The organism is Streptococcus sp. E29BA, assembly GCF_041807805.1.
In the GTDB taxonomy this organism is placed as follows: Bacteria; Bacillota; Bacilli; order Lactobacillales; family Streptococcaceae; genus Streptococcus; species Streptococcus entericus.
In genome coordinates this window covers 1-45403 of the sequence record NZ_JBGTZA010000019.1, presented here as the reverse complement: position 1 = coordinate 45403, position 45403 = coordinate 1, and the positions used below count along the sequence as shown (strand labels likewise).

Genomic DNA, 45403 nt, shown 5'->3' with positions numbered 1-45403 from the left:
TGGTTAGTATCGGTGTTATCACCTGAGTCGTTATCGGCGTTATCGCCTTGGCTGCCACCATTATTCTGGTCATCGCCTGGGGTTGTGTTTGAATCAGTTGAATCGCCTGGTGTGCCTGGATTTTGACCTGGATCGTCTGATTGATTGCCAGAATCTGAATCACCATGGTCTGAGCTGGTACTACCTTCTTGGTCTGCACCGGTGTGTTCGCCTGTGTTGGTCTCCGTGTTACCATCTTGGTCGCCGCCGGTGTTGCTGTCGGTATCTGTTGTATCACTTTCAGCACTTATCTGTGAACCAAATAATGCTAATTCACGTAAGGTTAGCATGGTTGGCGTTGCTGGTCCTCCAGCTGTTTGCTTGGCTTCTAGCAGCGTCAACACCACACGATCTGCTTTAACTCCTGCTTCTCCAAATCCGTGGCTGACCTCCGCCTGTTCATACGGTACAAGAAGTTCACCAGAGCTATAGACAGTCTCATCACCTCGGAAAGCTTCAACTTGGTACTTGGTCAACGTACCATTATTGTTAATACGCTTACTAATCAATAACCCGTGAAGGTCAAGTGGCTGACCATTTTTAACGGTGATTGTCACTGTCTGTGGTAACCGCCAAGCTTCTGGATAAGCGCCGTTAACATAGTTGGATGACATGTCCCACTTGAGCTCAGCAACAGTTGCCTTGTTGCCATCAAGTAGTTTATCTGGCTCAGCACCTGGTTGCCATGCTTCTGCTCGACCTGCTGTGATTGCAAGCAACTTGTTATCAATCTTACTTAGTTGATTGCGATTCGTGTCATCAAGTGTTGTCACAACATTGACACGATGCCCATTGATATTACTAATATCACCATTGACCACTTCTAAAATTAGCTTCCCTTTATCCGTTGGCTGAATGCGGTAGGCCAAGGTATTGCCGCTTCGCTGGTCAATGAAGGTTGCACGGTTACCGTTTGAAAGCAATAATTCTGGACGATTGGTTGGTAGAACAGAATAGTCAAAGCTAATCAAAGCAGTCGTATCGTCCTCAAAAACAACAGATGTCACGTTGTTATCTGGCAATTTTGGTTCAGGGCTGGTCAAGAATGTCCAGTTGAACTTGCGATAATACTGGGTATAATCGTTCTGACCGCCTTCACTATGTTCGTAGAGCAAGCCAAACTCATCGTTGCCCAAGTATTGCAGAGAGTTATAGGCAAAGCTACCATCTTGAATCAAACGATGGTTAATCCAGTTCAACTGACCATTTTCTGTGACTTCCGCCAGACGCACATGACCGTTGGTACGACCTGGACCGTTGGCATTGGCAAGCACCACATATTCCTTACCATCACGCTCTACACGAACAGCAGATAGCTGAACATAAACGTCCGGAACATCAATCAAGGTTTCAAGGTCATTTTGCCACGTTGCTCCGCCATCCAAACTAGTCGCCATATGCACCTTACCTTTAAGATTGCGCATGAACATTTTGAGGTGACCATTATTTAGTTGCAATAACGTTGCTTCTGTCATTTGTTCGATACGATTATCCATATCTCGCAAATTCAGAACCGTGCCATCAGCAAGTCTACGATTATCATTGACAGACTCTCCAGAATGCCAAGTTTCGCCGTGGTCATCTGAGTAGAAGACCATTGATGACTGCGAATTGTTAATGGCAGAATTACCAATAAAGTTGGTGGCATAAGCTGGGATAACCAGACGTCCCTTGTGCTCTCCTGTGTGCAAGACGACACCTGTGCCTGGACCGATGCCCATAAAGTTCATGTACTCTTTATTTTTCTTGAGACTGGCTGTTAAGTCTTTTGGTCGTGACCAAGTTACCCCATCATCATCACTGTAAGACATCCAGATATGCATGCTTGGAGCAACCTTAAACGGTGAGCTTGAGTTGGTCTGATAATAAACATTACCGATTAAAGTATTTCCTTGATAAATATCCCCTAAGTTAGCATAGTGTTGGCTATTGTCATTAACATTAACACGGTAGTCTGTGGCCTCTCCAGCTGGTGTATAAACCACACCGTTTTCACGAATGGTATAAGCAGCTGTCTCTCCGGCCTTATAGAGGTTCAGATAAGACTGTTCTCCAACTGTTGTGTATGATGCTGGACGACGATTGGATAACCCAAAAGCACCTTGCATTTCTGGGAACATATCATAGAGGGCAAAGATACGTTTTGTCGTTGGTTCTTGTACCAAGCCTGGGTCAATGGTCATTGGGTTAAAATTAGGATTGGCTGGATTTGGATTATTTTTCAAATCAACAATCTTAATGGTATCTCCCCAAGTGGCACCATTGTCTGTGCTTCGTTTGATGCTCGTTGCAATATCTCCCCAGTCACCTGATGTCGTATGGCGCTGGTCAGTAGCAGCAATCAGTGTGCCATCAAGCGTCTTCAGCAAGGCTGGAATACGGAAGGCATGCACGCCATCTCTGTTCTTCTGACCATTTCGACCGCTCTCAAAGACGGCAGCCTTAGCTGTCGCTACCTCGCCTGGATTGGCTGGTAAGTCGTAAGGTACACGGATAAAGGCTTCTGAACGTTCAACAACCTCTTCAGCTGTCAGAGCCTTATTATAGAGGGTGAAGTTCCTGATATCCATGCCAGCAACTCCCCAAACTGGACCGTTCACGCGCTGGGCAGCACCTAGCTGAGCGTGAGTTAAGTTTGTGATTGCCTTGAACACATCTGGCTCAATGTCTTTAGACTGTGATAGCACGCCATTGACATAAAGTTTTACTGTGTTTTGACCATTTTCTGGATTTTTTCCATAGGTCATCGCTACTGCATGCCACTCCCCATTTTTCACACGTTCAGTTCCTGCATTTAGGTCAATGGTAACGCTTGGGCGAATTTCTGCACCGATTTGACCGTTTTTAGCGTACAAAACAGTGTACTGGTTTTGATTGTTGCCACTGGTGGCGTTAAAAATACTATAGAATGCTGGAGCATTTTGTGGTACACGATATTCCACATAAATGGTTCCTTCTTCTGCTGTTTTCAGATAGTCCTTAACATCATCCTCTAAGACAATCTTATTTCCTGTAGCACTTGCTGTCTGCTGGTTGCTCAGCTGTTTGATAATTGGATTAGCTGGTTTTGGTGCTTCTGGACTTACCCCATTGTCTGGCTGTTCATCCGTAGCATCAGGAGAAGCAGTTTCTCCCGGTTGAGTTAGGACTTTGTTTAGGGTCAGTTCTGCAGCACTAGCAAAGCCACCTGTTCCTTCTAAAATTTTCAACTGAATATGGTTGGTCGTCAGCGGTGTGAAATTAGCTACTTTTTCAGCGGCATCATTTGCCCACTGACCTTCAGCAATCTTGGTCAACTGCCCTTCTACCTTAGCGTAGACTTCATAGCGACGAATATGCCCATTTGTCCCAGACTGGCGTGGGAGGTAGGTCAAACTTTGCAGTGCAGTTGGCTGTTTCAGAGCAATATCAACAGTGTAATGTGGCTGTTTATTTGTCCAATGGCTATGCCAAATGGTGCTTGAATTTCCATCAAAGGCTTTATCAATCTGTCCACCATGCTCGGTATCCTGACTATTAGTGGTCAGATCTGCTATTTCCGAAGGGCTAACAACCAATGGACTCACATAAGGATCGTGAGTCAAGTCAAGGCGATGAAGCGTTCCCTTGAAGCCAGCGATATAGTTTAGCGGGAGGACAAAGGTTGTGTGGGCTAGATTTGGGTGAGCCGCCTGTGGTAGACGGGCAATCTTAACATCATCGACATAAACATCTGTTTTGAGTTCCTTGGTGACAAAGGTCACTTTGTAGCGGCGCCCTGCTTCCAAGGTCTTGTCAAATTGGATATGGAGGTGCTCGTTAATATAGGCCAGCTTACCGTCTTGGTCTGAGAGGAAGATGGCATTTCGACCATCAGTTAAAATGCCTTGAGGACCTTCACCAGTTGGGGTCACCTCCAAGGTCAACACAACATCAGGTCCAACTTGACCTAATCCCGTTTCCAGATAAGAATGGTTGTTTGCAAAGACCAGCCCATCTGCACCTGCTGTAACACCTTCGCCTTGAAGGTCAGCTAAACTCTCTTTTGTTATTGTCGCATGGTCAATGGCAGAGCGGAACTCTGGATTGGTTCCAGGGGCATAGACACGGTCTTGAGGCAGGGTTTGTCGGTTGGCAAATGCTGTCGCTAAACGTGGGGAACCCCATGTTTTCTCAGCAGTAACACCCATGGTCACAAAGAAGCGTTTGAAGACATCATAAGAAGTAATACCTGTCTCATGCAGGTCAATGTTGTCGTTCCAAACCGCATGACCGCCACCGATAATTTGAGGGTGAGAGGCAGGATAGGCAGGACCGCCACCTGTGCGGAAGTCATTCGGTGTCCAGCGGTCATACTGTGTCGTATAACCAGCATAGTCACCGTAACCACCGACAGAACCACTACCGCTCGGTACACTATAGGTTGGATTGTCGGTGATGTTGATCACCTTAGCTCCCATAGACAGAGCAAGATTTGGATGGTGCCAGCCCACGTTCCAGACTTGAAGCTCCGTTCCACGACCATCAATGGCTTGGTCACCTGACATAAAGGATAGTGACCCCCAGAAACGTGGTGTTTTGCCTTTTTCCTTGATATATTGAAGCATGTCTGCCAAGTAGCGACGGTAGTGAGCCCCCTCACCATAATATTCATCCGTTCCGATATGAACAGTTGTAACATCCTTGAGCGGTGCATCCTCATCGAAGTAGAGTTTTTGGTAGACAGATTTGACAAAAGCGAGTGTTTCGTCATATTTTTCTCCCAAGTCTAACATCGCAACGCGCTCAACATTATGTTTGCCACGATGGAGAGATGCCCCCTTATACATGAGGTCTGGACGGACTTTGACAAAGGACAAGGCGTGACCTGGCGTGTCAATCTCTGGTACAAGGTTAATGCCTAAATCACCAGCCAGACGGACCAAGGCTCTGAGTTCGTCTTTCGTATAATGGTCTTTTGACGTTAGGCGAACTCCATTTTCACCAACCACATCAATCTCAGCGCGGAAACCTGTGCTAGCGTTATTGAGTACGTAGTCCAGCTCTTGCTCTGGAGTCAGATGTTTATCCTTGATATGCTCTTTGAGGAAAATGTAGTTATCGTTGAGGTGCAACTGCAGGTCATTCATCTTGTAGTAGGCCATATTTTTCAACATCTCAACGACGGTGTTAAATGGCACAAACTTACGACCTGTATCTAGCAAGAAACCACGGTGACTGAAGCTTGGGAAATCACGAATCTCACCATTTTGCAAGTTACTTTCACCCAGCTGCAAGAGCGTGCGAGTGGCATAAAAAGCTCCTGTATGATGGTCTGCTTCAATGGTGATGACACCGTTATTAATTGTGATGCCATAGCCCTCTTGACCATAGCCTTTGTCGCTAACTTTTTTGAACTCGATCCGCTGAGCAGCTGTGCTATCGCCCGTTGACAAGGTTAAGCCACGGCTTAGCAGGTCCTCGCGGTAGAGCTCAGCAGCTCTACCAAAGTTGCTATCATCAGCAACAATCACAGTATCAGCTGTAATCGTGCTGATCCCCTCTACCCCGTGCCACTGCTGGACAACGGGAACAACTGCTGGTTTTGTGCCAACGCCCTCATCAGCGTATCGACCAGTCACTGCTACCTCAAATTCCTTAGTCGCAACAGCAGTTCCCAAGGTTTGTTTGAGCATAACCTTAACGGTTTGATTAGTCAAGGGCTGGTAAACACGACCAGTTAAATCAATCACCCCTTGCTTGTCGCTACCAATTAACTCTACTCCTGTCAGCTCTGGCAAGACTAACTGAGTCTTTGTATCGTTGAACGCTAGGGCATCAATTTGCTCCAAGCGAGTTGGCAAGGCACTGTCTGATGGATTTGAGAAGGCTCTCACCTCACGCACCCCAACGTTGTTCCAATTGATGGTGCCTGGAACTGACTCTAAAATATCTAATTTTAAGTAACGAGCAACCACTGGTGCAGCAAGATTAACAACCTCTTCTGCTGCTGGTGTCCCGCTTGAACGTTCATAGGCCACAAGCCACTCCCTTGTTTCGGGATTAGCATTAGTAGCATCACTTGTGGCATAAGACAGGCGCCATCGTCTAACATTCGGATCAGGAGCATTCTTACCAGCATTGTCCCGCTTGTCCCAATCGATTTCTACTCGCTCAATGTGCGTATCGTTAGGCAAGGTCAGGGTTAAGCTCGGTTGTGAAGGGTTACGATCAGTCGCCCAACGAGTTGTCGCATCGCCATCAACTGCCTTTTCAGCTGTAAAGCTCGTACCTGTTTCAACATCTGATGCTGTCACTTCTGCAGCTTTCAGATGATTGGTATTTGGCGTCGCCAATGGCTGAGCTGTTGCTGTCAGTATCACTGTCTCTGGTGATTCCGATGTTCCCGCCGAACTCGTTACGCCACCTGTTTCTCCACTTGCAGGTGGTTGCGGTGCAGAACCTTCAGCTAAAACAGTCTCATGCCCAGCTGCTGCTCCCAAGGCCAAGGCCGAATACAGGACAACAATCCACTTGCCCTTAGATTTTCTGAGTTTTTTCTTCTGAATCATCAAAAGCCTCCTGTTTGTTATATCATCATTTATATTGTATTCGCTTTCTTATTACAAGTCAAGTGTTTATCAGTAAAAATAAGTAAAAATAAGTAAAAATAAGTAAAAATAAGTAAAAATAAGTAAAAATAAGTAAAAATAAGTAAATTAAATACAAAAAAACTGAAGAAAATCCATCTTGCATTCTCTTCAGTCTTAACACTACTATTTTGATAACTTTTAAAACAGGTTTAATCAGATATTTTAAATATTCTTGCCGTCTCTGCACGTTTACTGTTCACCGTGATTATAGATCCCCAATCCGATGCCACTCCTTAGCCATTCTCAAGAAAGACTTTGTTGCCTGAGAATGGCGTCGCACCCATGCTTTACCGATTTTCCTATGGCTTTATTCGGTGAAGCATCCGTGGGAATGGAATGGCTTCACGGATGTGCTTGGTTCCTGCGACAAAGGTGACCATCCGCTCGATACCAATCCCGAAACCACCATGTGGCACTGAGCCGTACTTGCGAAGGTCAAGGTAGAACTCGTACTCTGACTTGTCCATGCCAAGAGCATCCATCTTAGCAACCAGTGCCTCGTAGTCGTCCTCACGCATGGAACCTCCGATGATTTCCCCATAGCCTTCTGGCGCCAAAAGGTCGGCACAGAGCACGCGCTCAGGATTTCCTGGAACTGGCTTCATGTAGAAGGCCTTGAAGCTGGCTGGGTAGTTGACGATAAAGGTCGGTACCCCAAAGTAGTTTGAAATCCAGGTTTCATGTGGTGAACCAAAGTCATCTCCATACTCCATGTGCTCATAATCAGCGTCTTCGTCATTTTCGTGAGCTTGTAAAAGCGTCACCGCATCGTCATAAGACACCCGCTTGAAGGGCTGGTCGATGTAGGATTTCAGCAAGTCCACATCCCGCTCAAGAGTTTCAAGAGCCTGCGGTGCACGATCGATCACCCCTTGAATCAGAGCTTTGACATAGGCTTCTTGCAAGTCCAGAGATTCATCGTGCGTCAGGAAAGAATACTCTGCATCCATCATCCAGAACTCGGTCAAGTGACGACGGGTTTTGGATTTTTCTGCACGGAATACCGGACCAAAGTCAAACACACGCCCCAGTGCCATGGCACCAGCTTCTAAGTAGAGCTGACCAGACTGGCTCAAGTAAGCTGGCTGACCAAAATAGTCCGTTTCAAAAAGCTCTGTTGAGTCTTCCGCCGCATTCCCTGACAAAATCGGGCTGTCAAACTTGATAAAGCCATTTTGATCAAAGAAGTCATAAGTCGCATAGATGATAGCATTGCGGATTTGCTGAATGGCCACCTGCTTGCGCGAACGCAGCCAGAGGTGGCGATTGTCCATGAGGAAGTCCGTGCCGTGTTCTTTCGGTGTAATCGGGTAATCTTGGCTATCACCGATCAGCTCGATGTCCGTAATGTCCAGCTCGTAGCCGAATTTAGACCTCTCGTCCTCTTTGACAATACCCGTCACGTAAACAGAACTTTCTTGGCTCAAGCGTTTGATAAGGTCAAACTTCGCTGTTCCTTCCTCTTCACCGAATGTCTCAATGAAGTTTGGCTTGAAGGCAACTCCTTGGAAAAAGGCAGTCCCGTCACGCAGTTGCAAAAAGGCAATCTTGCCCTTACCTGACTTATTGGCCACCCAGCTACCGATGGTCACTTCCTGACCAACATGGTCTTTAACTTGGTTAATGGTTACTAATGTTCTAGTCATAATCTTCTCTTTTCTACAAAAATGATTTTTCTTTTTTGATACTTCCTGATGTCGTATGGACGGCAGAGCTAACACGCCAATCCCTATGGGGACTTGGCTAAGCTCTGCACTAGTTCTCACCTAGAAATAGATTCGATTTCTAGGTGAGAACGTCGCAGCACCCACTCATTTAGTCATAGGTGTGGCTCGTTACATTTCTTCCATATATTCTCTCAATCGTCTAACCGCCTCTTTTAGGGTCTCCATATCCGTGGCATAGCTGAGGCGAAGATGACTAGGAGCTCCAAATCCTGCTCCTGTCACCAGAGCGACACCTGTTTGCTCCAAGATATCATTGGTAAAGACGGTCACATCATCAAAGCCTTTCAGTCTCATGGCCTCTGACACCTCTGGAAAGAGGTAGAAGGCTCCTTCTGGCTTGACCACTTCAAAACCTTTCACCTCATTCAAGAGCGGATAAATAGTGTTTAGTCGTTCCTCAAAAGTCGCTCGCATGGCTTCAATTGGCTCTTGGTCACCCGTCAGCGCTTCGATGGTAGCATACTGGGAGACAGTGGTCAGATTAGAGGTCGTCTGGCTGATGATTTTACTCATGGCAGCAATGACGTTTGTCTGCCCTGTCGCCCAGCCCACGCGCCAACCCGTCATGGCATAGGTCTTGGACACCCCATTGACCACGATGGTCTGCTGACGAATGGCTTCTGATAGGCTGGAAATAGGGGTAAAGATCGCTCCATTGTAGACCAAGCGACCATAGATGTCATCAGCCAAAATCAGAATATCATGTTCGACTGCCCAATTTCCAATAGCGGTCAATTCATCAGCTGTGTAAATCATCCCTGTCGGATTAGAGGGCGAGTTCAATAGCAAGACCTTGGTCTGTTGCGTTCTCGCCTGCTCTAGCTGGTCAACTGTGACTTTGAAGTGCTGCTCTTGTCTTGCTTCAACAAAAACAGGTTTGCCTCCTGCCATCTCTAACTGATCAGCATAAGATACCCAGTAAGGGGTCGGAATCAACACCTCATCACCAGCATTGATAACCGCCATGAAAAAGGCATAGAGGATAAATTTGGCACCCGTCGCCACCACGACATCATTCTGGTCAACAGAGTAGCCGTAATAGGTCTCATAGTAACGACTGATGGCTTCCTTTAGAGCTGGCAGACCGCTCGCTACGGTGTAAAAACTAGCAGAGCCATTCTCAATCGCAGCCATCGCCTCTTGCTGAATATGCCGAGGGGTCACAAAGTCAGGCTCTCCCAAGGTCAATTCTAAAATATCTCGCCCTTGAGCTTTTAGACTCTTAGCACGCGCCGCTGCCTGCAAGGTCACACTTTCCTGCATGGACAGGACACGGTCAGATAACTTGGTCATACGCTTCCTTTCTCTAGCCCCAGACGGTGATTAAGTCACCTGTCTCAGCATCAAAAATATAGTATTTTTCCTGACTTTTAATCTCCCAGACAAGTCGGTTGTTATGGCGACCAGCTACTACTCGTTGAGGCACTAGCCCCTCCTCTTCAGCTCGCTTTAGGAGTTCCTCATGACTCAATAGGTTGTCAAGACTGATCAGTTCAGGCTGTTCTTGATGATCTGACAAGAGAAGTAAAATGTCCTGTTCATTGTCATCCTTCCCTCTTATGCTGTAATAAGTGTCTGCGCCATTAAACACTGCAACGTCACTCACATCAGTCAATTTAGCATAATCCCTTGCCAAGTGTTGCAACTGATGTTGTGCGGTCAGGCGTGGTGAAATCGCCAGATAAAAAAATACTAAACCAGTCAGCAGCATCAGGACTAGGCTTAACCCTAGCCAAGTGATGACTGTTTTAAACCAATTCCAACGTTCACTCATTAGCCCTCTCCTTGTTTATTTAGCCTTATCTGGCTTATCCTTATTATTATAGCAAAAATCTTGAATTTGGGGTAGGATTTTCTCAATTTTTTCAAGGGTCGTCTCTGCCTGCTGCTCTAGGATGTTCAACAGATCTTTACCGTAGGGCTTGGTGACCAAGCGACTATCTAAGATTAAAACTGCAGAGCGTTGGTATTCTCGGCGAGTTCCTCTTCCGAGTGCTTGTTTTAAGCGTAGACCCGCTAGAGGTAAGGCATAGTCATAAAAAGGCTGTTTCCCCTGTTCCTTAAGCTGGGTATTGATTTTCTTGACGAATGGGTCTTTAGGGTTATCGAACGGTAACTTCGGAATGAGAATAATCAGATTATCCTGATCAGCAAAATCTGATCCCTCCCAAAATGTCCCTAGACCTAGTAACACTTGATGTTCGCCTTTGTCAAATCGACGTTTAACGGCACTGGCATTGCCATGCAAATCTTGAGCAAGGTGGGGCAAGTCGATGGCGGCTAAGCGGTCTGAAACGGTTCGCAACATCTGTTTTGAGGTTAATAGGACGAGAATAGGGTAGTTCAGTTCTGATAACTGCCGTAAACGCGCAATCAGGGCATCGAGATAGTGCTCATCACTATCCTGTTTCAGTGTCGGCATACTGGTGTCGACCCAAATGTGCTGATTAGCTGCTCTGCCATTGTCCAACAAATGAACAGAGGAGTTAGGCAAACCTAAGAGATCGGGCAAGGACACGCGCTTGCTAATCGCAATAGTCGCTGAAATGAAATAAGCCTTGGCAGCTTGTAGAAGCTGAGGACTAATGTTCAAAAAATCAAGGTGCGCACCGACTAAAAAGGTCTGACGTTTTCCAGTTTGATAACTCGTTTCAAGCCAAAAATCAGCATAACCTGCCACAACTTCTCTTAAGTCGCGCAAATGTATCTGGTCATATTCGGCCAAATCCTGGCGCAAACTTTCTATCACTTGTTGCCCTACGTCACTGCCTTTGTGCTGATAATAGGTCGTCACCATCCGATTTAGCTGTCGTTGCAGACTTTCCAAAAGACGCCGGTGAAGCAAGTCCTGTTCTTGTCCCAGTAGTTGGTGAATGGTTACTAAGACCTTTGTGATATCTACACGCCGCCTTGAGCTGCTTTCCATAGCGAGGAAAAATCGCTGCGCCTCATCCACCACCAGCAACCTGTCTTTTAGGAGGTCTGGCTGAGCTTGCAAATTAGACAGCAAGAAGGCGTGGTTGGTGACAATAACTTGACTATTTTGAACACTCTGCTGGCAACGTCGCCAAAAATCAGCCTCAGCAAAGACAGAATAATCATTGAGGCGCCCTGAATGACCAAACTGGTCAATATAGGCATCCAGGCCAAATTTTTGACCAATCTCATCTAAATCTCCAGTTGTCGTTTCAAGTAACCAAACCAGAAGTTTCATCTTGAACAGATTAACCAAACGGTTACTATCTTCTTGTTGTAAACTATCTGAAAAAGTTTGTAAATCAAGGTAATGTTTGGAACTTTTTATGCTGGTCAAACGTATCTGAAAAACATGCGACAATCGTTGCCCTTCCTTGGTCATCAACTGCTCTTGTAACAATTTTGTAGGCACTGCTACAACGATTTGTCTCCCTTTAGCAGCTGCTAGCAAGGGCAAGAGATAACCGTAGGTTTTCCCCAGCCCCGCCTCACCCTGTATAAAGACAGGAGCTGTCTTTGCTAATTCTGAAGACACCACTGCCGCAAAGTCAGATTGCTTTGACCGATCCTCTAGCCCCAAACGCTTAAGATTAGCCTTAAATTCCTCTTCCAACGGCAAAGGCTGAGGCAACACGATCGGTTGTCTGATTAGCAAGTTGTCGACAGCCCACAGATGAGGCTGTGTTCTAGACGAAGCCTGTGCCAAGGCTAACTCAATCACCTGACCCGTTTCATACAAGAGATGATGAGCAAGCCCTGACAAACTCGTCAGGGTTTGCCTTGGCAATTGATGTAACACCTCTATAATGTTCAAAAATAGCTGAGCAGTCGCCAGAGCATCAGAAATCGCCGTATGGGCGGCATCTAAAGACAAACCTAACTCTTGACTGAGACTTTCAAGGCTATATTTTGCAAGCGTCGGAAAACAAACCTGTGCCAAATCAACCGTATCAACACGGGGCGCTCGTAATTCAAATCCCTCTAAAAATAAATGCTCAGCCAATAAATTGGCATCAAAATGAACATTGTGGGCGACAAAAACCCGATCTTCAAGTAAGTGATAAATGGTCTTAGCTACCTGAGAAAAATTAGGAGCAACTGCCAGCTGCTCATCTGTAATTCCTGTCAATGCTACAATAGACTTATCAAGAGACTGATGAGGATTGACATCCGTCTCGTAGGTTGTCACGATTTTCCCTTCTTCAATAATGACAATACCTACCTGAATAATCCTCGCAGTAGAACCCGTTCCCGTCGCCTCCAAATCAACGACCGCATAACTTGGTACAATTTTATCGTTCATGACTTAATTATAGCATAAAATAGCTAGAGTATTTACCTTCTTTCAATTCAAATAGGCACAATCACTCCTGAAGGCAGCAGCAAAAGCTTGTGATAATCGATTATTTTAAAAACAAGAAGACGCCTAGGATAAATCTCCTAGACGTTCCACTAACATTGACTTATTTTTCTAGTAATAAGCCATGTATCACATAAATAAAAAGTATATGGCTTAGAAGAGTCCATATTTGTTCCATCATGATACTATTATACCAAATTCACGATCCTATTGTTAGCAAAAACCATAAGACAGCACTTTACCGTTTCTTCCTTGAAACGGCTAGCTTTTCTAGACAAAAAGACCAACTCATTTAAAGCCGGTCCAAAAGAAAGTTATTAGATTTACTAACCCTTATCCTAATATGAAAAAACGGATAATCCTCAACTAATTCGTCATCCCATGTAAAACAGCAGGTAAGTCTAAGATACTTGCAATACAGATATCGCTTGTCTGTTGCATATTTTCAGGTGCATATTGCCCAAAGCCTTGCAAGACACGGATGACTCGCATTCCTATCTTTTTGGCAGGAATAATATCATTATCTATCCGATCTCCGATATAAATCGCCTGTTTAGCTGAAATGCCTGCCTTAGTGAGAGCATATTGAAATATTTCCTTATTTGGCTTTTTCATCCCTACATCGGACGAGGCAATTACTAACTCAAAGTATGGACGTATCTTCCACCCTTCTAAACGTCCCTGCAAGCCTAAACCTTGATTGGCAATAATACCTAGGCTATAAGTCTTTGTTAATGTTGCCAACATGTCTACAACACCTGGATAGACCGTTTCAAATGCATGAGACCACATTGGACGTTCCAAATCAAATGGAGCAAAGAAATTCCAAGCACTTGTTATTGGATCGGATCCTTCCTTGGCAAACTGCAGCATCTTATCATAAAACTTCTGCTCGTCTACCTCTATACCAATTTCTTGTAACTGATGTACGCACCGTTTAATAAAATCCTTATAAGCGAACTCTTCATCAATCAAGGTCGAACCAATATCAAAAAACAACCACTTTTTTCCCATCTCTCCTCCATCTACAAGAAAACAGCCTAGGTAAAACCGAGACTGTTTTTAATCTATGTCAGATTATTTTTTCAAGTTATTAACAATAGTAGATAACAGCCTAAAACAAGCCTAATTTTAACCTTTAAAAAACCTAATTTAGCTATAATGGATAAACTAGGGTAACACACAATAAAGGCAAAGGGTAATAAAAATAGGTAACAAATTGACGAGTTCAGCAGGCAAGGGAAAAGGACGATTAAACGTGCTTTTCTTTTTGCATCTAGATTTATTTTTTACGCTGTTTTTGTGCTATCTTCTAGCTCACGCCGCTAAGTTCTTCTAGCTTTTTTGGCTGATACCTTTTTCGTTTCTAGCCTCGATAAGCTCACTCATGATAGCAACTCTCATATCACTTTCTCGGATTTCCTCTAGTGACAAAAGTTCTTTCTGAATATCTCGCCAGTTACTACCAATAGCACCATTAGTTATCATTGATTTTCTCCGTATCAATAAATATCTTTACGATGTCCAAATTCAAGTGCCAAAATCACTAACTTGTCATCTTGAATATCACATATCAGCCTATAATCACCAATACGATAACGCCATTCGTTGGCATGATTACCCGTTAAACCCTTACCGTTGGCTCGTGGGGTTTCTGTACCGTCTAAATGCTTATCTACCCATGCAAAAAGCAGCCTTTGGATAGATTTATCTAGCTTTCTAATCTGCTTTTGAGCCTTTTTTGAATACTCTATACGGTACATTTACAAGCCCAGCTCTTTCTTAAAATCGGCATGGCTGATTGTTTCAGGGTCTGCTTGATACTCTGCATAGGCTTGCTTATAGATTTTCAAATCATACTCATCTTCAATATCACGCTCCAAGGCTTTCTTAAAAAGACTTGATAGGCTTTGTCCTGTGAGTTGGGCATAGCTCTTGAAAAAGACTTCTTCTTCTTGATTTAATCTGATGGTTACTGTACTCATGATGTTTACCTCGTTTCTTTGTGTTACATTGTAACACATTTATTAAGGATTGTCAATTAACATCATAGCATACTCACGCACCTCTCGCTACTGTATTTCTAGTGTTGCCTAGTGTTTTTAGTCTATCCTGCTTATCGTTGTCTGGATGCATTATAGCAGAAAAGCCCAGCAGGTGCTAGGCTTAGGATTGCAATCTTCGCTCTGCAATAGCCTTAGTTAAGGTCTGACTAAAGTTAATCCCTAACTCACGCCCCACCTTATCCGCCCATCTTGGGATTGTTAAGGTCTTTTTGATAGGCTCTTGCTGTCCTAGATATTCCGCCACATCAACAGTCACAAGCGAGATAAAAGACTTGTCTGGGTCATAAGTCAAGGTAAAATCGGCATCATCTTTGAATGGGTCATTATCAATCAAGGATAGGCTGTTAATGCTTGATGGTTGAGGTACTGGCTCGCCGTTCTCGATATAATGCGAGACCATCATACCTAGATATTCTGCTCCCATCGCCATAGCATCTGTAATACTACTTCCTTGTGTACCTGCCCCCTCAATATCGGGAAAATGTACAAAGTAAGGGACTGTATTTTCGCCCTCTGTATCGTCATAATAAAATAAAGCTGGATAAGTTACTAACATGTGCTACCTCCTGCAAAATCCAAAGAAAACCTAGGGCTAGCTTATAGTAGCCCTGCTTGCTTTCTAATACCCCGTTCGGTGTATTTATTGATTTCACCGTGGGGAACGGTTATCGGTCGCTCTCCTGCCTTTTCTAGCTTGATATGCGACCCCTTGCCACCCTTGGTCTTTATCCAACCATGAGCGGTCAAGAGCTTAACCATTTCTTTTTGTGTCATCGGCATAGTACTCTAGCTCCTGACAACTCTATTATATCATACGTGTCATACGTGTCAAGTGATTTAATCAAAAAAGCCCAAAAGGGCTAACATGTTGTAGTGACTAGTATAATCAACACGGAAAGTCTATCCCTCACAAGATAGCTCTCTACCAGATTTGCTCTTGTGGGCAGGTGTCGGCTATGCGACTTGATAACAAATTATAGCATATTTTACTGAAAATTAAAAGCTAAAACTTGCACCATCTATAAACGCCATATAAAGGCCGTATAGCGATTTTAGGCGGTGCGTGCCTATTTCTCTGACTAGGTAGCTAATCGCCTAATTTCCCCTGTTCTCGTGGCTTTGTGTGGCCTATGACAACCTTAGCCTAATCTTAGCCCTTTTTAAGGTCACGCTCCACCCTATCCAGTTCCTCGATGGCCTGCTTATGCAGTCTGCGAATATCAGTATCTGGCAAATTCAAACTTTGGGGCAAGTCTTTCCATTTTATACCGTCTCTGTACCTTACAAGCAAGATTTCACGGTGTAAAGGGCTGTCTAGTCTGTTGATTAAATCTATCACAGCTTGCCGTTTGGCTTTTAGCTGCTTAATGCTATCCAGGGTTTGCCCTTTCTCTGCACCAAAAATCAGCTTTTGGGGTAACAAAGGGGTAACAAATTGAAAAAAGCACCTTGGGAAACCGCCCCAAAGTGCTGGTATAGTAAGGTTTTACCCCTTACATACTATTTTTTCAAGTTATAGAATGACTTAATCCCTTTGTACTGAGCAACGTCAGCCAATTGATCTTCGATACGAAGCAATTGGTTGTATTTCGCGATACGGTCTGTACGTGAGAGTGAACCTGTTTTGATTTGACCAGCGTTTGTCGCAACAGCGATGTCAGCGATGGTTGAATCTTCAGTTTCACCTGAGCGGTGAGAAACAACAGCAGTGTAGCCAGCTTCTTTAGCCATTTCAATCGCTTCAAAAGTCTCAGTAAGTGTACCGATTTGGTTAACTTTGATGAGGATTGAGTTAGCAGCACCTTCTTGGATACCGCGAGCAAGGTAGTCAGTGTTTGTCACGAAGAAGTCGTCACCAACTAATTGTACACGTTTACCAAGACGCTCAGTGAGGGCTTTCCAACCATCCCAGTCGTTCTCATCCATACCATCTTCGATGGTGATGATTGGGTACTTGTTAACCAACTCTTCCAAGTAGTCAACCTGCTCAGCAGACGTACGAACGGCACCGCCAGGACCTTCAAATTTAGTGTAGTCGTAAACACCGCGCTCTTTGTCGTAGAACTCTGATGAGGCACAGTCAAAACCAATCATGATGCCGTTTTCGCCAGCTTCATAGCCTGCAGCTTCGATCGCAGCAAGAATGGTTTCTACACCGTCTTCAGTGCCTTCAAACTTAGGTGCAAAACCACCTTCGTCACCAACAGCTGTTACCAAACCGCGAGACTTAAGGATTTTCTTAAGGGCATGGAAGACTTCAGCACCCCAACGCAAACCTTCTTTGAATGATGGTGCGCCAACTGGCATGATCATGAACTCTTGGAAAGCGATAGGAGCATCTGAGTGAGAACCACCATTGATGATGTTCATCATTGGTGTTGGCAACACTTTAGCGTTGAAACCACCAAGGTAGTTGTAAAGTGGCACTTCAAGGTAGTCCGCAGCTGCACGCGCAACAGCGATAGACACACCAAGGATAGCGTTAGCACCAAGTTTACCTTTGTTAGGTGTACCATCAAGAGCAATCATCGCACGGTCGATACCTTGTTGGTCGCGAACGTCAAAACCGATAATCGCTTCAGCGATGACATTGTTCACGTTGTCAACCGCTTTTTGAGTACCAAGACCAAGGTAACGAGACTTATCGCCATCACGAAGCTCAACTGCTTCATGCTCACCAGTAGAGGCACCTGAAGGTACCATACCGCGTCCGAATGCACCTGATTCTGTATAAACTTCAACTTCAAGAGTTGGGTTACCGCGTGAGTCGAGGACTTCGCGAGCGTAAACATCAGTAATAATTGACATTATTGACTCTCCTTATGAGTTTTAATTTGTTACCTTTTTATCTTATCATAAAATGGCCAGATAATCAAATCAAAATCTTAAAAGTCCGTAAAAAGTTAAAAACGTGTATAATAGTTAGTGATTTCATCATAAGGAGACACTAATGACATTAGACCAAAAAATTCAACAGATGGCAACAGGCGAACATCGGCTTGACCCTGACCAACAGAGGCACTACCTCGGCACATTTGCTGAACGGGTGGTGCTTTTAGGGACAATAGCTAACGCTCAGCACCCCGTCTTCATCAAGAATCTTGACACCGTTCTGCAAGATTATCACAGAAAATACGCCCACCTTCACCTAAAGCTCTCTGCTCGTCTGGATAACGCTCTTGAAATATCTTACCTAAAAGCTGCTCAAGCAATTGGTATCCAAGCAACAGTTGTTGATGAGGATAAGGCACAGTCGCCTTATGGGTTTGTCCTTCATACAGATAAGGCTGAACAGCTATCAGAAATCGAGGTACAGGAACTCTATCCCGACTACTTTGTCGATGAGCCTACTCAGCCTACCAAAAAATCGCTCTGGAAAAAGCTGTTTGGTTAGATGAGATTAGTCACTAAATTCATCACACTAATACCAATTACAGCAATCGTCAAAGCTAAAAATAGTCCATTTACTTGCTTATCAGTCAAGCGGCGATGTCCCCATGTCCCAATCATTCCACCAGCAACGGCAACGACTATCAGCAGACCAACAAAGCCAAGGATAACTCCATAGCTCTGCCATTTCCAAACGATTAAGGCAATCTTGGGCAATTGTGCAAAGAAAGTCATAGCCAGAGAATACATGGCGGCTTCTTTGACCGTATACGAAAAGAGTATCACGAGAACAGCGATGTTAAGTGGCCCACCTCCAATGCCTAAAAAAATCGACAACATCCCGATGGCAAGACCTAAGAAAATAATCAACCAAGCATTCTTGACACGATAGGTGGGGAGACTTTCCTTTTTGATGTGATAGCCGGTGGTAAAGAGCAAAACAAGAATAAGAAGTCCTGCTTGCCAGGCTTTGACGGTTTCATTCGGGACACTACTGGTCATCTGATGAAACAGTTGCTCTCCCAAAAAGCCACCACAGACTGAGCCCAAACTTAGACCGACTAAAACCGTTGAATCAACAGTTGGCTTTATACGGAGTTGACGCACCAGCGAACTCAAACACATGGTAAAAACTGCGATTGACGAATAAGCGCCAATGACGACAGCAGAATCATAACCCAGTCTGTCAAAAATCGGCTTAATAATGGCGCCACCCCCAACGCCAGTCACAGCACCGATACAAGTGGCGAAAAATACAACTAAAAGGTAAATCACATAAATCATACTGACCTCCTATCTTGGCAATTAGATTAACTTATGAAAATCACTCTATTAACAAGCATAAATCGAGCAAACCTCTCTTTTTAGTCTACACTAAGTTCACACAAGCGGCAAGCCTCTTGACAGAGGCTAAGCCATCTGCTATCATTGACTTCCCTATCAACTAAGTAAAGGAGCAAAAATGACAACAGAAATTTGGGATGCTTACCTAGCTGATGGTACCCTTGCTGATTTGAAACTGACCCGAGGAGAGCCCATTCCAGACGGGTATTATCACCTAGTTGTTGAAGCCATGGTTTGCCATGAAGATGGGAGTTTACTTTTTGTCAAACGCGCTGCTAGCCGAGCGAGTTTCCCTAATTATTGGGAATTTTCTTGTGGTGGTTCTGCCCTAGCGGGCGAAATGGCAGAGCAGGCTATTAAGCGAGAAGTCTTAGAAGAAACTGGACTAAGCCTCGATAAACTGTCACTTTACAACACCTATTTTGACGATCGCTACCACTGCTACTTCCATATTTTTCAAGCCATGACGACAAACGATAAAAAGGCAGTCCAATTACAAATCGAAGAAACAGCTGATTACCGCTGGGTGTCACCATCAGAACTGCCCCTTTTCATTGAAAACCACCTCTTAATTCCCAGTCAAAAAGCGGCTATTACTGAACTTTTCTTACACTGAAAATATGTTCTTCCTCTGTCGACTGCCTGAATCCTTTATACCTTTGATTCATTACCATAGAAGGTTGGCATTATCGGTCAGCCTTTTTATTTTTACGATCAATGAGGAACTTATAGCACAATTAGATTAGAATGCTCAAATAATTGTTCTTTAGTTAACAACCATTACAAGGTTGATTTTTTATTGTGACATGATGTTCATTGCGTACAAAAGGACTGGAAAATTCCAGCCCTTTATTAAAATCTAATCATTTCTCTCGTTTTTTCATACGACGTTACAAACCGTTCTGTCACTCCTGGCTCAACAATTTCCAAAGCATAGGAAATTTCATCGAAGGCTGCACGGTAATCATACTCAACCTCAAAATAATGAAGAGCTGCTTCAAAACTAGCTTGGACATTCTTGTCAAAATTTCTGTAGCGGTTTGAATACTGTAACAATTGCTCGGTCAAGGTAGCATACTGGACAACGGTATAAGCTGTCTCTTCAAGCTTAGCCATGGCACTATCAGAGGCTTCAGTCAAACGATTGACTGCCTGAATATCGATGCGATGGCGGTCAAGCTCAGCCATGAGCGCTTCCACTTGTGAGCTAGTGGTAAAGAAAATGCTCAGAAATTCTTGTGGCACACCTGGCATATGGCGTTTTTCTATAAAACGTTTAATGATATGAAGACGGTTGATAGATTGCTCCATCAGCTGACGAGCTTCTACTTCTTTTTTATCAATCTCTTTAAGATGAGTCGTCAGAGATAACTGTTCTTGCTCGATACCTTCTAACCCTTTCACTGCCGTGCTATAACGCATTTCCAAAGTTGAGAATGGTTCTTCTGGCAACTGACTGTCATCCAAATGCGCCAATGAGCCTTCTTCCAATTTTTCAATCTGACGGCTTAACCCTTTCAGGGTACTGCTATCTGCATCATCCAGAATGTAGTACTGTTGCAAGCGAAGAATTTCTTCTTGTAACTTGCTATGATTAGTTTTCACATGCTCCAAGTAAGATGGCAAGCGACGGATAAGTCTTTTCACTTCTCGTTGAGCAGCAATCTCTTTCTCGAAGAGTTCATAAAGGCTATCAAGACGTGCTTGGATGTCTTCTATACCTGCCTCTGCTTTGTCTAACTCTAAACCAGCCAAATCATTTTTCCCAGCTGTAATGGCTTCACGAATGGTCTGGAAACGCTGTTCAATCGGTTGGTCTCCAAAATGATAGTTCTCTTCTAAGAGTTTCGCATAACCTGTTTCCAGGTCATCTAGCTGATCTGCTAGTCTATCTTGTAGCTCTTTAGCTAGTCCAGGGACCTTTTCGCTAATTTGACCCAACGCAATGGTGTGCTCTTCAGCACGCTCCAAGATCTCTGCTGCTTCGAGTGGATCCCCTGATGTGTTCAAGGCTACAAATTGAGAAAACTCGGTTTGGATATTTGATAATTGCTTGTTGATTTCAGTAAGAGCAGGACCAAACTCGCTCTCTTTTGAGGAAATGCCTTCCTGCAACTCTTCATACAGGTCAAGTGCATACTTCACACGTGCACTATTTTTTTCTTCCTGTTCTTTGAGAGTTACTAACCCTTGACGAATATTTGATAATTCCGTCTCCGTCTCTTTAAGCTGTGCATCAATAGCTTCCACTGATTTTTTTACTTTAAAGAAATGGAAGGTGTCATTAAAAACTTCAGCCTCTTCTATGTCCTCTTCCAACTGCTTAAATGTCTCTGTTGTTAAAATAGCCCATCGTTCCTTCCAAGAATCAAATTCTTCTTGGCTTTGACCAACCAACTGGAGCTGGTTAATCGCTTCGATATCATCAGAGACTGGCTGGGACATCAGCCCTTCTTTTCGTTTGTCTAATTCGGCAATAATACCGTCATTTTTCCGTCTAACAAATACACTGACAAGGTAGCCCACGATAGCAATCAAAATGATGGCTACAATCAGTAGTATAATTCCGCTCTGTTTGATAGGCATATATTCTCCTTAGAATATTAATTTTAGTCTATATCATTACGATTATAGCATATTTAAATGGCTTTGACAAAGGGTTTTAGATATCAATCGTTGAGTAAACAGCATTTTCTTCGATAAATTCACGTCGAGGAGCGACGTCATCACCCATCAGCATATCAAAAATGCGGTCTGCTTCAGCAGCATCATCGACAGACACCTGTGCCATCAAACGTTTTTCTGGATTCATCGTCGTTTCCCAGAGCTGGTGATCATCCATTTCCCCCAGACCCTTATAACGCTGAACTGTTGGTTTAGAGCGCCCTTGACTGTATTTGGCAACTGCCTCTCTGAGCCGTTCTTCCTGGTCGGCTCCCGGTTGGATGTACTCCTTAATCTCACTACCAACCTTAACCCCATAAATCGGTGGCTGGGCGATGTAAACATATCCCGCCTCTAAAACAGGGCGCATAAAGCGATAAATCAAGGTCAAGAGCAGGGTTCTGATGTGAGCACCATCAACATCGGCATCGGTCATGATAACTAGTTTCTGGTAGCGTGCCTTGGACACATCAAAGTCCGACCCAAACCCTGTTCCCATAGCGGTGAAAATAGTCCGAATTTCCTCGTTGGCAAGGATTTTGTCCATGGTTGCCTTTTCGACGTTGAGGATCTTACCCCGTATCGGCAAAATGGCTTGGAAAGCACGATCACGTCCTGACTTAGCTGAACCACCAGCCGAATCACCCTCCACGATGAAGAGCTCCGTTTGGGTCGGATCGTTGGACGAGCAATCTGCAAGCTTCCCAGGCAGGTTGGAAATTTCAAGCCCTGATTTTTTTCGTGTGACCTCCCGCGCCCGCTTGGCCGCAATCCGCGCCTTGCTAGCGAGGATACCTTTTTCGACGATTTTACGAGCAATCTGTGGGTGTTCTAACAAGAAACGGTTAAAGGCATCGCTAAAGAGACGATTGGTGATCTTGACAACCTCACTGTTACCAAGTTTGGTCTTGGTTTGCCCCTCAAACTGCGGATGCGGATGCTTGACTGAAATAACTGCTGTCAGCCCCTCACGGACATCTTCGCCCATCAGGTTATCATCTTTTTCTTTGAGAATATTATTTTTCTTGGCATAATCATTGATGACACGGGTAAGAGCTGTGCGGAAGCCTTGCTCATGGGTTCCCCCCTCGTGGGTATGGATATTATTAGCAAAGCTGAGCACCGTCTCATGATAACCGGTGGTGTACTGCATCGCGACTTCAACAGAGATACCATCCAGCTCCCCATCAGTATAAATCGGCTCTTCAAAGATATTATCTTTATTTTCATTGATAAAGCTGACGTAGCTGGCAATCCCACCCTCGTAATGGAAGCTCTTGGTCTCCTCGTCTTCACCACGTTTGTCGGTAATAGCGATTTTCAAGCCCTTGTTGAGGAAGGCCAGCTCCTGAACACGCTTAGCCAAACGGGCAAAATCATACTCGGTTGTTTCTGTGAAAATCTCAGGATCTGGCGTAAAATGCACCGTCGTCCCCGTGCGGTCAGTCTCACCGATGACCGTCAAATCGGCCACCACATCACCACGGCGGTATTCTTGATAGTAAATCTGGCCGTTCTTATAAACCTTGACATCAAGCTGCGTGGAGAGGGCATTTACAACAGATGACCCAACGCCGTGAAGACCACCTGATACCTTGTAGCCACCACCGCCAAATTTACCCCCCGCATGGAGTACCGTAAAGACCGTCTCCACCGCAGGACGACCTGTCTTTTCCTGGATGTCGACAGGAATCCCACGACCATCATCAACAACCGTGATGGAATTATCCGGCTCAATAAACACCTCAATCTGACTCGCAAAACCAGCCAAGGCCTCATCGATGGAGTTGTCAACAATCTCCCAGACCAAATGGTGCAAGCCTTCTTTGGAGGTTGACCCGATATACATCCCTGGACGCATCCGAACAGCTTCTAAGCCTTCCAAAACCTGAATCTGGCTGGCGTCATACTCCTGTGCTAATTGTTCTAAATCTTTCTCTGACATTATTTACACTTTCTTTACCGTTTTTACTCCTAAATAAGAGTAACATTCTGCCATATTATAGCATATTTTAAAGAAAATAACCAGTTTCACAACGTTTTCTTCACAACAAACACTATGGAGAAAAAGGCTTGCAAAGTTAAGCCTTAAAAATTTGTTCAAGACATGTCACTCCTAAACCAGAACAAGCCAAATTGCCAGATCCTTAACCCTATCCTCGTCCAATCAGTCCCCTCAAAAATAGAGACGTATTATTCGCAGAATATGGTGGCATTTTTATAGGCTTGTTTTGATGAAATCATGCTATAATAAAAAAAACATGCAAAAAACTTAATAAGGATTAGCCATGCAGGAATTAATCAACTTTACCCCAATTGAACGTCAAGATTGGAAAACGCTCCATCAAAAAAGCCATGTTCCCTTAACTGAAGATGAACTCAACGCCATCAAAAGCTTCAACGACAGCATCACCATTCAGGAAGTTAGCGAAGTGTATCTCCCGCTTATCAATCTTATTCAGATTTATAAACACAATCAAGATAACCTCAACTTCTCTAAAAGCATGTTCTTACAGGAACGCTTGAATAGCCGTCCCTTTATCATCGGGATTTCAGGTAGTGTCGCTGTCGGCAAATCAACCACCAGCAGGCTAATCCAGCTGCTTCTCGAACGCACCTATAAAAAAAGTAAGGTCGAGCTCATCACAACGGACGGCTTTCTCTACCCCAACGAGTATCTTATCGCCAATAATATCCTAAACAAAAAAGGCTTCCCTGAGAGTTACGACATGGAACGCTTGCTGAATTTTCTTGATACGGTAAAAAATAATGGCAGAGCAACCATGCCTGTCTACTCTCATGACATCTACGACATCGTGCCTGACCAAGTCCAAACGATTGATGCTCCTGATTTTCTGATTGTTGAAGGTATTAACGTCTTTCAAAACCAGCAAAACAATCGGCTCTACATGAGCGATTACTTTGACTTTTCTATCTACATCGATGCCGATAGCCAAATTATCGAAAACTGGTACCTGGAACGTTTTGAAAAGCACCTGGATCGTGCCAGAGAAGACACGACCAGCTACTACCACAAGTTTTCTCTCTGGGATAAGGCTGATGCTCAGCAATTTGCCAAAAACATCTGGAAAACCATCAATCTGGTCAATCTGGAGCACTACATCGAGCCAACCAGAAATCGAGCCGAGCTCATTCTTCATAAAAGCGATAACCATCAAATTGATAAGATTTACTTGAAAAAGTAAACTAGGAGAGTACTGATGTCATTTTTCAACTTATTCAAAAAGCAAAAAGAAACTCAGCTTTTTGCTCGTTTCTTGAGAAAATTTCCACCCGGTAAGCAAATTAGCAACATTTCTGCAGAGCAATTAGCTGATTATAACCACCGCTTGCCTCAAGAGTTGCAGGATTTTTTGCTACAGCATGGCGAAAGGGAATTAGCTGATGGCTTACTGACCATCATTAACCCCAAAGATTATCAGGGTACCTTAAATGCTTGGCTGGGTCAGGATTCTCTAGACCGTATCCCTCTCTTCAAAACGGCCTTTGGTAATCTGATTTATTATCGCCACCTTGATGATACCACCAGCGATATCGCTCTTCTCGACATTCATTATCGACAACCCCCTGTTCTAGCCTATCAGTGGCAAGATTTCTTTAGCCAACTCGCTCTTGAATACCAGTTTACAACTGACCTCCTCAAACAACCTCTTTATCAAGAAGCTGTCAAAGGTCTAGGACCATTGGCTCCAAATGAGTGCTATTTCTTTACGCCAGCTTTAGTGTTTGGTGGTTCTGAGCAGGCAGACTACCTAGATAAAGACGATTTGCTTATCCACCGTCACATCCTGCAAAATGCAGTCTAGTTTGACCTCTTATAAAATTTTTTCTGAAAAAGTAATTTCCACTTGTCAAATGAGAGTTTTTGCTATATAATGGGATAGTTAAGATAAATGGAGGTGAAAACATTGGCAAACATCAAATCAGCTATCAAACGTGCTGAGCTTAACGTTAAACAAAACGCTAAGAACTCATCACAAAAATCTGCGATGCGTACAGCGATTAAAGCATTTGAAGCAAACCCAACTGAAGAGTTGTTCCGCGCTGCTTCTTCTAGCATCGACAAGGCTGAGTCAAAAGGCTTGATCCACAAAAACAAAGCAAGTCGTGATAAAGCACGCCTTGCGTCAAAATTGGCATAATACCAAAACAACAAACCAGTTCCTTCAAAAAAGAACTGGTTTTTTGTTATTGTTGATTTGTACCCAAATTATTTAGCGCGGAATCTTGATGGTTAGCTGATAGGTGTGCTGGTCACCATAAAACTCATAACCTTGATAATTGGGTAAATGCCCTAACATGGCATGAACTGGTGAGGTGTCTGATTGTAAGACCGAAAAGGCTGTCTCATAGGCAACTTGATTTCCCATTTGAAAGCTAATCTCCTTGACTGAAGCATCTTTAACGTTTTCTGCGATAAAGTTAGTTAATGCAGTTTCATCATACGTCTCAAAATAGGAACCGTTCAGCACATAATAGTTAAGAGCATTCTCTGCTAGAGCCGGATAGACCAGTGCCTCTCCAACAGGACTGTCAAATCCTGTCCATGCAGTATGGGTTCGCTCAAAAATCTCTCGCGGTGTACAAAGATAGCTGTAATTAATGTGATTGGCATCTTGACCAGCGACAGCTGATTCAAAGGTTGGGTCTCCCCAAGTGGTGTCTACAGGGTAATAATCACCATCAATCTCAACAAGGTTCCACGCATGCGGATAATCGTAAGCAACAATATCCCCAGCAACGTAGAGGCAATTGAGCCCTGCTTTTTGACAGAGAAGCTGGAAAGCTCGGCTGTATCCTGCACAAACAGACTCTTGTTCCAGAAAAACAGAACGAGCACTCTGGTCTTGCCAAATCAACGATTCATTGTTTAAGGCTTCTGTATGGTACTGAGTATGTTGGATAACGTATTCGTAAAGGTACTTGACCTTATCGTAATCGCTACCGTCAGGCATCTGCGCAATAACCTCATCTGCTACTCTTTGCACACGCTGATAAGTTTCTTTGGCATCTTTGGGGTAGATTAGTTGAGAAAAATCAATTTCTGATTGTTCTGATAGCCAATAAAACTCTGGAAAATCGTAGGTCACTGCCAGATAGATGCGTTTCAAACGGTCACTAGACGTCGTTTTAAAGGGTGATTTTGTATCGAATTGCCGCAAAGCTGTGACCAGTCGAATGTAATCTGCCTGTTCTTTTTTGCTTAATTGCTGGTAATAAAAGTTAGCTGCTACCGCAGCTTGCCCCTGCTTAATCACGTCATCATCAGCTGCTTCGGCCTGTTTTGCTTGCTCAGCAATTCCTAAACGAACCAGCTTTTGCTGGTAATGGCGAATTGCCTTGCTCGCTACAGGATAGAGAGACAGAGTTGACAAAGCAAGAGCTGCCAGACCATATCGTATTCTTTTATTCATATAAACTCCTGTGTTTGGTCATTATAGCATGGTTTCAAAAGGAAAGCAAGACGAGCTAGGACATTTGCCCTAGCTCATCTGTTGTAGAGGTAATTTAACTTCAAAAACCGTCCCTTTAGGCTGATTATCTCTAACTTTAATCGTGCCACCTAGGCTATGGACAATCTGTTTGGCCAAAGATAGGCCTAGACCAAAGCCACCTGTCTGTCTTGTTCTTGCCTTGTCCACTCGGTAAAAACGGTCAAATACCTTAATTTTATCTGACTCTGAGATGCCAACACCATTATCGGCAACTTCAACAAGCAAAGACTTCTCCACCTGACTAACTGTCAAGATGATGTGTCCATCGTCTGTTGTATATTTAACTGCATTATCAAATAGAATAGTCAACAATTGCTTCAGCAGGGTTTTATCTGAGCGAATTGCATGCTCCAGACGGTTGATGCCCTTGAACATTTTGCTATTTTCATCAGCGACTAATTGATAGTTGGTAAAAATCGTATCAAAAAATTCTGGCTGAATTATCGTTAATTCAGGCGTCAAACCATCATCTCGCCGAGCTAGATTGAGCAAATTAGTCGTCAGCAAGCGCATATTGCGTACCTCATCCAGACTAGCCGCAATACTCTCACTACTGTCCAAGATAGTAGCTTGCGGTTTTCTAAACAGATTCTCTAGACGATTTTGAAGAACGGTCAAAGGGGTTCTTAGTTCATGGCTGGCATTTTCAACAAATTTTTTCTGTCGCTCAAAACTCTCTAAAATCGGTTTTCTCGTCCGCTGAGCCAGATAAATACTTGCAAAAAGTGACACCACCCAGAAAAATATCATGACACTAATCACAACCCGAACCGTTCGCCTGTTACTGATGTCAAGCTGTTCCGTATTCACCAAAATGCTGGCATAAGCAATCTCGGGGTAATTAAGATTGCCTACTGGAACAGTAATAATCCGATAATACTCTTCTTTCCCCCAATAGGTTAGAATCTTTTCTTGTTCAATAACGTTCAAACGTGAGTCATCTAAAGGAAAGTCATAGGGTTGCGCCATATAGCCCATTTGGTTAATAATTTTTCCTTTTGCATCATAAAGAACAACGTCAATATTTGCTGCAAGGTACCGATTAGGTTTTAGTTTTGGACGCTCATCTTGTGGATTATCTGCCTCTTTTTCATTAAGTATTGCCCAAGTTAACTCTTCCATTGTCGGAAGTGACATCTGAAAATCAACATATTGGTTAATATTGTCCCGCGCTTCGAACAAACTCTTATCCACAGAGCCATAGATACCACTATTTAGGACTTGAATGATAATCATGGTCATCACAAGGAAAATGATGGTGAACACAGAGAAAAACAGTTTGAATGACGATTCATCGTGCTTGGGTTGTTGACCGTACCACTTATTTCGCATCTTTCAACATATACCCCACACTCCTCAAGGTCTGTAAATTATGCCCAAAGTCACTATCTTTAAGCTTTTTACGAATTTTAGATACATATACTTCTACAACTGAAATCGTTGTATCGCTATCAAAGCCCCAGATACGGTCAAAAATTTGTGTTTTAGGCAAAATAACATTTTGGTTTTGCATAAAATAAACCAGCAACTCAAATTCTTTGCCGAGCAATTCAACCTCAACACCGTCAACAGTAGTCGTATTGGTTGCCATATCAACAACAACGTTACCGTACTGAAGATTGTTATCAGTCAACTTGCCTGAACGCTTCAATAGAGCTTGGATACGCATTTTCAACTCTTCTAAATAAAATGGTTTGGTTAGATAGTCATCTGCTCCAAGTTCAAATCCCTTACCTTTGTCATCAAGATCTTCTTTAGCAGTCATGATTAAGACAGGAGTTGTATTTCCCTTAGCACGCAGTTCTTTCAGCACATCAAAACCATTTTTCTCAGGAATCATCACATCGAGCAAAATCAAATCGTAAACCCCACTCTCCGCTTCGTACAGTCCCTCGTCACCATCGAACACCTGCATCACGTCAACAAAATCATCTAAAAAGTCAAAAATAGAATTGGACAAATTCAAATCATCTTCAATTAACAATGCTTTAATCATCTTCTTGCCTCCTTTATGCTATTATAGCACGGCTAAGCTCTATCGTAAATGCCTAGTTAAGGTAAGATAACAGAATTAACTTAAACTGAGCTAAACTGGGTTACCTCGGGTATAAAGGCAATCTCACCTAATACATTATTGCTCTCACTAAATCTATACACAAAAGCTGGACCTATTGCCCAGCTTTTAATGTTTATCCTGACTATGGAAGAAATGAAATGTGCACATGGTCATAATGGTTTTCAGTGACACTGCCACGGTCTTCCATTAAGTTCCAAGTATAGGCAGGACCATACTTGCTCTCATAAGGCGCATAAAAGCGCTGTTTCCAAATGATGTATGAAATCTTTTTCTCTGCCATATGTGAGGCCGCATAGGCTGCAATTTGGTCCCCAAGCGCAGCATTATCTGTCACCATAAAATCAAGAGCTAGTCCCTTACCGTGGTCACCGGAATCAGGACGGTAGCCATGCACCCACATGGAACCAAATGCCGATAGGACTTCCTGTTTGTAGGCAACAACATGTGGCTGCAAACCTGCCTCAGATCCTGTAAATGTCGTGGCTTGAGCAGTTGCGGTAACCGCAGGAGCGACAGTTGTTGCCACAGGGGTTTCTACGACTTTTTCAACGACCTCTGGAGCAGCTTCAACAGGAGTTGTCGCAACAACAGGTTCTAACACAGCTGGAGCTGGTGCTACTGAAGCTACTGGCTCAGTTGAAGGCGCCGCCTCAACAGGTGCTGGTGCTGTAACGGCAGAATCAGGTGTCTCAACTGTTGTGGTCTCAGGCTGAGCTTTAACCACTTCGATAGTAACTGGGGGTTCTGGAGTAACTTCCTCAGTAAGCGTTGCTTCAGCAACTGGTGTTGCTGGAACTGTTTCTTCAATCACCTCAGCCTCAGTTTCTGATACTTCTGGAACAACTTCAGTAGGTGCTTCTGCTACTGGAGCTGTTACCTCTACTGCTGGCTGTTCAGCAGGAGTTTCGCTACTTGTTACTTCTGCCAAGTCCACTACTTGATTATTGATAACTGCTTGGTTTGTTTCTAGATTGATACTGGCTTGTGCAGGCTCTGCTTCTTGTCTTGCTGGCGCTTGAATCTCAAGAGTTGTCACTGCATGGTTTTCATTAACAGTTGTTGTCAACACAGTTCCAGGGAAAATCAAATCAAGGTTGCTGATTTGGTTAATGTTACCCAATAATTCAACATCAACACCCAGTACCTCAGCAATCGTGCTAAGCGTGTCGCCATATTTGATGGTATAACTCGCTTGATGGCCCTGCTGACTCAAATCTGCAGCCACGTCATCTGCTGTACGAGGTGTCCAAACGACATCTTGTGCCTGAACAATCCCTGAAGTCAATAATGTCAGAGCCACACTTGAGCCCAGAATCATTTTTTTACGCATGGTTATTTCTCCTTGTTCTTTCGAGACTATCTCTATCATAGCACAAACAACTGCTTTTTCAATAGCCTTAGGGATGATTTAACCAAACTGTATTATTTAAGCACTTTTTTGTCAATCATGTTACAAGATGTGTTGCTCGTGTCACAACTGACCTTCTAGCACCACACAGAGGACTAAAATAAACCAATAGCTCTACCGTCTGACGAGACGTCCATATTGAGGGCGGCTGGTTGTTTCGGCAAGCCTGGCATGGTCAGCACATCACCTGTTAAGGCTACAATAAAACCTGCACCAGTTTTTGGGACAAATTCTCTGATGGTTACCTCAAACTCTTCAGGTGCCCCAAGAAGGGCTGGATTGTCTGAAAAGCTGTATTGCGTTTTTGCCATACAAATTGGTAAGTCTCCCCAACCATTTTTCTCAATATCGGCTAGTTGTTGCTTTGCAGTGTGGGTCAAGGTCACAGACTTGGCACGGTAGATTGTTTTAGCAACTTTTTCGACCTTGGTCAATAACTGATCAGAAGTCGCATAGAGACGTTGGTAACTTGCCTTATCCTCTTTTAGGACTTCAACTAAGGTTTCAGCTAGAGCTACGCCACCAGCAGCGCCATTTTTCCAACTACTAGACAGCTCGACTGGCACATCAATAGTAGCACATAACTCTTTGAGTTTAGCAATTTCAGCAGGTGTATCAGTAACAAATTCATTGATGGCAACCACCGCAGGAATACCAAATGTTCTAATGTTTTCCACATGCCGCGCTAAATTAGCAAAACCTGCTTCTATTGCCTTGACATTCTCATCAGTTAACTGATATTTGGCAACACCGCCGTGCATCTTGAGTGCTCGTAAGGTTGCGACAATGACCACTGCACTTGGTTGCACAGGTAATTGTGGTGTCTTGATGTTCAGGAATTTCTCTGCCCCCAAATCAGCACCAAAACCAGCTTCTGTTACCACCACATCTGCTAGTCGTAAAGCGGTGCTTGTTGCTAAAACAGAGTTACAGCCATGAGCAATATTAGCAAATGGTCCGCCATGAACAAAAGCTGGTGTGCCATAAATGGTTTGTACCAGATTAGGTTTGATCGCATCTTTGAGCAAGAGAGCTAAAGCACCCTCAACCTGCAGGTCTCGGACATAGACAGGTGATTTATCGTAGCGATAAGCGACTACAATATTGCTCAACCGCTCTTTAAGATTGTCTAAATCGGTCGCTAAGCACAAGATAGCCATGATTTCACTGGCTACCGTGATGTCAAAGCCGTCCTCACGAGGCACACCATTGACAGGACTGCCCAGCCCAACGATTACCTGACGAAGCGCACGGTCATTGAGGTCAACAACGCGTTTCCAGATGATACGACGGGGGTCAATGCCTAGCTCGTTCCCCTGCTGGAGATGATTATCAATCAAGGCAGCCAAGGCATTGTTGGCTGTTGTAATAGCGTGCATGTCCCCAGTGAAATGCAGATTGATGTCCTCCATAGGCAGAACCTGTGCATAACCTCCGCCAGCTGCACCACCCTTGACCCCCATGACTGGTCCAAGAGATGGTTCGCGCAAAGCAATCATGGTTTTCTGTCCTATTTTATTCAGTGCATCAGCCAAGCCGATAGTCATGGTTGATTTACCTTCACCAGCTGGGGTTGGATTGATGGCTGTCACCAATACTAATTTCCCTAAAGGCTGATCGGATAGCTGAGCTATTTTCTCAAAAGACAGCTTAGCTTTATATTTCCCATAAAGCTCCAAATCATCTGGACAAATTCCAAAAGGTTCAACAATATCCACAATAGGCTGAAGAACTGCTGCCTGAGCAATTGCAATATCTGTTGTCATGGTCTAGTCTCCTTACTGCATTTGCTTAAGTATAACAAAAAAAGATAAAAAACGCATTATTTTTTATCTTTTTTTAAAGATATGCCAATTAAACCGAACGTTTTTTAGTGGTTGTTCGATTCCTAAGATAAAGTGTTAATTGCTTCTACCGCACCTCTGCACCGAGTGTGTTGGTCAGAGAGCTAGTAATTTTATCCATAAATGTCGCGACTTCCTCGTCCGTCAGGCTGGCTTCTGGGTTTTGGAAGGTCAGGTTGTAGGCCATGGACTTGGTGCCTGCTGGCAGCTTATCCCCTTCGTAGATGTCAAAGAGTTTGATGGCTGTCAGGCGTTTGACCTTAGCTGCTGCGATGGCTTCCAGCACCGCTTGGTGACTAGTTTCTTTTGGCAATAGCAGAGCGATATCACGGCTAACAGCTGGGAACTTGCTGATGTCTGTAAAGATAGCCGCTTCTGGCAGGGCAGCCTCGATCGCTGTCAGGTTGAGCTCAGCCACATAGGTCTCAGGAATATCATAAGCCTTAGCTGTCTGCGGGTGCACCTGACCGATAAAGCCAATGCTGGTGCCATCTGCCAGCTGAATCGCTGCTGTCCGACCTGGATGCAGGCTAGCCAGCTCTACCATTGGCACATAAGTCACCTCAAGTCCTAGCTTGACAAAGAGCATCTCCAAGATGCCCTTGGCATAGTAAAAATCGACTGGCACAGCTGGGGTCTGGAAGTCTTTATCTGTCACCAGTCCTGTCAGAGCAAGGGAGAAACCGTTGATTTCAGTCGGTAGGTCTTCCTGTGGGTTGCCAGTCTGGGCAAAGGTCTTGCCGATTTCATAGAGGGCAAGGTTCTTATTCTTGCGGTTAACGTTGTAGGCGACAATGTCCAGCATACCAGAGACCATGTTTTGACGCAGGACAGAACGGTCAACCGTCATCGGCCACATGAGTTCTGTCTGGGCAGTCAGTGCTGGGGTAAAGGCTGTCGCCTTTTCTGGCGTGGTCAGGGCATAGGAGACCACCTCAGTCAAGCCTGCCCCCTCTGCCAAGGTTCGCACCTGACGACGGAGGCGCTGAGTCATCGTCAACTCGCCTGCTGTCCCACCTGTCTCAGGCAGGGTAGTTGGGAGCTTATCATAACCGTAGATACGGGCAATTTCCTCGACCAAATCCGCCTGAATGCTGATGTCCCAGCGACGTTTTGGCACACTGACCGTAAAGCTGTTGGCAGATCCTTCTAAGCCAAAGCCCAACTGGGCAAAGATCTGCTCCACATCAGCATAGGTCAGCTCTGTTCCCAAACGGCTGTTGACATGGGCAAGGCTGCTAGTCACCTCAACTGGTTCGGTGTCCAAATCACCTGCCACCAAGCTACCAGCCGTTGGCTGACCACCTGCCAGCTCTTGCAAAAGAGCTGCTGCCATGTCCAGAGCTTCTGAAACCGTCGCCACATTGACGCCTTTTTCAAAACGCGAAGAGCTTTCCGAACGTAGATTGAGACGACCAGAGGTCTTGCGGATGGACTTACCATTGAAAATAGCAGCTTCCAAGACCACGTTTTTAGAGGTCTCATCAATCTCAGTTGACTGACCTCCCATGACACCTGCTAAGGCAACAGCCTTGTCATTGACCGAAATCACGATATCGTCAGTCACCAGCTCTCGCTCCTCGCCATCAAGGGTGATGATGGTCTCTCCGTCCCGAGCCTGACGAGCCACAATGTGGTTACCGTCAAACTTATCCAAGTCAAAGGCGTGCATGGGCTGTCCATAGTAGAGCAGAATGTAGTTGGTCACATCGACCACGTTGTTAATGGGACGAATACCAGCGTTCATGAGCAGGTTTTGCAGCCATTGCGGGCTTGGCGCGATGGTGACATTTTCCACCACCCGAGCCTGATAGCTGAGCACCTTGTCGGTCTCGATAGCCACCGAAAGCTTATCGGCAGTCTGATCTTGGCTTTCGCTCAGCGATTTTTCCGAAAAATGCACCGACTTACCGTAAATCGCTGCTACTTCGTGAGCAACACCACGCATGGAGAGGGCGTCGGCACGGTTAGGGGTGATGGAGAGCTCGATGATGGCGTCGTCCATGCTCAGATAAGGAAAGACGGAGCTACCAACTTCAGCCTCCTCTGGTAAAATCTGAATACCATCGGCGAACTCCTTAGGCACCACGCTGTCAGAAACACCTAGCTCCCCCAGAGAGCAAATCATGCCGAGAGACTCCAGCCCACGGATTTTGCTCTTTTTAATCTTGTAATTATTGGCAATCCGAGCCCCTGGCAGAGCCACCATGACTTTGATGCCTGCGCGGACATTAGGCGCTCCGCAGACAATTTGGCGGGGCTCACCGTCACCAGTGTCCACCTGACAGAGGTGGAGATGGGTGTCAGGCACATCCTCGCAAGAGAGGACATGACCGACCACGATATTGGACAGGCCCTCAGCAGGTGTAGTCACGCCCTCTACTTCGATACCTGTCGTTGACATTTTTTCGGCTAATTCAGCGACTGGGACACCAATGTCGACCAGCTCTTTTAGCCACTTGTAAGATACTAACATGGGTTCTTCTTTCTTTATTTTTTATTTTGACTGTTTCCTTAAGTGGTGCGGACGGTAGGTAAAACAGTCTAGGAGACTGTTTTAGCAAAGTTACAGAGTTCCATTCCTAAGTTTGGAGCCTAAAGTCTCCAAACTTCCGTGAGAGTGGGACAAAAATCGGTAACCCGAAGGTTTCGATTTTGTCGTCCCGCCTCCGCACAGTTGAGTGGGGCTGTAAAAGCTGATGAAATCAGCGTATTAGAGCCCACTCAACCACTGCGTCTTGCTGACTTTATGATAATAAATGGAGAGAAAAGAACTTTTGTCCAGCCTCTTTCACTACAGAGGAGACAGTTGATACGCTCGCTAACGCTCGTTTGTTACTCCTGATATAGGATTGGATACACCACTTCAAACTCTTCGCAGACAATGTTTGAATGACCGTTGAAGACAAGTCCTGCTTCTTCGTAATAAGGTTTGAAAAAGTCTTCATGGACTTGTCGCCAGTAGGCTAGACTGCGGTCGCCCTCGCCTTCTTTGTAGGCATGCTCTGCGCTCACCTCATCAAAGGGCGTGACATAGACCTTAGTCACTTGGATTACACAGACAGCATTGCCTTGACCATCTAAGACAACATCATAGCTACCTGCTTCTGGCAGAGGGTCATTATCTAGAGCATAAAGGTCATAGCCAGAGGCGGTAGCGGTTTTGGTACCGTCTAGGACTAACTGAGCGAGTTCATCTGGCAAAACGCCGAAGGCCCAAGCCTCATAGTCATCTCCTGCTTGAGGGTTAACTGTCTTATATTCTTTCCATAACTGTTCTGGGGTCATTTGGTAATCCTCCGTTTCATCAGCCAGTCGGTATCAATCTTGTCTCCGACAGGAAATCGGTGCTCTGAAAATTTTTCAAAACCATATCGCTCATAAAAAACCTGCGCCTTGTGGTTGTGCTCCCACACCCCCAGCCAGACCCAGTCCTGTCCAGACTGGTCGGCCTGCTCCAAGGCAAAATTGAACAAGGCCTGTCCCAACCCCTGACCTTGATAGGCCTTGAGCAGGTAAATCCGTTGAATCTCAAAGCCCTTGTCGAGTTCTTGCTCGGTCTGTGCACTGCCCCAGTTGAGTTTGAGGTAGCCAGCCCAGTTCCCATCGACAGTCAGGACATAGGTTGCAGACTGAGGATGCAGAAGCTCTGAACGTAGTTGCTCCTCACTATAAGCTGTGGCAAAATAAGCCTCCAGTTCTGCTGGGCTATTGTCCTGACCAAAGGTCTCTGTAAAGGTCGCCTGACAGAAGGTCTGAAGCGCCTGCCACTGGTCAGGGCTCACGCGACTAATGGTCATAGCTCCCTCCTACTTGAACTGCTCTGAGAAGCGGGCGTCGCCTTGGTAGAAGCCACGGATATCGTTGATGCCGTAGCGCAGCATGGCAATCCGCTCCTGGCCAAGACCAAAGGCAAAGCCAGAGTAGACCTCAGGGTCAATACCGCTCATCTCCAGCACGCGCGGGTGAACCATGCCAGCCCCCAAAATCTCAATCCAACCCGTCTTTTTGCAGACGTTACAGCCGTCACCGCCACATTTGAAGCAGGACACATCGACCTCAACCGATGGCTCGGTAAATGGGAAGTAAGACGGGCGCAGGCGGATTTTTCTGTCCTCACCGAACATCTTCTTGATAATCATCTCAAGCGTGCCCTTGAGGTCACCCATGGAAATGTTCTCGCCGACCACGAGCCCCTCAATCTGATGGAACTGATGGCTATGGGTCGCATCATCAGTATCACGACGGAAAACCCGCCCCGGTGAAATCATCTTGAGCGGTCCTTGGCTAAAGTCATGCTGATCCATTGTTCTGGCCTGCACAGGGCTTGTATGGGTGCGAAGCAAGATGTCTTCGGTGATGTAGAACGTATCCTGCATGTCACGAGCAGGGTGGTCTTTTGGCAGGTTCATCCGCTCAAAGTTGTAATAGTCCTTCTCCACCTCATACCCATCGACAATCTGGAAGCCCATACCAAGGAAAATGTCCTCAATCTCCTCGCTGGTCTGCGTCAAGACATGACGATTTCCCTGCTTGATGAGACGACCTGGCAGGGTGACATCAAGGCTTTCGGCAGCTAACTTGGCTTCGATGGCTGCTTCCTCCAAAAGTTGTGCTGCTTCGTCAAAGGCAGCTGTCAGCACATCACGCACCTCATTGACCATCTTGCCGACAATCGGCTTCTGGTCGTTGGACAAGTCTTTCAGACCTTTCAATAATTCGGTCAGGGAACCTTTTTTCCCCAGCACCTGCACTTTCAGGTCTTGGAGGTCCTTGGCATTCTCGTGCCGAATGTCCTTGAGTTTGGCAACGGTCGTCGCCTGTAAATCTTTGAGTTGTGTTTGTAAATCCATGAGATTCCTTTCTTGTTAGTGTGGTCTATTCGTCAGAAAAAAAGAAAACGCATGCCAATACTCCCAATAAGCGGAGCGTTGACACGCGGTACCATCCGTTTTCTATCCATCCCTGTCAGAACAGACCTTGATTTTAGCCCTTGACATGAGTGAATTCAACAGCGTTTCACTGATTGAGCTTGCAGTCTCGGCTCAACTCCCTGAACAGCTTCCCATCTGTCTACTGGTCTCACAGGCTGATATTTAATTAAGTGTATTGTATCAAAATCGCAAGGAAATAGCAAGGTCTATCACTTACTTTTTCACCATATAAACCTGAAAATGAGCTGTGCTGACAATCCCAACATTTGAGCTATCTGAACATTAAGAAGTAGCCGTCTCCCATAATCTAGCATACAGTCCATCTGCTTCTAACAGACTGTGATGAATGCCTTGTTCTACAACATCTCCATCTGCCATCACTAAAATCACATCAGCTGACTGAATGGTTTTTAAACGATGAGCGATGACAAAACTGGTACGACCTACCATCAATTTTGACAACGCATCTTGAACAAGCTGCTCTGTCAGGGTATCTAAGGACGACGTCGCCTCATCAAAAATGATGATTTGTGGTGACTTGAGAAATACCCGAGCGATCGCTAATAACTGCTCCTGTCCCTGTGATAAGACAACCTGATCACCATCCAAAATCGTATCATACCCTTGTGGCAATTGGCGAATAAAAAAGTCTGCATTGGCTGTCTGAGCTGCTGCTACTATCTCATCGTGACTTGCTGACGGGCGACCATAAGCAATATTCTCTGCAATAGTGGCTTTTTTTAGCCAAGTTTCCTGCAAGACGACTGCAATGTGGTCATAAAAGTCAGCCTTTTTTAAGGCTTTAATCGGCTGACCATCCAGTAAAATTTGTCCCCCTTGAGGCTCATAAAACCGCATCAACAGATTGATTAAGGTCGTCTTTCCAGCACCTGTTGGGCCAACAATCCCCACCATGCTACCAGCAGGAATCTCGAGGTCAAGATGCTTCATCAATAAGCGGTCAGGTTCATAACCAAAACTCACATCCTCAAAAGTTATTTCCCCTTGAACAACTGGTCTAGGACTTGAGACGACATCTGCTTCCTCAGGCAAGTCAATCATATCCAACAAACGGTGATAACTGACCTGCGTAGCCTGTGATTCTGCAAAAACAGACGAAATCTCGTTGAAAGGCTTGGTGTACTGGTTGACATAGGTTAAAAAGCTTGTTAATTGCCCCAGCGTCATCCGACCTAAAAGCAACTGATAGCTGCCTAAAACAACCAAAAGTGCATAAATCACTGCATTGACAAAGCGGGTCAAGGGATTGACCGTTGAACTGTAAAAAATTGCTGATTGGCTACTTTTCCCATATTCAGAGCTTAACTCTTGAAATTGTGTAGACACCTGTTCCTGTGCACCATAAGCCTGTATCAAAGGGAGAACTTGCAGGTGCTCATCTAAAAACTGAGTCATCTGATCACGTTTTTTTCCCTGCTCTTGATAGAAACGATGAGCTGATGCTGTCACACGATGAGTCAACAAAAAAGAGACAGGAGTCAGGGCAAGAACAAGAAGGACAAGCCAGCCATTCATGTACGCCATCATGGCTAGGGTTAGTACAAGTGTCATCACGCCAGGTAAAAATTGACTAAACAACAAAATCAAGCCCTGACTAAGTTGCTGGCTGTCTACTGTCAGACGATTAAGAAAATCACCTTGCCCATACTTATCCAAAACCGCTATCGGCAGGCGAAAGGTCTTTGTCATAGTAGTCTGCCTCAGCTCGCTAACATAAGTTTCAACCAGCCTGTTATATAGCGGTGGTGTTGCCCACTGGAGGAATGTATTTAGCAGTATTAGCGTGCCCAATTGCAGCAACAACTGCCAGAATGCTCCTTCAATCAACAGTTGGTCAAGAATTCTCCCTAAAAGATAAGGAAAAAGGGTCGTCAGTCCCACCTGCCCCATCAAGAGTAAACCAATTCCCCAAAATAGACGACTGTGCCTCAACTCATCTAAAAAAGAGAGTAGCCCTTTAATCATTCGCCCCACCTCCTTTCAGCTGTGACTGATAAAGATTTTGGTAAATAGCAGAGCTCCTAAGGAGCTCTTGATGGGTCCCTTGACCAACCAATTGCCCCTTATCAAGAACCAGAATCTGTTCTGCTGTCATCACATTTTTTAGACGTTGGGAAACCATCACGAGCAAGGTATCAGGGAACTGCGCCTTAATCGCAGATAAGACCTTCATTTCCGTCAGATAATCTAAGGCTGATGTCGCATCATCCAAGATGAGAACAGGTGATGGCTTCACCAGGGCACGAGCCAGTGCCAAGCGCTGGCGCTGACCACCAGAAAAGTTAGCGCCAAGTGGCGCTACAGGCGCATCAAGTTGTTCAGGTAGGGCTTGAACAAAGGTTTTAGCTTGTGCCAAGTCCAGCGCCTGCCATAAGGTCTCGTCTGAGACAGGAGCTGATAGCCCTAGCATCAAATTAGAACGAATTGTCCCAGACAGTAGGCGACTTTTTTGTGGCACTAGACGAACAGCTTGACGCCATTCAGTAAGTGTCAGCTCTGCACTCGCTCGGCTTAGCCTTAAGGAAATTTGCCCTCGACTAGGCGGTAATAAGCCTGCCAGAAGATTGACAACACTTGATTTTCCTGCACCCGTTGTTCCAACAATCCCAACAAATTGCCCTAATGGAAGAGTGAGGGATAAATTGGATAAGACAGGATAATCAGCAGAACCATAAGTCAAACCAACCGTTTCCAATTCATAACCCAACACTGATTGACGGTCAATCGGATAGGTCTGGTGTAGGTTTTCCTCTTCTTCCAAAAAGAGCCCTCTAATCCGCTGACCACTCACCCAAGCCTGACTAAGGCTAGCCGTTAAACTCATCATCTTGAGCAATTCTTGCAAAATCTGCAATAAATAATTTACCAGAGCAACTAAAGCTCCCGCACTAAGCTGACCACCAAAAATATCCTGACGTCCCTGATAAATTAAAACAAGAAGAGACAAATTGACAATGATGTAGGTTCCTGGATTGATAAGATTAGCCAGATTGGCCGCTTTTATCGTTTCATGGGTATAGGTCTCCTGATTTTTAGAGTAATCGGCTTGCTCTCTATCGATTTGATGAAATGCTCGAATCAATCGCATGCCCGATAATTGCTCTGAAATGACTGAAAACAACTTCTCTTGCTGCTGTTTCAAGAACAGAAAAGCAGCGCTAACACGTCTGGATAGGCCATATACTAAACCAAAAAGACCAGCTACCATCAATAAATAAATGATAGTTAGTGAAGGACTGATGAAAAATGCCATGACCACAGCACCAAAAACAATAATTGGTGCGCGTAATACTAACCGTAGAAAGAGGTTGAGCCCTGTCTGTAAGGCTAGAACATCAACTGTCAATCGCGTCAATAAAGCGCTATTTCCTAGCGCTTGTTGCTGATGAACCGAAAGCCCTGTTACATGACGAAACAGGGCCTGATTGAGCGCTGTCGCAAAACCGACCGACGCTTTTGCTGCTAGATACTGAGCGAGCAAGGCAACAAGCACATTAAACATGGCTAGACCAATCAGACCAGCCCCCCAGAACCATAGCAGGCGGGGCTGGTGCTGAGGCAAGACCTGATCAATGATGATTGAGAGAGCCATCGGAACGAGGAGCTCAAGTAAGGCCTCTAACAGTTTTAAGAGCGGCGACCAAATCAGTTGCCAGCGATAGGGTTTTAAAAAGGGTAAAAAGTAAGTCACATCAATTTTCCTCAATAGTGGCAACCAACTTTATCAAAGTGAGGTTGAGCTGAACCTGTTTGGCATAGTAATAATTCCCCCCATTACGCAAGAGCATAGGTTCTCCATGCCAAATCGACACGGGATGGTAGTAGGAATATGTCTGCCCATCGGTATTCCCCAAACTTGGAGCCACCACCTCTCGGGAATAGGTTTTGGCTAGGTCAACGGTCGTCACCCCACCCCTCTGAGCCACATAGTCAATGTAGGCTGTACCGAAATTATAGGCTTGAACAGCTGTCCAAACATCAACGCCAGCGTTGTCAGCCACCACGAAATTCTCAGACAGAACAGTGATGCCTTGGATCAAGCTCTCCTTATTATCCGTGATGTGACCTGGTAAACCAGTCAGACTCTCACTGGACTGGATAAGGTCATCAGACTTACCCTTGGTCTCGGTGTATATCATGGCTAAAATCAAGTCTTGACCAGCAGGACTACCTGTTTCAGCCAAGACTTCCTGCACTAAGGGACGATAGGTCAACACATGCTTGATTGCCAGATAGGTTCGGGCACTCCATAAACCCAGACCTAGTACTAGCACAAACACGATTAAACGTCGTAAACGTTTCAACATTATTTGCTGACAATGTCCTTGATATTTTTGATCAAAATGGAGTAGGTTCCGTCATGGTTCTGGATAAATTCCACGCTGTCAGCATCCTCATAAACATGGTTAGGCACCAAAAGCTCAATGCCGTTGGAGAGGGAGAGTTTTTGATTTTCTAGCTTTTTTAACTGGCGTGAGGCATCGATGTCTGTCAGCTTGATCGGCTCTGGGATAGCTTCCTTGAGCTCGTCCACAAAGGTCAGCCGAGCAGTTAAATTATCATCAAAGAGTTGATTAGCCAACTCCTCAGGCGATAACTGATGACCAGCCTCCAAGCTCTTGTGGAGGGCTGATTTCATCTTGCCCTGAAAGGCAAAATCGTCCTGATTGAAATTGTCCGCAATCTTCTGCGCCGTCTGCTCCATGAGTTTGATGGACTTTTTGACCGACTGCTCAGGAGCTACCGCAAGGAGATTTTCAGAGAAATAATTGGCAAAGGCGCCATTGTGCTTAATCCGCTTCTCAATCAGGTAATAATCACGGGTGTCCAGATTGATGATGAGAGCCTCATCCGGCGCTTGAGCTGCCGATGGGAGGTTATTGGTCGTCATCTGAATGGGCTTATCGCTATCTACCGAGTTGTGCACCAGATTTTCCTTGAGGGTCAGACGCAAGAAGGCAAAATACGGCTGTCCGTCCTTATCAACATCCAAAAAGACCAAGTCATTGGTCTTCTGATTGTCGCTGATGACAAACTCTTCTTTCCAGAGCTGTGCCATCTTGACAGAGGTCTCATAGCGGTCATCGCTCAAGAGGCTCAGGAACGCATTGTCAGCTGCAAACTGCCCGCGCTTTGCCTCATCAGAAAAGACCTTACTCAATTTTTTTCGGAAATACTCATCCAAGCGCGGCGTCAACTCCAAGGGCTGCTCTGCCAAACGAAGCTCTGTATCATCTGGGCTAAATTGGTGAATGATGACCCGCTTCACATAAAGGTCCATAGTCGCCTCCTTCTTGACTTTTTTCAGCTCATCGATTTTCTCTTTTGGAAAATAGCCGAGCGGTAAACTGTTCTCCCATTTTACCATAAAGGCTAGTATCAAACAAGGTTAAAAAGGTAACGCTCACAGCAGGAGTAAGATGAAAAAACACTTGTAACAACCTCATTGCCACAAGTGTTTAATCGAGGACATCTCAAAAAATTATCGCCATTTAATGACTAACGATTTTCAAAAGACCAAGCCAAAGTCAAAGACTCATTAGCTCCTATCTGCCACTAAGCCGAGGTCCTGCAATAAACGTTGACGAACTAGAGTTAGACTATCTAGGTCTTGGTGAACTTTTACTAATACAATACCTCCTTGAAGGCTAGCTAGGAGATTAATTGCCTGTTCACGACAAGCGCCTCTTGAGCGTTCGGGATAAGCTGCTTGTAAAACAGACACAAGAGCCTCCTCCCAGTCAGTCATAAACGCTTTCAGCAATTCCTGAAAATGAGGTTCTTGAGCCGATAACTCGACAATCAAATTTCCCAAAGAGCAACCATAGAACACCGTCTGATTCTGATGAAACTCAAAAAACCAATCCACCATGGCCACTAGAGCCTGTCTAGGATTTTCTTGGGAAAGAATACCATCTAAGAGCTGACTTCTCCATTCCCCTAAAAGCTGAGTAACTACTTCCAGACCGATGGCCTGTTTCGATGCAAAATAATGATAGAGTTGCCCCTTACCAACCCCACTGGCTGCCATAATATCACTAATTGATGTCGCTAGATAACCTTGACGATAAATCAATTCAGTGGTCTGCTTTAAAATCCTCTCTCTGGTTGTCATCTTCATACCTTTTTATCCGTTTTTTTTAATTATACCATCTTTTCAAGCCAAATACTTTACAAGATGATTTTTTCATGGTACTCTATTTTCTGTACCGAACGGTAGGTACTGAAAATCATATTGAAGAGGTATTTTTATGTTTAACCCAAAAAACGTTGCCATCGTCATTACTGACCCACAAGTAGAGTTCTTGAAGCCTGCTGGTAAAGGCTTTGGGGCTACAAAAGACATTCTTGAAAAGGTCAATACCATCGAGAATTTGATTAACTTATTTGCTGTTGCTAAAAACAAGGGCTACAAACGCTTCATCTCTGCGCACTACTTCTACCCACATGACACCAAGTGGCAATTCAAAGCAGCTGGCGAAACCATGATGATCGAAAACCAAATGTTCTGGCGTGACAGCCAATACAGCCCTGTTGTGGATGGTTCTGGAGCGGATATTATCCCTGAAATGAAGGAACTCATGGATGAAGACACCATCCTCACTAGCCCGCACAAGATTTTCGGTCCTGAAAGCAATGACCTCGCTCTGCAATTGCGCAAAAACGGTATCGACACCGTCATCCTCGCTGGTATGAACGCTAACCTCTGTGTGGATTCCCACATGCGTGAATTGATCGAATCAGGCTTTAACGTGATTGTGGCAAAAGATGCCATTGGCGCTCCTGGTCAGGAGGCTTACGATGCTGCTCTAACCAACTTTGGTTATATTGCTAACCAAGTCCTAACCACTGAAGAAGTCATTGATGCCCTATAATCACCAAACCATCATTAAAAAGTATCTTATGAAACATATGAATCCTACCACACAACTCATCAGAATTAAAAAAACATACCATGGTAACTAAAGTTGTTCAACAAAAAAAATATTGAAATTATTGCCACACCTGCCTATCATCCCCATTAATGTAACCATTAACTCCAAAAACCATCTAAATTCCCTTCACTGAAATCAGTGGCTTTTATGGTCTCATCTGTTTAAAAAAGAGATGATTTCAATGTAAATCTTGTCAAAAGGTTAGGGTCTTTAAAACTAGTCTCTTGAAGAAAAATTATTAAAACTCTGAGCTCATCAGATAGACGATGACTCTACTCCTCCTCAATAAAGAATCCCTTACCCGTATTGCATCAAAACTCACTATCTCTGCTTACCTACACAGTCTATCGCAAGATCAAGTAATATCAGTTTCATGCGAAATATTCTTCCTTAGTTGAAATCCTATTTTGGTATAAAGTCTCCTATCAGAAAGGCAAACTGACCTTTATCGCACAGGATTTCAAGACTAAGAAAAACATCGCCATTATAAAAATCGTCTCAAATCTAAGACTTATTCCATCAACATCAAAATTTGTACCTGAATCGGTTACACTAAACTAGACAGAATTTATAAAGTGTTCTACACTAAAGAAAACAGGAGAACTCTATGTCTAGAAAAATCCGTCGTCAATTTAGTGATGACTTTAAGCAACAAATTGTTGACCTTCACAAAGCTGGCAGGAAACGTAGCGAGCTCATTAAGGAATATGAGTTAACCCCCTCTACCTTTGACAAATGGGTGAAACAGACCAAAACAACGGGTTCATGTAAAACGGTTGATAACCTCACTGATGAACAGCGTGAGCTCATTGAACTCAGAAAGCGTAATAAAGAGCTTGAAATGCAGATCGATATCCTAAAGCAAGCAGCGGTGATTATGGCAAGAAAAGGGAAATAATCACTGCTAACAAGGACAAATATAGTATTTCAGCCATGTGTCGTTGCTTGAAAATCCCTCGTTCAAGCTATTACTACAAAGCCACTGAGCCAGT

General features: G+C 44.6%; 35 protein-coding genes and 2 pseudogenes. 7 read left to right on the top strand and 30 right to left on the bottom strand.

Annotated elements, in window-relative coordinates; all coding sequences use genetic code 11:
- The 13 genes and pseudogenes from ACERC8_RS06145 to eno all read right to left on the bottom strand — a co-directional run.
- On the bottom strand, positions 1–6569 hold a 6569-nt coding region (locus ACERC8_RS06145), incomplete at its 3' end, for a family 20 glycosylhydrolase (protein ID WP_373659018.1).
- A 380-nt stretch (positions 6570–6949) separates the two neighbouring features.
- Complete coding sequence (gene asnS, locus ACERC8_RS06140) at positions 6950–8296, bottom strand: asparagine--tRNA ligase (protein ID WP_373659016.1); 1347 nt, start codon at positions 8294–8296, stop codon at positions 6950–6952.
- 189 nt (positions 8297–8485) lie between these two features.
- Positions 8486–9670 carry a pyridoxal phosphate-dependent aminotransferase gene (locus ACERC8_RS06135; RefSeq protein ID WP_373659015.1) on the bottom strand — a complete coding sequence of 395 codons (1185 nt, stop codon included), beginning with the start codon at positions 9668–9670 and terminating at the stop codon, positions 8486–8488.
- A gap of 13 nt (positions 9671–9683) precedes the next feature.
- The gene (locus ACERC8_RS06130) at positions 9684–10151 is read right to left on the bottom strand and encodes a DUF5590 domain-containing protein (RefSeq protein ID WP_373659014.1); all 468 of its coding nucleotides are present in this window, start codon (positions 10149–10151) and stop codon (positions 9684–9686) included.
- Between the two features lie 15 nt (positions 10152–10166).
- A complete protein-coding gene (locus tag ACERC8_RS06125) occupies positions 10167–12656 on the bottom strand; it encodes a bifunctional DnaQ family exonuclease/ATP-dependent helicase (protein ID WP_373659012.1) in 2490 nt (829 codons plus the stop codon).
- Between the two features lie 423 nt (positions 12657–13079).
- Complete coding sequence (locus tag ACERC8_RS06120; protein WP_373659011.1) at positions 13080–13727, bottom strand: HAD family hydrolase; 648 nt, start codon at positions 13725–13727, stop codon at positions 13080–13082.
- A 301-nt stretch (positions 13728–14028) separates the two neighbouring features.
- Positions 14029–14198: pseudogene (locus ACERC8_RS06115) on the bottom strand (transcriptional regulator); the annotation flags it as partial.
- Between the two features lie 17 nt (positions 14199–14215).
- Positions 14216–14476, bottom strand: coding sequence for a type II toxin-antitoxin system RelE/ParE family toxin (locus tag ACERC8_RS06110; RefSeq protein WP_373659010.1), 261 nt, complete (start codon positions 14474–14476; stop codon positions 14216–14218).
- On the bottom strand, positions 14477–14698 hold the full coding sequence (relB, locus tag ACERC8_RS06105) for a type II toxin-antitoxin system RelB family antitoxin (protein ID WP_373659009.1): 222 nt from the start codon (positions 14696–14698) through the stop codon (positions 14477–14479).
- 181 nt (positions 14699–14879) lie between these two features.
- Positions 14880–15335, bottom strand: a complete 456-nt coding sequence (locus tag ACERC8_RS06100) for a type II toxin-antitoxin system HicB family antitoxin (protein WP_373659008.1) — start codon at positions 15333–15335, stop codon at positions 14880–14882.
- 41 nt (positions 15336–15376) lie between these two features.
- The gene (locus tag ACERC8_RS06095) at positions 15377–15559 is read right to left on the bottom strand and encodes a type II toxin-antitoxin system HicA family toxin (protein ID WP_373659007.1); all 183 of its coding nucleotides are present in this window, start codon (positions 15557–15559) and stop codon (positions 15377–15379) included.
- 370 nt (positions 15560–15929) lie between these two features.
- Positions 15930–16202, bottom strand: coding sequence for a hypothetical protein (locus ACERC8_RS06090; protein WP_373659006.1), 273 nt, complete (start codon positions 16200–16202; stop codon positions 15930–15932).
- A gap of 77 nt (positions 16203–16279) precedes the next feature.
- A complete protein-coding gene (eno, locus tag ACERC8_RS06085; RefSeq protein WP_018368570.1) occupies positions 16280–17587 on the bottom strand; it encodes a surface-displayed alpha-enolase in 1308 nt (435 codons plus the stop codon).
- Positions 17588–17729: 142 nt separating this feature from the next.
- Here eno and ACERC8_RS06080 point away from each other — a divergent pair, with 142 nt between their 5' ends.
- On the top strand, positions 17730–18173 hold the full coding sequence (locus ACERC8_RS06080; RefSeq protein ID WP_373659005.1) for a DUF1694 domain-containing protein: 444 nt from the start codon (positions 17730–17732) through the stop codon (positions 18171–18173).
- Here the strand turns inward: ACERC8_RS06080 and ACERC8_RS06075 are convergent.
- Positions 18170–18952: a sulfite exporter TauE/SafE family protein gene (locus ACERC8_RS06075; protein WP_373659004.1), complete on the bottom strand. Its 783-nt coding sequence runs from the start codon at positions 18950–18952 to the stop codon at positions 18170–18172. The genes ACERC8_RS06080 and ACERC8_RS06075 overlap by 4 nt on opposite strands.
- Positions 18953–19130: 178 nt before the next feature.
- On the opposite strand from ACERC8_RS06075, the gene ACERC8_RS06070 reads away from it, so the two are divergent.
- The gene (locus ACERC8_RS06070; protein WP_018368573.1) at positions 19131–19628 is read left to right on the top strand and encodes an NUDIX domain-containing protein; all 498 of its coding nucleotides are present in this window, start codon (positions 19131–19133) and stop codon (positions 19626–19628) included.
- A 236-nt stretch (positions 19629–19864) separates the two neighbouring features.
- On the opposite strand, the gene ACERC8_RS06065 is transcribed toward ACERC8_RS06070, so the two are convergent.
- Both ACERC8_RS06065 and gyrB read right to left on the bottom strand, forming a co-directional pair.
- Positions 19865–21598: a septation ring formation regulator EzrA gene (locus ACERC8_RS06065; protein WP_373659003.1), complete on the bottom strand. Its 1734-nt coding sequence runs from the start codon at positions 21596–21598 to the stop codon at positions 19865–19867.
- Positions 21599–21674: 76 nt separating this feature from the next.
- Positions 21675–23621, bottom strand: a complete 1947-nt coding sequence (gene gyrB / locus ACERC8_RS06060) for a DNA topoisomerase (ATP-hydrolyzing) subunit B (RefSeq protein ID WP_373659002.1) — start codon at positions 23619–23621, stop codon at positions 21675–21677.
- A 343-nt stretch (positions 23622–23964) separates the two neighbouring features.
- Here gyrB and coaA point away from each other — a divergent pair, with 343 nt between their 5' ends.
- The 3 genes from coaA (at position 23965) to rpsT (ending at position 25839) form a co-directional block, all read left to right on the top strand.
- On the top strand, positions 23965–24882 hold the full coding sequence (coaA, locus tag ACERC8_RS06055) for a type I pantothenate kinase (RefSeq protein ID WP_373659001.1): 918 nt from the start codon (positions 23965–23967) through the stop codon (positions 24880–24882).
- A gap of 15 nt (positions 24883–24897) precedes the next feature.
- Entirely contained in the window at positions 24898–25503 is a 606-nt protein-coding gene (locus ACERC8_RS06050; protein WP_373659000.1) for a T6SS immunity protein Tdi1 domain-containing protein, read from the top strand.
- Between the two features lie 87 nt (positions 25504–25590).
- Entirely contained in the window at positions 25591–25839 is a 249-nt protein-coding gene (gene rpsT / locus ACERC8_RS06045) for a 30S ribosomal protein S20 (protein WP_018368578.1), read from the top strand.
- A gap of 72 nt (positions 25840–25911) precedes the next feature.
- On the opposite strand, the gene ACERC8_RS06040 is transcribed toward rpsT, so the two are convergent.
- The 14 genes from ACERC8_RS06040 to ACERC8_RS05975 all read right to left on the bottom strand — a co-directional run bounded on the left by ACERC8_RS06040 (position 25912) and on the right by ACERC8_RS05975 (position 43597).
- The gene (locus tag ACERC8_RS06040) at positions 25912–27111 is read right to left on the bottom strand and encodes a transglutaminase domain-containing protein (protein ID WP_373658999.1); all 1200 of its coding nucleotides are present in this window, start codon (positions 27109–27111) and stop codon (positions 25912–25914) included.
- Between the two features lie 69 nt (positions 27112–27180).
- Positions 27181–28524, bottom strand: coding sequence for a sensor histidine kinase (locus ACERC8_RS06035; RefSeq protein ID WP_373658998.1), 1344 nt, complete (start codon positions 28522–28524; stop codon positions 27181–27183).
- Entirely contained in the window at positions 28514–29188 is a 675-nt protein-coding gene (locus ACERC8_RS06030; RefSeq protein WP_373658996.1) for a response regulator transcription factor, read from the bottom strand. The genes ACERC8_RS06035 and ACERC8_RS06030 overlap by 11 nt, the downstream gene beginning before the upstream one ends.
- Positions 29189–29390: 202 nt before the next feature.
- Positions 29391–30599: a LysM peptidoglycan-binding domain-containing protein gene (locus ACERC8_RS06025; RefSeq protein ID WP_373658995.1), complete on the bottom strand. Its 1209-nt coding sequence runs from the start codon at positions 30597–30599 to the stop codon at positions 29391–29393.
- Positions 30600–30772: 173 nt separating this feature from the next.
- On the bottom strand, positions 30773–32443 hold the full coding sequence (locus ACERC8_RS06020) for a formate--tetrahydrofolate ligase (RefSeq protein WP_373658994.1): 1671 nt from the start codon (positions 32441–32443) through the stop codon (positions 30773–30775).
- A gap of 145 nt (positions 32444–32588) precedes the next feature.
- Positions 32589–34997 (bottom strand): phenylalanine--tRNA ligase subunit beta, encoded by a 2409-nt coding sequence (pheT, locus tag ACERC8_RS06015; RefSeq protein ID WP_373658993.1) that lies wholly within the window; start codon positions 34995–34997, stop codon positions 32589–32591.
- A 359-nt stretch (positions 34998–35356) separates the two neighbouring features.
- Positions 35357–35809 (bottom strand): ASCH domain-containing protein, encoded by a 453-nt coding sequence (locus ACERC8_RS06010; RefSeq protein WP_373658992.1) that lies wholly within the window; start codon positions 35807–35809, stop codon positions 35357–35359.
- Positions 35806–36321: a GNAT family N-acetyltransferase gene (locus ACERC8_RS06005; RefSeq protein ID WP_373658991.1), complete on the bottom strand. Its 516-nt coding sequence runs from the start codon at positions 36319–36321 to the stop codon at positions 35806–35808. The genes ACERC8_RS06010 and ACERC8_RS06005 overlap by 4 nt, the downstream gene beginning before the upstream one ends.
- Positions 36322–36330: 9 nt before the next feature.
- Positions 36331–37374 (bottom strand): phenylalanine--tRNA ligase subunit alpha, encoded by a 1044-nt coding sequence (gene pheS, locus ACERC8_RS06000; protein ID WP_373658990.1) that lies wholly within the window; start codon positions 37372–37374, stop codon positions 36331–36333.
- Between the two features lie 363 nt (positions 37375–37737).
- Positions 37738–39441, bottom strand: coding sequence for an ABC transporter ATP-binding protein (locus ACERC8_RS05995; protein ID WP_373658989.1), 1704 nt, complete (start codon positions 39439–39441; stop codon positions 37738–37740).
- On the bottom strand, positions 39434–41167 hold the full coding sequence (locus ACERC8_RS05990) for an ABC transporter ATP-binding protein (protein ID WP_373658988.1): 1734 nt from the start codon (positions 41165–41167) through the stop codon (positions 39434–39436). Before ACERC8_RS05990 ends, ACERC8_RS05995 begins: the two co-directional genes overlap by 8 nt.
- Position 41168: 1 nt before the next feature.
- Complete coding sequence (locus ACERC8_RS05985; protein ID WP_373658987.1) at positions 41169–41783, bottom strand: lysozyme family protein; 615 nt, start codon at positions 41781–41783, stop codon at positions 41169–41171.
- On the bottom strand, positions 41783–42757 hold the full coding sequence (locus tag ACERC8_RS05980) for a nucleoid-associated protein (protein ID WP_373659019.1): 975 nt from the start codon (positions 42755–42757) through the stop codon (positions 41783–41785). Before ACERC8_RS05980 ends, ACERC8_RS05985 begins: the two co-directional genes overlap by 1 nt.
- Positions 42758–43015: 258 nt before the next feature.
- Complete coding sequence (locus ACERC8_RS05975; protein WP_373658986.1) at positions 43016–43597, bottom strand: TetR/AcrR family transcriptional regulator; 582 nt, start codon at positions 43595–43597, stop codon at positions 43016–43018.
- 130 nt (positions 43598–43727) lie between these two features.
- Between ACERC8_RS05975 and ACERC8_RS05970 the strand changes: the two genes are divergently transcribed.
- Together ACERC8_RS05970 and ACERC8_RS05965 are read left to right on the top strand one after the other, a co-directional pair.
- Complete coding sequence (locus tag ACERC8_RS05970) at positions 43728–44351, top strand: cysteine hydrolase (protein ID WP_373658985.1); 624 nt, start codon at positions 43728–43730, stop codon at positions 44349–44351.
- A 667-nt stretch (positions 44352–45018) separates the two neighbouring features.
- Positions 45019–45403 (top strand): annotated as a pseudogene (locus ACERC8_RS05965) (transposase); the annotation flags it as partial.

Excerpts from the sequence above, each read along its gene's own strand:
- asnS (WP_373659016.1), bottom strand. The coding sequence starts at position 8,296 with ATGACTAGAACATTAGTAACCATTAACCAAGTTAAAGACCATGTTGGT.
- ACERC8_RS06135 (WP_373659015.1), bottom strand. The coding sequence starts at position 9,670 with ATGACCAAGTTATCTGACCGTGTCCTGTCCATGCAGGAAAGTGTGACC.
- ACERC8_RS06130 (WP_373659014.1), bottom strand. The coding sequence starts at position 10,151 with ATGAGTGAACGTTGGAATTGGTTTAAAACAGTCATCACTTGGCTAGGG.
- ACERC8_RS06125 (WP_373659012.1), bottom strand. The coding sequence starts at position 12,656 with ATGAACGATAAAATTGTACCAAGTTATGCGGTCGTTGATTTGGAGGCG.
- ACERC8_RS06120 (WP_373659011.1), bottom strand. The coding sequence starts at position 13,727 with ATGGGAAAAAAGTGGTTGTTTTTTGATATTGGTTCGACCTTGATTGAT.
- ACERC8_RS06110 (WP_373659010.1), bottom strand. The coding sequence starts at position 14,476 with ATGTACCGTATAGAGTATTCAAAAAAGGCTCAAAAGCAGATTAGAAAG.
- relB (WP_373659009.1), bottom strand. The coding sequence starts at position 14,698 with ATGAGTACAGTAACCATCAGATTAAATCAAGAAGAAGAAGTCTTTTTC.
- ACERC8_RS06100 (WP_373659008.1), bottom strand. The coding sequence starts at position 15,335 with ATGTTAGTAACTTATCCAGCTTTATTTTATTATGACGATACAGAGGGC.
- ACERC8_RS06095 (WP_373659007.1), bottom strand. The coding sequence starts at position 15,559 with ATGCCGATGACACAAAAAGAAATGGTTAAGCTCTTGACCGCTCATGGT.
- eno (WP_018368570.1), bottom strand. The coding sequence starts at position 17,587 with ATGTCAATTATTACTGATGTTTACGCTCGCGAAGTCCTCGACTCACGC.
- ACERC8_RS06080 (WP_373659005.1), top strand. The coding sequence starts at position 17,730 with ATGACATTAGACCAAAAAATTCAACAGATGGCAACAGGCGAACATCGG.
- ACERC8_RS06075 (WP_373659004.1), bottom strand. The coding sequence starts at position 18,952 with ATGATTTATGTGATTTACCTTTTAGTTGTATTTTTCGCCACTTGTATC.
- ACERC8_RS06070 (WP_018368573.1), top strand. The coding sequence starts at position 19,131 with ATGACAACAGAAATTTGGGATGCTTACCTAGCTGATGGTACCCTTGCT.
- ACERC8_RS06065 (WP_373659003.1), bottom strand. The coding sequence starts at position 21,598 with ATGCCTATCAAACAGAGCGGAATTATACTACTGATTGTAGCCATCATT.
- gyrB (WP_373659002.1), bottom strand. The coding sequence starts at position 23,621 with ATGTCAGAGAAAGATTTAGAACAATTAGCACAGGAGTATGACGCCAGC.
- coaA (WP_373659001.1), top strand. The coding sequence starts at position 23,965 with ATGCAGGAATTAATCAACTTTACCCCAATTGAACGTCAAGATTGGAAA.
- ACERC8_RS06050 (WP_373659000.1), top strand. The coding sequence starts at position 24,898 with ATGTCATTTTTCAACTTATTCAAAAAGCAAAAAGAAACTCAGCTTTTT.
- rpsT (WP_018368578.1), top strand. The coding sequence starts at position 25,591 with ATGGAGGTGAAAACATTGGCAAACATCAAATCAGCTATCAAACGTGCT.
- ACERC8_RS06040 (WP_373658999.1), bottom strand. The coding sequence starts at position 27,111 with ATGAATAAAAGAATACGATATGGTCTGGCAGCTCTTGCTTTGTCAACT.
- ACERC8_RS06035 (WP_373658998.1), bottom strand. The coding sequence starts at position 28,524 with ATGCGAAATAAGTGGTACGGTCAACAACCCAAGCACGATGAATCGTCA.
- ACERC8_RS06030 (WP_373658996.1), bottom strand. The coding sequence starts at position 29,188 with ATGATTAAAGCATTGTTAATTGAAGATGATTTGAATTTGTCCAATTCT.
- ACERC8_RS06025 (WP_373658995.1), bottom strand. The coding sequence starts at position 30,599 with ATGCGTAAAAAAATGATTCTGGGCTCAAGTGTGGCTCTGACATTATTG.
- ACERC8_RS06020 (WP_373658994.1), bottom strand. The coding sequence starts at position 32,443 with ATGACAACAGATATTGCAATTGCTCAGGCAGCAGTTCTTCAGCCTATT.
- pheT (WP_373658993.1), bottom strand. The coding sequence starts at position 34,997 with ATGTTAGTATCTTACAAGTGGCTAAAAGAGCTGGTCGACATTGGTGTC.
- ACERC8_RS06010 (WP_373658992.1), bottom strand. The coding sequence starts at position 35,809 with ATGACCCCAGAACAGTTATGGAAAGAATATAAGACAGTTAACCCTCAA.
- ACERC8_RS06005 (WP_373658991.1), bottom strand. The coding sequence starts at position 36,321 with ATGACCATTAGTCGCGTGAGCCCTGACCAGTGGCAGGCGCTTCAGACC.
- pheS (WP_373658990.1), bottom strand. The coding sequence starts at position 37,374 with ATGGATTTACAAACACAACTCAAAGATTTACAGGCGACGACCGTTGCC.
- ACERC8_RS05995 (WP_373658989.1), bottom strand. The coding sequence starts at position 39,441 with ATGATTAAAGGGCTACTCTCTTTTTTAGATGAGTTGAGGCACAGTCGT.
- ACERC8_RS05985 (WP_373658987.1), bottom strand. The coding sequence starts at position 41,783 with ATGTTGAAACGTTTACGACGTTTAATCGTGTTTGTGCTAGTACTAGGT.
- ACERC8_RS05980 (WP_373659019.1), bottom strand. The coding sequence starts at position 42,757 with ATGGACCTTTATGTGAAGCGGGTCATCATTCACCAATTTAGCCCAGAT.
- ACERC8_RS05975 (WP_373658986.1), bottom strand. The coding sequence starts at position 43,597 with ATGAAGATGACAACCAGAGAGAGGATTTTAAAGCAGACCACTGAATTG.
- ACERC8_RS05970 (WP_373658985.1), top strand. The coding sequence starts at position 43,728 with ATGTTTAACCCAAAAAACGTTGCCATCGTCATTACTGACCCACAAGTA.